Below are 57,671 nucleotides of genomic sequence, written 5' to 3'. Positions count from 1 at the left end.
CGGTAAAAAAGTCGCGATCTTCGGCGCGCTCGAGCTTTACCTCGACTTCATCAACCTGTTCCTTTTCCTGCTCCGCATTTTCGGAAACCGCCGCTGACCGGCATTCGCAGAGCTTGCTCCCGCGACGCAAAGCGTCTTTGGAGTGCGGAGATTCATCTCCGCTTTCCAGTCGCACGTGAGTGTTATACCCGGCTTTGCATTGCATCAAGAACAGGCAGGGGGCCCGGAGGGTAGTGAGTACCGCACCTCCGGCCTGCGGATGGCTCCGGGGGACGTCGCGCACGTCCCCCGGACCCCCTCGCCGGTGGCTGAGGCCGGTCCGGTTGCGGAGCACTTCCGCTCGCGGGCGCGGCTTCGCCGCTTACTTGTCCGCCTGCGGCGGCCAACTCCTCAGCGTTCGCTGCGCTCACTACGCCGGAGGGGCTTCGCTCTCTACGTTCGGCTTCGTCACTATCGTTCCTCGTTATTTTGCGGCAGCAAAATAATTCCCTCACATTCGTTCGCGGCGCTGACCGCGCTTGTTGTGCGCCGCGAAAACGGCGATTCGGCCTTATTTGTGCATCGCGTAAGGTGATATGCCGACCAACCACGGCTCACCAGTGCCAGCCGCCGCACGCCCCCCGTAGGGGCATTGGCGTGCGCACCCGGCAGCGGCACCTTGCCGCCGCGGCGCTGACCGCGCTTGTTGTGCGCCGCGAAAACGGCGATTCGGCCTTATTTGTGCGCCGCGTAAGGTGATATGCCGACCAACCACGGCTCACCAGTGCCAGCCGCCGCACGCCCCCCGTAGGGGCATTGGCGTGCGCCCCCGGCAGCGGCACCTTGCCGCCGCGGCGCTGACCGCGCTTGTTGTGCGCCGCGAAAACGGCGATTCGGCCTTATTTGTGCATCGCGTAAGGTGATATGCCGACCAACCACGGCTCACCAGTGCCAGCCGCCGCACGCCCCCCGTAGGGGCATTGGCGTGCGCCCCCGGCAGCGGCACCCGGCAGCGGCACCTTGCCGCCACCTTGCCGCCCGGCTGCCCGCCGGTCTGCATTATTGCCGGTCGAGCAGGTACTGATTGAAAAAGTAGTGATTGCGTCCGCCCGCATCGGCGGTGCGGGTGCGGATGGAGCGGATCAGCTTGTCATATTCCTCCGGCGAGATACTTTCGGGGTAGACATATTCGCACTGGGCGGCGACGACGAGCTGCGATTTGCGGGTGGACTCGGATTCCACCTGAAAGAGGTATCCGAGGCCGGGGATATCCTTCAGGTAGGGAACGCCGGTGGAGCCGCGTACTACTTCCCGCTTTTCGAGTCCGCCGATCACGAACTCGTTCCGCTTGGTGGAAATCATCACACTGTTGCGGATGGTGTTTCCCTTTTGGATGCGCGGCGCGCCGCTGGACTGGTAGCCGATCAGCGAGGAGTTGTCGAGGCTGATCTGCAGAATGGCGGCTTCCGGCGCGATCGAGCCGGCTTTGACGGTCATGATGAAACCAAAGGATTGCGGGGCTCTGGTCACATTCTGCTGATTGTCCTTGCCGATCCGGATATCGTTGCCGGGTGACTCCCTGCCAAGGGCCTGCAGCGCATTGTCGAGCGGGCGGGTGAACCAGTTGTCGATGGTTTCCTGCGTGTCGTCCGGCGGGACGGTGGTGTCGGTGTAGAAAATCTGGGTGGTGCGCGACAGCGTGGAGGTGGTGTTCTGCCGGACGGTCACTTCGCCGGAATAGGCGATTTTCGCCTTTCCCTTCGAGGTCAGGAAGTCGAGGTAACGGGTGTTCCACTTCGGGTTGAAGTTGTAGAAACTGGTCCGTTCGGAGCCTTGCGGCCGGGCCATGGTGCCGCCGTAGGTGGCCGCCCAGTTGTCGCGGAAGCGGCCGCCGACGCTGAAGAAATCGGTGCCTTCGTTGTTTTTCCACGCCTGAAAGTCGACGCCGAGCTTGTCGTCGTTTTCCGAATAAAGCTCATAGACGTTCAGCTTGATTTTGATTTCGGGGAGGGGGACGTCGTATTTGCGGAGCATCTCCTCGATGTTTTTGCGCGAATAATTGGCGGTGTTGAAGAAAAGGCAGTTCAGGTCGGGATCGAGCTTGACCTTGTCCTTGCCGCCGATCAGTTCGGCTTCGTCGTCCTTCACGTTCATGCCGACCTTTTCGATCATCGGCATCAGGGTCGCGGCCGGGACGTTGGCCGGAAAATATACAAATTTGGGCTGCCCGGAACTGTTCAACATGCCGGGCTGGTCGAGCCTGGCGACCAGCGAATCGATCCCCATGCCGTTTTCATGGTCCTTGAACCGGTATTCTTCGGCGGAAACGAACAGCAGCGCGGTGCCGTCTTCAAACAGGATGGTTTCCACGCCGGTGTAGCTGGCGTCGACCCGTTTGGTGGTGATCGCGTCCCGCAGCAGCGAACGCACCGCATACGGATGCACGTGCTTGAGCAGATAGGTTTTGGTGATCACCCTTGGATCGTTGTTGTCGCGGATGAAGTGAACTGCATCGGTGTCCCTGTCGAGATCGACCCGCAACTGGGCCTGCACCTGCGAATCCATGTAGCTGGCGGTCGGCGCGTTGTTCTTGTCGCGCGGGATGCCCGGCGACGGCGTGAAGGTGTTGCTGGTGTAGAGCGGAGCCGAGGCGGAATCGCCCGGCGCGGCGGCGGTGGCGATGGCGATGAGGCCGGAGAGGGGAAGCAGAAGAATCTTTTTCATGGTTGAAGCACCTTACAGTTGGTTGGAGCTGACCGCCGCGGCCGCCGGAGAGATGGATTCAAACGCCTGAAGCTGGCCGCCGTAAGCCGGAGGGAGGCTTTCCGGGTGGGCGAGCACGGTACGGACGGTCACAAAATACCAGGTTTTTTCCCGGTTGATGGTCGTGGTGGAAAAGAGATGCTTCAGGATCGGGATTTCGGAGAGGAACGGAACTCCGATGGTCTGTTCCACCTCGCTTTCCTTATGCCACATGGTCAGAATCTTTTCCTCGCCGGAGAGCAGGTTGCAGTCGCCGGAAAGCTGGTCGATCTCGGCCAGTTCGGCACCGTAGTTGTTGCGTTCCACGACGTCGGCGACCTGAATCTTATAATTGAATGTGACCAGGGCGTTGACCGTGGTATTGTAGTCGGAAAGCCGGTAAGGAACCTGTCCGGTTCTGGCATCGGCCTCGCCGCGGAAGCAGATGCGCGGTGCGGTGACCGACAGCGCCAGCGGCGGCGGAGGGGCGGAGCCGGTGAGAAGCGGATTTTCGGCTCCGGTCGAAGATTCAGGCGGCTTGACTCCCCCCTGCATGCCGAGTCCGGAGACGCCGACCTGAAGCTGATCATTGTCCCGCTTGAAGATCGCCTGCGATTCCGGGTGGAAGCCGATGCTGTAGACGGCCGAGTCGCTGTTGGCGACGGTCAGGCTCGCGGTGTTCGCGATGTTCGCCAAACCGTCCTGCTGGAGAATCCGGATGAAACTGGCGTCGAACTGCGGCGCGAAAAAGAATCCGCCGAAAGCGCCGCTGGCCGCATTGACCGCGCTGCTGCCGCCTGAGGAGAGCGACAGCGCGTCCATGCCTGCCTGAAAGAGGTTGAGGCCCGGCCCGTTGCGCCAGCCGAGATAGTCGATCCCGAGATCGCGCAGGATGCTGTCGCGCACCTCATAGACGGTGAAGGAGAGATTCGCCATCGGAATCGGCCGGTCGAGCCAGGCGAGATATTTCAGCATATCGTCGCTTTTGTTGAGGTCGTCTTTCCAGTAGATCAGGTTGGTCGTCGGATCGTAGCCGACATAGGAATCTTTGCCGCTGTTGATGCCGCTGCCGGTCATGATGTCGACCATCACCTGAGCGGCGCGGAATTTCGCCGGATAGACGGCGCGGGTGGAGCCGGTGCCCCGGATCGGATCGCCCGGCGCTTTGCCCGCGATCCGGGACGGCCGGTCGAGGAGCCGGATCATCTCGTCGACGTAAGGCATCATTCTGACCGGGCAGCTGACGGCGAGAAGCTGCTGTTTCCCCGCTTTGTAGTTGATCCGGGTGACGGTGGAGAGGTGGTTGTAGCGTTTGACGATGCCGAGCACGAATGGAGTCACATCATTGGCCATCAGGTATTTCAGCTCGAAAATCTTGGAAACCATGTAATCCTGGGCGTCATCCTGGATCAGGCGGATGGTTCGGACGTTTTCCGCCGGGGCGGCGCAGACGGCCTGCAGGAGGCCGGCTCCCAGCAGGAGGGCCGCGGCTGTTCGGTTCATATCAATATCCTTTCTGTTGGTGGACTCGGGGACTGCCTGTTTTGATTTCGCTTTCTAATATAGGAGTGGATTGTTTGAATATTGTAAGGATTTCGTGAGATGTCTTTATTAAACCCGGGGGCTTGTAAAAACGGAATCAACGGTTTAAATTAAAAGGTGTTTTTGACGGTTTTTCCGGAATATGTGCAAGGAGATGGAAGATGAAAATCACGGGAATCGGGAGACGGTTCGGGCTTTTCTGCATGATTGCGCTGGTATTCGCCGGCGGCTGTACGACGTCGGTGATGCAGAGCACTCCGGCGCTTCCCGGGCAGCAGAGTGAGGGCGGCAACCCGGTGGTGACCAACCTGAAAGCGGCCAACACCGGATTTTATTTGCTGTACTGGATTCCGCTGTGGAGCGGTTCCGTCTCATTTCCGAACCATGGCGCCTACAATCTGTTTTCCGATAATCTGGAAGATAAATACATGTTCCGGATGCTCGACCGGCAGTGCGCGAAGGACAATGCGGACGGCGTAGAGGATGTCCGGCTCCGGGAAGATGTATCCGGCTGGATCGGGCTGGGAATCGTGTGGAAAAAGACGTTGAACGCCTCCGCCGTCACGGTGAAACGGCAATAGGGGGGATGCCGTCCGGTCAGTTTTTTTGCCGATTGTTTCAACCGGAATAAGCAGCGGATTTGCAAAATAAGTTTTTTGGTGATATGTTCTCCGATGGCGATCAAGCGCCAGAACTGATTATCTTTTTACTAATTTTCGAGAGGAATCATAGAAATGAGCCGTAAAGTAATTATCGCCGGTAACTGGAAAATGAATAAAACCGCCGCCGAAGGCAAGGCGCTGGTGGATGCCCTGAAGCCGCTGGTCGCCGATGTCTGCCCGGATGTCGCCGACATCGTGGTCTGCCCGACCTTCACCACGCTGGCCGCCGTGATCGATGCGGTCAAGGGCAGCAATATCAAGGTCGGCGCGCAGAACGTCCACTGGGCGGAAAGCGGCGCGTTCACCGGCGAAATTTCCGCGGCGATGCTGAAGGAACTCGGTGTGGAATATGTGATTCTCGGCCACAGCGAGCGCCGCCAGTATTTCGGCGAAACCGACGAAACCGTCAATAAACGCCTGAAGGCCGCCCTGGCCGCCGGCCTCAAGCCGATCGTCTGCGTCGGCGAGCTTCTGGAAGAGCGCGAAACCGGCAAGACCGAAAAGGTCCTGTTCACCCAGCTCGAAGGCGGACTGGCCGGTTTGAGCAAGGAAGATATGGCCAAGGTCGTGATCGCCTATGAGCCGGTCTGGGCGATCGGCACCGGCAAGACCGCGACTCCGGAAATTGCGGAAGAAACCCACAACTACATCCGTTGTACCCTGAACGATATGTTCGGTAAAGAGATCGGTGAAGGCGTCCGGATCCAGTACGGCGGCAGCATGAAGGCCGAAAATGCGAAGGAACTGGTCGCTCAGCCGAACATCGACGGCGGCCTGATCGGCGGCGCCGCTCTGAAGGCGGATAGCTTCTCCGCGCTGATTCACAACGCGATTGCCGGGTAATTTCGCAAAAATATCGATAATATTGACGCATTGGCGGCAGTTGGGGGTTGACTTTTGCTGCGGCTGGCGTTAATATTATCAAAGTTTTGCAAATGCAACCGGAGCCGTCGACGGGCGGCTTCGGGAAACGACAAGTTTTAAAGGGCCTTTATATGTCGACTTTAACCGTTTTGTTGTATGCGCTGGTCGTAGTGGTAGCGCTGCTTCTGATTGGGATCATTCTGGTCCAGCCTTCCAAATCCGGTGGAATGGGCGCCGCGTTCGGCGGTGTGGGAGAGTCTGTGTTCGGCGCTCAGGCCGGGAGTCATCTGACCAAGGCCACCGTGATCATGACGGCTGTATTTTTTCTGGTGACGCTGGTTTTGGCGTCATTGATCGGGCATGGCGTAAACAAGGGAACCACGGATGGAGTGACTGCCGCGCTGGAGAGTACCGCCGTATCCGCTTCCGCGGTTGCACCGGAGGCGCAGCCTGAAGCGCCCGCAGCACAGAGTGCCGCTCCGCAAGCGGCGGAGCAAAAGTAATTTTCGGAGGAGCTTCTCGACGATGAAGAAAAAACTGCTCATGTCCGTGATGGCTGCTGTATTTGTCGGAATGACGGTTTGGGCTGCACCCGGAGTCTTGCCGGATGAGTTTCTCTTCACGAAAATGAAGCTGACCTATTCCCGCGAGAGCACGCCTTCGGTTCGCGGAGACAGTTCCAGGAGCGTGGCTTCGGTCAGCGGTGCGCTTCGCAACCGCTGGGTTGTGTTTTATGTGGAATATTATCCCAAAATCTCCAAATTGCGCAATGCGTGGATCGATGACATCACCCTGACGCTGACCGTGATATTTGACGCCCAGAGCCAGGGGCGCATGGTGCCGTGCGTTTTCACCGGCAAGACAGAGTTCATGACGATTCCGGTCGACGGCCGCCGGCATGTCGCCCTGATGATGATCCCTCCCCATCTTCTGGACCGTTATCTGCCGGTGAGCGGCAGCAGCAGTACGGCTTCCTCGAGTACTTTCTGGGCGGAGGCGGTTTTCACTGATCGCAGCAACAATATCCTCGGAATCGCTTATTGCAATGTCAAGGGGTCCACTCTGGCCCTGCAGCGGCAGGAGTTCGCGAAGATGCTGCAGGTCAAGCCCAATATCGTCCGGGATGGAGTGATTCTTTCCAAGGATGAGTCGCCGTGGCGCTGGACCGATTTTTCCGATTACGACTATATAAAACCGGCACGTGCAAAATAAGTTTATTATTTTATAAAATCCGGCGCCGGAAATTGCCCTCGGTGCTGAACATTCGGAACAAACAGTAAAATGGCAAAAGAAAACACGGTTTTAACGATTGACGTCGGCGGAGACAATCTGAAGATGGCTGAGTTCGTCTTCCCGCCCGGCGGAGCGATCATGCTGAGGAAATTCGCTTTCCGCAAGCTGGAAGAACAGGAAGGGATGACTCCGGAGGAGGTTTTCGCGCGGAACTATCGCGAAATGCTGGCGGAGGGCGGTTTTGTCGCCAAAAGTGTGCGGCTTTCGCTTTCCGGCCAGTCGTCGTTTTCCCGGTTGAGCAAGCTGCCGCCGTTGATGGGCAACAAGAGCGCAATCAATAAAATCGTGGAATATGAAGCCAGGCAGACGGTCCCTTACCCGATGAACGAGGTGGTGTGGGATTATCAGTTGATCCGGCACGAGTGGGAAGACACCCGCGTTGAAACCCAGGAGGACGGTTCCACGTTGGAAATCGCGGATTCCCATGAAGAATATGAGGCGCTGTTCGTTGCGGTCAAAACGGACCAGATCACCTGTTATACGGATGTGATCGAGGATTCCGGCAAGGAAATTCTGTCGGTGGAGATTGCTCCCGTCGCGCTGTTCAACGCCGCCAAGGGTACTCAGTGCCGGGACGATGAATGCGTGTTGATCCTGAATATCGGAGGACGCGGCACCAACCTGATGATCGCCGACCATCAGCGGGCGTTCATCCGCAGCATTCCGATCGCGGGCGACGCGATCACCCAGCAGGTTGCCAAAGAGTACAATATCGGTTTCGCGGAAGCGGAAGACCTGAAGCACCGTCACGGTTTCGTCGCTCTGGGCGGCGCCTATGAAGAGCCGGAGTCCGAGGTCGCCGCGACGATTTCGAAGATTGCGCGAAATGTGATGACCCGCCTTCACGGTGAGGTCAGCCGTTCAATCAATGTGTGGCGCGCGCAGCATGGCGGCAACGCTCCGTCCCGGGTGTTGCTGGCCGGCGGCGGTTCCACGATGATGTATATCACCGACTTCTTCCAGGAAAAGCTGCGGTTGCCGGTTGAATATCTGAATACGTTCGGCGCCATCACCATAGCGGAGCAGGTGGACAAGGAAGAACTTCAGGCGGTCGCTCCGATGTTCCAGGAGTTGATCGGCATGAGCTTGCGCAGCATCACGCAGTGTCCGATCGATATTTCGCTGGTTCCGGCTTCCATCCGGAATCAGAAGGAGTTGGACCGCAAGAAACCGTACTTCTATATTTCGGCGGCTTCGTTGCTGGTCTGTCTGGGGATCTTCTATATCGGCGTGTACAAGCGTCTCAACTTCGACAAGTCCCGCGTGGATCGTGTGCAGGTGCGTGTGGAGGAGACGAACAAGAAGATGAAGGAAGTCACGAATCTGATGAATCAGATGAATTCCGCCAAATCCCGCTATGAGAATGCCAAAGCTTTTGTGGATGCGCGCGGGAAATGGACCGGGATGCTGACGGAGCTTCAGGAGTTGATCCCGGATACGATGTGGCTGACGACCCTGGAGGGAATCGGTGATGAAATCGCTCCCGCCGCCGGCAGCGAAAGCGACCGTCCCGGCATGGGGATGGATATGGGAGGAGGGCCGTTTGGTGGAGGGCCGTTTGGAGGCGGGCCGTTCGGCGGTGGAGGCCGCCGTTCTTCGGCCAATCCGGCGGAGCCGGTGGCAAGGGTTTACCGGGACATCGGCGAAGTGAAACAGCTTCGGCTGGTCGGCTATACTCTGGTATTGAAAAATCGCGACCTGCTGGAAAGGGAGTTGCGCAATCGGTTCAAGACTTCGAAGTATTTTTCGGATGCGGAAGACGGTACGGTGCTTGATAAGTATGAACCCAATACCGAAGCATTGAATATGACCTCGTTCGAGATGCGTGTGACGCTAAAAGAACCGATCAAGAAATAGTACGGAGAACGACAGTGAATCGATTTGTCAAGAAAAATATGATCCTGATCATTGTGATCAGTCTGTCATCGGTTGCGGCGATCGCGCTTCTGGTTTGGACCGCAATCGAACACAGCCGGATGAGCGCTTATATCAATCAGGTGAATAAACTTCGTGAAGATATCGGAGTTCTGGTTTCCAAGAAGCCTGCGCCGGTGGATGAAAACAAGCCCCGGATCCGGCAGGATATCGAAACTTACTCCAAGGCGGCCGATGCGATTGAACGGGCATTCAACGATCCGCTCCTGCCGGCGCTGGAGGAATTCATCAAGGTTGTGCGGTATAGGGATCCGGAAAAGAAGGCGAACAGGCCCATTTCTCTGGCCGAGTTCAAAACTCTCTTTTTCGAGGAATGGAACAAAGTTGATGCGGCCAACGTTGCTCAGCAGGGAATTACATTCAAGGTATTTCAGCAGCGCTTTCCGAACTGGCGTGATGCGATGCTTGAGTTCAAGAAGCTGGCGGAAAAGGCAACGACGGAACCGATTACGGATCAGTCGGTGGATGAGGTTTTTCTGACCGCCCTTGGCGTGCCGCGGACCATGCAGGGCAAGCCGGAGCTTCTCTCGCGGTTCATGACGGATTACCGGTACAAATTGCTTGATATGCTTTCTGCCGGCAAGATCACCGTCGGCAATGTGGAGGCCGGTAATTTTTCCTTTACGCAACAGGATGTTTTCCAGCCGGAAGAGTATCCGCAGGTGGCCCGCAACTGGGATATCATCGGCGATATCGTCTCCAAGATGGTGGAAGCCAAGGTGAAGAGTCTGAATGGCTTCTACAAGCGTACCGTCGCCGGCGAAGCGGTCGGCGATTATCAGGTTTATAACTTCACATTTGAAGTGGAAGGCTCGCTGGAGAGCATTCGCAAGCTGGTTTCCCTGCTGGATCAGTCCTACCTCAAGGGGAATCGTGTCTATGTGGTGCGCGCCGTATTTCTATATGCGGTGGAGGATCAGGCTAAATTGTTGTTCATGCCCGCTTCGGCAGTGCCGGGAATGGAGGGACAGAATGGCGAGGATGGTTTCATGCCGCCCGGTATGCAGCCGCCCGGTATGCCGGGGATGCCCGACATGAGGCAGCCGGGCATGCCCGGTATGCAGCAGCCCCAATTCCAGGGGCGCGGCCGCGGCCGCCGCGGCAATATTCAGCGGCCGATGGAATCCGACCGGCAGATGACGGAAGAGGAGCAGCGCGCCCAGCTCGAAGAAGCGCGCAAAAAGTGGCTCGAAGCGGAGAAGAAGAAGCCTTTTTACGAGCGTATCGGTTACGGCAACACACTGGTTGGCGCCAACAGCGATTGTCAGGCGCAGATTACAGTTGAATATGTGATCCTGAATAAAAATTAGAGAACGGCGCGGAGGCTCATTTTGGAATTCTTGAAGCGACATTATGAAAAGCTGATACTGCTTGTGCTGCTGTTGGCTTTTATTCTTTCGATGGTATATGTTCTGCGGATTATCGACCAGACCAAGGAGATTACGGAGGAAAGTCTGCAGATTCCGACCCGTGCTGCGGATTATGAAGTCCATGACCCGAAGGCGGCGGAGTTTGAAATTGCGGATTACTGGCAGTCCCGGAATGCGAACTGGCCGGCTTCGCAGGCAAGGAATAAGGCGAATCCGTTTTTCTCCGATCTGGTGGTGACTTTTCCGATGGCCCGTTGTCCCGGCGAGGATAAGAAGCCTTGTGGAAAAATCATTCCTCTCTATTATTTCACGGAGGAGCAGCCGTGTCCGTTCTGCGGCTTGGAACTGAAGAAACCGCCGAAGCGTACTGCGGAAGAAGGGCAGCTCTTCCTGAATAATATTCAGTTGACGCAGGAGGAGGCGACACGATTCAGATTGAATGTGGAGGATGCTCTGCTGGATCGCGACAATGACGGTTTCAGCAATATCTTTGAAATCCGGGTTGCCAAGACCAGTCCGGTTGATCCCCGCAGCCACTCTCCGATGTGGTACCGGTTGCGGTTGCAGGAAATCCGGCGCGTTGAATTGCCGATCAAATTCATGGCGGTCAATACCAATAACAGCGACGATAAATCGCGTTGGGACCTTCAGTTGAACATGGTGAACAAGCGCAACCGGGAAATCACCAGTATTGAAGCTGTGGGAAATACCATTGAGCTGGATAATAAAACTTACAAGATCGCGGATGTCAAACTGGTGAAAAGGGAGATCCCCGCCGAAACCAAGGGAGGAACGCCCAGGATCAGCGATGAATCCGTGATGTATCTGGAGCAGGTGGAGGGGACGGACAAACTGGAGCTTCAGGTCGGCAAAAAGGTTTTCTCCTCGCGTCCGAAGGCGATCATGAAAGATGTCGGCGTGCGGGACGGCATGATTATCTGCGACATCGGCGAACGGTTCCGGATGGGGCTTCGTACCACCGGTTTCGCCAACTATCGGGTAAAGGCGATCGACGCCAAGGCGATGACGGTGACTTTGGAGAATCCGTCCGCCGTGGAAGGGGATACGACTCTGGACCCCGCCGGTCGTAAGATGGTGGTGACCAAGAAGGGAATGATTCCTGACGAAATGCTGGTGAACTTCGAAAATGAGCAGCTGCGCGAGGACGGCATGGGGATGGCCCCGCGCGGCGGGTATTGATTCCGACTCAGGTAAAGTAAACAGAATTTTGAATATTTCCGATCAAAAATAAGGTAGAAAAGAGCATGGAAATCTCCAACCGTAAACTTTTATCGCGTGGAGTGGTCGCGATCGGTCTGGTGGTTGCTGTTTCCGGAGTTCCCGGTGAGGGGGTTGCCGGGGAGCGGCCGGATTTGTCGCCAGTGACTTGGGGGGCTGAGGCCAATCCTTTGACCGAGCAGAAGATTTCGACGGCCGATAAACAGTTTGCCCTTCAGGATGAGTTACTGGGCAAGGCCCGGAAATTCCGCAGTGAGGAAAAGTTCAAAGAGGCGGTTGAACTCTATGAGCAGATCATGGAGAGCCTGAACGGTCTGGAAGGATCTCTTGCCGATACCCGTCGTGAAACGTTCGGCAGGGAGCTGGCGGAAACGCGGCGCGCCTGGGCGGACAATTTGATTGCCCGTGCTTATTCCGCGATGTCGGACAAGCGGTATAATGATGCGCTGGCGTTTGCCACCGAGATTCGGACTGTTGATCCGGCTCTGCAGGCGAAGGCGGAGGCGATGATCGAAGAGTTTCAGAAGAAACGGCGCAATGCCGAAGTGCAGCGCGATGTTTCTCTGGAAACGGCGGCTCCTTCCCATGCCAGCGACAAAGCGAAGATCAGCCTTTTGCTTCGGGAAGCCCAGGTTTTCTATGACAACAATAAATTTGATGAAGCCCGCAACCGCGCGGAACAGGTGTTCCTGATCGATCCCTACGATGTCGATGCGATCGCTCTGCTGAATAAGATTTATCGGCAGCTCTACTCTTATGGGTTGGCGCGCCACGAAGCGGATACCGCCGGCATGGTTGCGTACTCGGATTGGTCGTGGGCTGAGCCGGTTTTCTCCGCAACGCTTTCGCAGGGACCGAGCGATTCGATTCAGAAACAGGCCTCCAATCAGGGGGTTTATGCGAAGATGGAACGGATTGTTTTTCCGACCATCGCATTTGACGACGCCGATATCATGGCGGTGATCCGTTTCCTGAATAACCGGAGCAAAACCTTCGATCCGGATAAGGAGGGAGTGAATATTGCGACCGGTATGAATTCCAAAACGATCGAGCAGCTCGGCCGGGTTACGATGAATTTCACGCGGATTCCGATGAGCGAGGTGCTGCGCTACATCTGTCAGGATACCGGATTGAAGTACCGGATCGACGGGGACAATGTTTTTATCGGGCCGGAAGTTGACGAAATGCAGGTGCGTAATTTCCAGATTCGCGGAGATTTGATTTCCAGCATCACCGACGGCGCGGATGCGGCCGGTGACGGTATGGATATGGGCGGCGGCCCGATGGGCGGCGCTCCGGCGGGAGCCGCCGGCGGCGGCGGTGGTGCCGGCGCTGAATTGGGCGTGGCGGGCGCTGCGACGGATGCCAAGACCTTTTTGACGGATGCTTCGGCGGGACAGGTCCGCAAGCGCGTTACGGAAGCGGCTCTGAAAAAGTACTTCGGAGATCGCGGCGTGATGTTTTTCGACGGTTCTTCGATCAGTTATGACAAACGTTCCGGCCGCCTGAGCGTGAAGAACACTCCGGAGAATCTGAGGCGGCTGGATGAGTTGATCCGCCAGCTTGACGCAATTGAGAAACCGTTGATCATGGTGGAGATCAAAGGCATCGAAGTAAGCGAAGAAGACCTTCAGGAGCTTGGTTTCGACTGGTCGATGAGCGCGATCGGCAGTGTGAAGACGGATGCTTCCGGCAATATGGTCAGCGGTTGGCTGTTCGGGCAGGGGGGAGGACAGTCGAATCCGGCGACGCGGACGGTGCGCGAAGGCATTACCGGCGTCAATACCGCTTTGATCGACGGCTGGAATTTCTTCCCCTCGCTGTTCGGAAATGTCCATCCGTTCGGTTCGGATGTGCCGTTGAATATCTCGCTGACGATCAATGCCTTGAGTCGTAATACCAGGACGGAAACGCTGGCGGCCCCCAAGGTGATGACTTCAAATGACCGGATGGCGTCAGTCCGGATGGTGAAGAGCTATCAATTCCCGGAAGACTGGGATGCTTACGAGATTGAAGACGACGACGGCAACTACACGATCACGGCGCCGGTGCCCTCCTTCGGAGATGAAACCGATATCGGTATTATCTTTGACGTGACCCCCAAGGTGAATGCCGACAATTACACGATCACTCTGGAAGTCAATCCGACCGTGACGAACTATATCGGCCGCGATGAATACAATATTCAGGTGAAGGGTATTCTCACGGAATATGTGCGTGCCACCGATCCGAGTACCGGGGCATTTACCGGAGGAACGACCTTGAAACAGACCAAGACGACCGACCGGTTCAACGTCTGGAAGCCGATCATTTCGCGCCGGAACGTGAAAGTGAACGTGAATGTGTACGATGGTGAGACGATCATATTGGGCGGCATGATTGATGCGACGACAACAACCCGCACGGATAAATGGCCGATCCTCGGCGATCTCCCTCTGGTGGGACGTTTCTTCCAGTCGCAATCTGAAAACATAACGCGCAATAATTTGCTTTTGTTTGTGACGACTCGTCTGGTCGGCAATGACGGTGTGCCGATTCGCCGGAACAGGGCATTGGGTGCGCCGGACTTCAACCGCTAAATTAACGCCGGAGGCATAAAAATATGTTGAATCGTGAAAAGAAATTATGGGGGTTGGCTTTTGCGCTGGGCGTAGGCTTGACACCGGTACTGGCCGCAGAGAAAGCGCCGGCGGCGATCTCTCCGGATATGCGCGTGGATATCAGCAGAATTGACCAGGGCAAGCAGGAAAACGAAATCCGGGCGGGCCGTCTGGTTTCCGAAGCCAACAAACTTCTGATCGACAGCAAATATCTGGAGGCGCGGGATAAATATCTGGCTGCAATCAAGATCTTTGAGAGCTTTCCTTCTCCCGAGTTCCAGAAGCGTGCGGAAATGTGTCGGTCCCAGGTCGTCACCTGCTATAAATATATGGCGGAGGAGGCGATGAGCAAGGCGGAGGAGCGGGCGGCTCTGCGCGATTTTGAAGAGGCGATCCGGATTTGCAAGGAAGCCCTGAAGTATTGTCCGGAATTAAAGGGAAAGCTGCAGTCCCGGATTGATCTTTATGAGAAGCGTCAGGCTCATCTTGCCGCCAATCCGGAAGCCCGTGTGGAAACCCTGCTGCCGAATCAGAAAAATCAGGAATACCAGATACAGGTATTGATGGAGCAGGGGCGCCAGCTGGTGGCCGCAGGGGAGTATACCCGTGCGCTTCGCAAATTCGACAATGTCCTGCTGATTGATCCGTATAATGCGGATGCGATTCAGAACATCAAGGCGACCTACTGGCGGGTCGATAAAGCCGGTTTGGCGCGCTATGCGAACGAGCATCGCAAATTGATTGCGGAAACGGAGTGGAAGTTCGCGATCCCGGTTGTGCCGGAAAGCAACAGCGCGGATGCGGTCAACATGCTGGGAGTCGAGCCCAAAGTCAAGGAGGAGCGGGAGGTCAGTGCGCTTCAGAAGAAGCTGGATTCGATTCGGATTCCGCGGATCGACTTTGAGGATGTGACGATCTCCGCCGCGATCAAAAACCTTCGTGAGCAGAGTCGCCAGCAGGATCCGGAACAGGTCGGAGTCAATATCTTCCTGCGGCGTGACGATGGCTCCGCGGCGGCGTTGTATGCCAAGCTGAATGCCCAGAATGATATGATGGGTGGTCCGGATGGCATGGGAATGGGCGGTCCCGGCATGCCTCCGCAAATGCGGCCCCAGCCGGCTCCGGTGCCGGCGGCTGACGGCGCGGAACCGTTGCTGGATGAAAACGGCCTGCCGATCGATAATGAGCAGCGGATTTCGCTGTTGATTCAGAATCAGACCCTGATGGACGCGATCAAGCGGCTTTGCGATACGGCCAAGCTCCGCTACCGGGTTGAGAAATACGCGGTGGTGATCGCTCCGCAGAGTGTGGCGATCGACGATATGGAAACCCGGCTTTTCCCGCTGGACCGTTCGCCGGTCGACGATCCCAACAATGAGCAGGAGCTGAAAAACTATTTCATCGGCAACGGTGTTGAATTCCCGACCGGCTCCAAGATCGTTTACGACCCGAAAATCACCCGTTTGATTGTTTACAACACGGTCGACAACCTTCAGAAAATCGATACTGTGATTCACGAACTGCTTGACCAGCAGGAACCGATGGTGCAGATTCTCTGCAAGTTCATCGAAATTTCCCAGGATGACCTGAAGGAGCTGGCGTTCAATTATCAATTGACGGTCAATGGCGGCGCCGAGGCCAACGTGATGGAGAACGGCAAGTATCCCCGGGATGTCAAATTCGGTCCGAATTCCAACGAACTGTTGCGTTATTACCGGGATGAGACCAACAGCAGCGGCGATTCCAGCACCGGCAATCCGACTTATAATTCGACTTTCAGCTATGTCTGGCAGAATGCGGATGGTACTGCCATTGTGGCGAACCTGTTCGCCTTGAATCAGGCCGACAGCATGGATGTGCTGGGGGCGCCCCGGGTTACGACTCTTCCGGGACAGCCGGCGCATATCGAAATGGTGACGGAGCGTTATTTCCCGGAGGACTGGGAAATTGTGGATTTGCCGAACAACAACACCGGCGGTTCCGGCGACGGTTCCAATGAGGGAACCTCCTACTGGCGCGGCATTTCCGCCGATCCCCAGCCGAACTTTGAATCCGAGCCGACCAAATTGGGCATTGTGTTCGACATTCAGCCGGAAATCGACAAGGAACGCCGCACGATTACGGCGCATGTGCTGCTGCCGGTCCAGACGCTTTCGGGCTGGATGATCTTCGACGCCCGTACTTATGACTCCGACGGCAATACCGACGGTGAATACTATCAGATGCCGATCTTCGACAAACGCAGCATTGAAACCGACATCACCGTATATGACGGCGAAACGGTCGTGCTCGGCGGCGTGGCGCAGGATAAGGTGGAGATTGTCAATGACAAGATTCCGGTGCTCGGCGACCTGCCGATCGTCGGGCGGCTTTTCCAGTCGAAGTACACTGATTCCCAGAAGCGTAATCTGCTGGTGTTCCTGACCTGCCGGCTGGTGAAGCCGGACGGCTCCGCGTTCTTCCCGAACGAAACCCGTTCGCGCGGAATCCCGGAATTCGGCCGCAATCGCTGATTCCGGCATCGTTCAGGCCCTCTCCTGATCAGGAGAGGGCTTTTTTATGCGGTTTTGTATCAGTATCGGCTTGACAAAACCAGAGTTACGGAGTATTTTAAAGACCTGTATTCATTCTGGAGCCGGGCCCCAATTTTATTGAAGGCTTGACACCCGGCTTCAGGCAGTAAGCATCATTGTTTAAAGAAAGGGATTGGTTATGCCAACCGCAAGTCGAGCGAAGCACAAATTCTGTCGCCGGATCGGCCAGTGCATCTGGGGTGATCCGAAATGTCCGAGCGTCAAGCGCCCGTATGCCGCGGGACCGCACGGCAAGGGCCGTCGCGTCAAGCTCTCCACCTATGGCGAGCTGCTGATGGAGAAGCAGAAACTCAAGAACTACTATGCGATCAGCGAGAAACAGCTCCAGATCGCTTACGCCAAGGCGAAGGCCGGTACCGGCCAGACCCACGAAAAGCTGTTCCGCAGCCTCGAACAGCGTCTGGATGCGATGGTGTTCCGCGCCGGCTTTGCGCCGACCATCTTCGCGGCCAAGCAGTTCGTGAACCACGGTCACATCCTGGTCGACGGCAAGCGGATCGACCGCAGCAGCTGTCTGGTCAAGGAAGGCCAGGTCATCTCGATCGACGCGGCCAAGTCGCCGGCGATCGCTGAAATCGCCAAGAAGGGCAACTCCACGATTCCGGCTTATATGGAAGTCGATCTCGAGAACCTGAAGGCCACTTTGACCCGCGCTCCGCAGCTGGAAGAGATTCCGGTCAGCGTGAAGATCATGAGCGTGATCGAATACTACGCCCGCTGATCCGATTCCGTCGGATTTATTTCGGAAGACGCCGCCCCGTTTGGTGCGGCGTCTTTTGTCTTTCGGATGTATCTGCATGAGATGCACCGGAACCCTGCTCAAGGGGGCGCACAGCTACTGCTGCGATGCGTGGAGCGGCTGCTCAGGCTGAAGCTCTACGAGTTGCCGGAGGCTGTATTCGGGCAGATACGCCGGGAACTCTGTTCCGATGATATCGGGGCGCTGGAAAGGGTTATTTCTTCTGCAGGGCTTTGATCTGGTCGCGGAGATCGGCGGCGCGTTCGAATTCGAGGGCTTCGGCGGCGGCGAGCATCTCTCCGGTCAGCTCCGCGATCAGCGCCTCCTGGTCGGCGGCGGAAAGCCCGAGTGAGCCAAGGTCGGTCGAATCGGTGAACATGGTGTCGGCTAGCTTCGGCATTCTGAGCTTGGATTTTTGCTTGTCGCTGCCGGTCGAAACGATTTCGCCGATGGTCAGGCTGCGCCCCTTGCGGATGGTTTCCGGGGTGATGTTGTGGAGCTTGTTGTACTCCATTTGCTTTTTGCGCCGGGCGTTGGTCTGGTCGATCAGCCCCTTCATGCTGGGGGTCAGATTGTCGGCGTAGAGGATTACCCGGCCGTCCTTGTTGCGGGCGGCCCGCCCGGCGGTCTGCACCAGAGAACGCTCGGAGCGCAGGAAGCCCTCCTTATCCGCATCCAGAATAGCGACCAGCGCGACTTCCGGCAGGTCGATGCCTTCACGCAACAGGTTGATGCCGATCACGCAGTCGAAATCGCCGTCCCGCAGCTTGTTCAGCACACGCACCCGTTCCAGGGCATCGAGTTCGGAGTGCAGATAGCTGGCCTTTACGCCGAGTTCGGCCAGATAATCGGCCAGCCGCTCCGAACTCTTCTTGGTCAGGGTGGTGACTAAAGTCCGCTCTCCGGCGGCGGTGGCGCGGCGGATTTCTCCGATCACATCGTCAACCTGGCCTTCCAGCGGGCGCACTTCGATGACCGGGTCCAGCAGGCCGGTCGGCCGCACGATCAGCTCCACGGGCTTGTCGCTGTGCTTAAGCTCGTATTCTCCCGGCGTCGCCGAAACGAACACTGTATCGCCGGTGAGCTGCTCGAACTCTTCGAACTGCAGCGGCCGGTTTTCCAGCGCGGTCGGCAGCCGGAAGCCGTGGTCGATCAGCACCATTTTGCGGTTGCGGTCGGCCTTGTACATCGCTTGAAGCTGCGGCAGCGTCACGTGGGACTCGTCGATGACCGTCAGGAAATCCGGCGGGAAGAAGTCGAACAGGCAGTAGGGGCGCGAGCCGGGGCGGCGGTTGGAGAGGTACATCGAATAGTTTTCGATCCCGCTGCAGTACCCGATCTCCTTCATCATTTCGATATCGTAGGTTACGCGCTGATAGAGGCGCTGCGCCTCGACCAGCAGGTTGTTCTTTTCGAACCACGCCACTCGTTCGGCCATTTCGGCGAGAATCCGGTCGGCGGCGCCGTTGATCCGTTCCTGCGGCAGCACGAAGTGCTTACAGGGAAACAGCGTCACGAATTTGGGGCGGGTCTTGACTTTGCCGGAAACGACGTCGCGCCGTTCCAGGGATTCGACCTCATCGCCGAAAAAGGAGATGCGGATGAAATCGTCCCGCTGGGGTTCGTACACATCCACCACGTCGCCGCGGACACGGAATTCTCCTTTTTCGGGGGACATGTCGTTGCGTCCGTACTGGATGTCCACCAGACGGCGCAGGATTTCGTCGCGGTCGAGGGTGTCGCCGACTTCGACGCGGACGCAGAGATCGGCGTAGTCGTCCGGTGAACCCAACCCGTAGATGCAGGAGACGCTGGCGACCACGATCACGTCGCGCCGTTCGACGAGGCTGGCGGTGGCGGAGAGACGGAGTTTCTCGATGTTTTCGTTGATCGACGCGTCTTTGGCGATGTAGGTATCGGTCTGCGGAATGTAGGATTCCGGCAGGTAGTAGTCGTAATAGCTGATGAAATACTCGACGGCGTTTTCCGGGAAGAATGCCTTGAATTCGCTGTAGAGCTGCGCCGCGAGGGTCTTGTTATGGGAAAGTACGAGGACCGGGCGGTCGAGTTTTTCGATCGCGTTGGCCAGAGTGAACGTCTTGCCGGAACCGGTGACGCCGAGCAGGGTCTGATAGCGCTGCTGCCGCTTGAAGTTGTCGAGCAGTTGCGCGATGGCCTGCGGCTGGTCGCCGGCGGGGGCGTACGGTGCATGAAGTTTGAAAATTCCCATACACATAACATGCCACGAAAAAAAATATTTTCAATAAGAAAACAAAAAAAGTAAAGCCGCGCAGCGGCGTCGCCACCGGCAGCTTGCCGGACGCGGTCCAGCGGCGGAACGCTGGTCGCTTGTCGCCGGGCTGCGCAGGCGCAGCCCAGAGGCAAGCGAAATGTAAGGTCGGCGGATGCCGACCGCAATACAGCAGTACCACTCGGCGGAGCGCGCGGCAGCTCAAAGAAGCGAAGCGCCTTTGAGCTGCCGGTTCGAAGCGCGGAGCCGCCGCGAGGGGCGTCGGAAGCGGATTATAATTGCAGACGCAACCATGCAGGTGCGAGAGCGCCCCAGCTGCGCGAAGCGCCTTGGGAGTGCAGAATTTCAGTTCCGCTTTCAAGTCGCACATAACCTCGGCTGATTAAGCAAGTTGGACTGCCGTACCGGTAAAAGCCGGGCGCGATTGGAAAGCAGAGATAAATCTCCGCACTCCAAGGTTGTTGTGTGATCGGCAAGGCGGCAGAATTTTGCAACGGTTTTCGGTGGCCGTAAGGGTGATGTCAGGCGGCAACGCGCTTACGCGCCGGTCAAAATGCGCATTGCTTATTTTGACCGGCGCAAGCGCTTTTGCCCGGAAGGTACTGTTGCGGTTGCAGTCGGCATTCGCCGACCTTACATTTCGCTTCGCTCCGGAGCCGCGCCTGCGCGCCCCTGCGCAAAGCGACCAGCGTTCCGCCGCTGGACCGCGTCCGGCAAGTTGCCGGCGGCGACGGCGGCAGCTTGCCGCCTGTTCTTCTTGGTTTTTCTTTATTGGGGGAAGGAACAGAGCTTTGCAAGGGTTTTCGGTGGCCGTAAGGGTGATGTCAGGCGGCAACGCGCTTACCGCCGGAAACAAAAATTCGCGTCGCTTATTTTTGATTCCGGCAAGCGCTTTTGCTCGGTAGGTACTGTTGCGGTTGCGGTCGGCATCCGCCGACCTTACATTTCGCTTCGCTCCGGGGCCGCGCCTGCGCGCCCCTGCGCAAAGCGACCAGCGTTCCGCCGCTAGACCGCGTCCGGCAAGCTGCCGGCGGCGATGCCGCTGAAGCGGCTTCCTTTTTGATTTTTTTCTTTTTTTCAGCAGGGAGAAGCCGTACTGCCTCTCACCACCAGCTCCGTCGGGATCAGCACTTCCCGCTCTCCTCCGTCCAGCGCCAGCTTCACCGCCGTTTCACCCATCCGGTCGAACGGCTGGTGGATCGTGGTCAGCTCCGGTTCGCACGCCACCCCGAAACTCAGGTCACTGTATCCGATCACCGAAACCTCCTCCGGCATCCGGATCCCCTGCCGCTCCAGCGCCGTCATCACCCGCAGCGCGATCAGGTCATTGCCGCAGCTCACCGCCGTCGGCCGATCCGGCTCCGAAAACAGCCGCTCCAGAAACGGCACCAGCGGCCCGCCGCTTCGGAAGCATTCATCCCGGTAAATCCATTCCGTTTTCACCGGCAGGCTGCGCTTCGCCATCTCCGCCAGAAACGCCTCTGCGCGTTCGTCGCCGAAGCGTTCCCCTTTGAAGGTCGTCACGTGCGCGATCCGGCGGTGTCCGAGCGCGTACAGATGCTCCACCGCCTGCGCGATTCCGGCCCGGTCGTCGGTGCGCACGCTGCCGGAACCGATCGTTTCGGAGAAGTCCAGAAACACCACCGGCACGCCGCACTCCCGCGCCGCACTCATCAGATAATCGCCGCGTTCGCCCGCCTTGCCCCAGTGCAGCAGCGCCGCCGGACATTGGCTCAGCACGGAATCCAGACGGGTGATGAAGTCCTCTTTGCCGTTTGCGGCGATGATCTTCATGAAACAGCCGTGCTTTTCCGCTTCGACCGTTGCGGCGGTCGCGGCGCGCATCACGAATTCCGGGGTGCCGCCTTCGGGCAGGATCATCGCAAGCGTGTTGGCCTGCCCCGATTTCATCTGCGCGGCGATCGCGTTGCGGCGATAGCGCATCCGGGCGGCGGTGCGCTGAACCAGCTTCCGGGTCTCCGGCTTGATGCCCAGCTTCTCGGCGCGGTTGCCCAGTACCGCCGAAACTGTCGAGCAACTGACACCGGCGGCCTTTGCCACATCTTTCAGCGTAACCATTTGAACAATGCTTTCTTATAAAAGTGACGGATGAATGACGGAAAAATAACGGAGCCGAAAAAAGGGCCGGAGTAGTTTGCTCCGGCCCCGGAATATCGGCTTTACCGATTACCGGTAAAGCGGCCCGAAGTTGGCGCAGGCGCGGTAATCGGCGCCCTCTTTGTCCATGCCGAACGCGGCCCATGCGTTCGGGCGGAAAATCTGATCTTCCGGCACGTTGTGCATGCAGACCGGAATCCGCAGCATCGCGGCCATGGTGATCAGGTCCGCGCCGATATGGCCGTAGTTGAACGCGCCGTGGTTGGCGCCCCAGTTGGCCATCACGCTGTACACGTCCTTGAACGCGCCTTCGCCGGTCAGGTTCGGCACAAACCAGGTGGTCGGCCAGCCCGGATCGGTCCGCTTGTCAAGCTGGTCGTGAATCTCCTTCGGCGGCTCGTAGGTGTAGCCTTCCGCAATCTGGAGCACCGGCCCGAGCCCCTTCACCAGGTTGATGCGGCTCATCGTGACCGGCATGCCGCCTCGGGTCAGGAAGCGGCTGGAGAAGCCGCCGCCGCGGAAGTAGCCGAGGTTCGCCGGGACCCAGCTGGTCGCGTCGAGGCAGGCCTTGGCTTCGTCGGCGCTGATCTCCCAGAAGGGCTTCATCGCCGGTTTGCCGTCGGCGCTCTGGCGTCCGGTCGCGTCCATCGTGGTCGCGCCGGAGTTGATCAGGTGGATCATGCCGGGGACGTCGAGATCGAAGCCGGTCGCCTTCTTGACGGCTTCCGGGCTCCAGTAGGTGCGCACGTCGCTGAAACCGGAGGCGGTGCCGGTCAGCAGGTGGCCGAAGAGCATCGCCAGACCGTTCAGCGCGTCGTTTTCCGTCGCGACCACGAAAGCCTCGCGGATGCCGTTCCAGTCGAAGGAGGAGTTCAGGATGGTTTCCATGAAGTCGCCGTTCGGCATGTGGTCGGTCCACTGCCGCTGGCCTTGGAAGCCCGCCGCGATCGCGTTGTGGCCGAGCGCCTCCTCGCCGAAACCGAGTTCGGCCAGCTTCGGATTGCCGATCATCAGGTCGCGGGCGATGATCACCATCTTGGCGACGTACTCCCAGATCGCCTGCTGCTGTTCCGGGGTCTTGCCGTCCTTGCCGTTGTAGATGTCCTCGTACTGCTTGCAGTTGGCCTTGATCCAGGCCATCGCGCGCTCGAACTCTTCGGGATCGTAGATGTTCTCGTTCACGCGGCGGATGAATTCGGACATGTCGACCGAAATGCAGCGCATGTTGAAGTAATCCTCGAAGAATTCGGGATCGACGATCGAACCGGCGATGCCCATTGCGACCGAACCCATCGACAGATAGGATTTGCCGCGCAGCGTCGCCGCCGCGATGCCGGCGCGGGCGAAACGCAGAATCTTTTCGCTGACGTCGGCCGGGATTGTGGTGTCGGCGGCGTCCTGCACGTCATGGCCGTAGATGCCGAAAGCGGGCAAGCCCTTCTGGGCATGGGCGGCGAGCACGGCGGCGAGATAGACCGCGCCGGGACGCTCGGTGCCGTTGAAGCCCCAGACCGCCTTCTGGGTCAGCGGGTCCATATCCATCGTTTCGGAGCCGTAGCACCAGCAGGGGGTCACGGTCAGGGTGACCATCACATTGGAGTTCTTGAACTTCTCGGCGCACATCGCGGCTTCGGCCGCGCCGCCGATGGTCTGGTCGGCGATCACGCATTCGACCGGCATGCCGTTGGGGTAGCGCAGGTTTGAGGAGATCAGTTCGGCGGCGGCCTTCGCCATGTTCATAGTCTGGACTTCGAGCGATTCACGCACTCCGCGGCGGCGGCCGTCGATGGTGGGGCGAATGCCGATCCGGGGCATTTCGCCATGCAGACGGTTGACGGGAGAGGTGACCTTGAAAGCATCCGGTGTACTCATTTGTTGACAACTCCTGAAAATTGATTTAGGGTTTCCGGTTACACGATTTAGCATATACCCTTCCCGGCAAAAATCAATGGTTCAAACCTGTTTTTTTCAAAAAAAAGTGTTTCTGAAACGATATAGAAATAGAAATATAAAATAGTTATTATTTTGTAATAAATTCAATTGCAATAAGTTACATATATTGTGCCGTCGCGGCGGATGGCGGGGCGGGTTGACAAAAACGGAATATGATGATGGATTGTTTTCAACGGAATTTCATAACCAGCGGAGGTACAGGATGATCATTCAGAATCGGAGCTTCGGAACTTACAGCATCGATAAAAACGGCAACTTTTCCGTCGGCGCCGAATGGCGGCTGCGGCAGGAAGCGCCTGAGGAGGGAGCGGCTGCGCTTTATGAGGCCGCCAGAGTGTGGGCGGGAAACGTCGGCGAACCGTTCAGGGTGCCGACTCCCGAAGGCGGTTTCACCCTCAGTGAGGAGCTGAAAGTCTCCTCGGTCTCATTCAAGGAGCTGGAGGGCGGAGGATTGGTCGTCGCCTATCAGGCGGAACCGGCGACCGGCCCCGAACTGTTGGGCGAGGTCACGGAAAAGATCGACCGGGACGGCGTGCGTACCCGCAGCGCAAGCTGGAGCGTCCCGCTGGTCTCCGCCGACCCGGAGAATCCGGAGGAACCGGAGCTGCCGGCCTCCGGAGAGCCGGAGGAATCTTTGCTCTGGCCCGTTCCCGGCACGGTGCTGGATTGGGAGGGCGGAGCGTTCGTGTGCGAAAGCTGCGAAATCAAAACGAACCGGCTTGGGCAACAGGCGGAGGTTACGGTTTCCGCGCGGGAAGTCAGCATCCTTCAACTCGGCGGCATCACCGATTCCCGAAGCGCGGACGGGGAGCGGCAGAGGAGTGTGAAATTTTTCGTCACCGATGCGGAACTCGAAACATTCCTCAGGAAGTATCCGCTCGGCTTCCAGGCGGAGTGGGCCGGCGGACGCTTTTACTGCGACAAGATCGACACGTCGCCTTACGGAGTGATCGGCAATGAAGTCACGCTGACCGCCCGGGAGATTTACACGCATCTGGTGTCGGCTTCGCGCAGCGAGGAGTTTGTGAGCTTCAGCCGTTCCGGCGGCGTCCGGCGGCAGATCGTCTGGACCGGAGTGTACCAGGTGATGGCGACCGAGGTGTTCAAATTCTACAAATTGACCGGAACTGACGCTTCCGGCTGGAGCGAACCGAACTGCATCGTGACCCGCGTGACCCCGGTTCGGAAATCCGATATCGAATATCAGGTGACGGTGGAGGCGCAGCACCGGAACAATCCCGGATTGTTCGAGAACTACACCGCCAGCGACCGTTCCGACCTGGGCGGGCGCAGGGATATCCGGGCGGATATGTGCGAATTCCGCGTGACGCCGGAGCAGGCCGGATACCAGCTCGCCGCCAACGGCGGACGGGAAGCGATTCCCGGCTGGAGTGCATCAAGCCGCTGCCCGTTCCGGAGTTCGGGCAAGCTGGCGGAAAATCTGGTCGGCGCCATTCTGCACACTCTGGTGGTGACCGTGACCACTTACCACCGGGGCAGTGCTTCGGGAGTGCTTGAGGATATGGCCGGCTGGACCGGCAGCCGGGTTCTGACCGGCGAAGTCGCCGGTTATACCGGCAGCTACCTGAAGGTCTGGCAGAACTGCGATGAAACCTGCGACGATGCAGGCGATCAGTATACGCGGCTGACCCGCAGCTACCAGCTGGCGCCGAACGGCTTTGAATGGAATCCGGGCTATTGGGACCGGCACTGATGAAACGGGCCTTCGTGAAGACCGCGGCCCAGCAGCGGGCAATCCGGCTGCTGTCGGGGCCGAGCCGGTTCGTGATGCTCTACGGAGGTTCACGTTCCGGCAAAACATTCATTCTGGTTTACGCGATTCTGGTGCGGGCGCTGCGGGCGGCGGGCAGCCGCCACGCGATCCTGCGGCTTCACGCCAACACGGTCCGGCAGAGCATCCGGTTCGACACGCTGCCGAAGGTGGTGAAGCTGGCGTTCCCGGGGCTGGGGCTGTCGGAGTCGAAGGTTGACCAGCTGATCCGGCTGCCGAACGGCTCCGAACTCTGGTTCGGCGGGCTGGATACCGAGGAACGGGCGGACAAGATTCTCGGCAAGGAGTTCGCGACGATCTATTTCAACGAGTGCTCCGAACTCGGATTCGAGGCGGTCAGCACCGCGCTGACCCGGCTGGCCCAGCGGACGGCGCTGAAGAACCGGGCGTGGTTCGACTGCAACCCCGCCGGTAAATCGCACTGGAGCTACCGGCTCTTCATCGAACGGCGCGATCCGGTTTCCGGGTTGCCGCTGTCCTTTCCGGACAACTACGCCTCGATGCTGCTGAACCCGGCGGAAAACCGGGAGAATCTCCCGGAGGGCTACCTCGAAGAGACGCTGGCCGGACTGACCGAGCGCCAGCGGCTCCGGTTTCAGGAGGGGGCGTGGCTGGACGATCTTTCCGGCGCGCTCTGGTCGACGGCGATGATCGAACGCAGCCGGGTCGAAGCCGCACCGTCGCTGGAGCGCATTGTGATCGGCGTGGACCCGGCGGTGACTTCGGGGAAGGATTCCGACGAAACCGGCATCGTGACCGCCGGACGCGGGGCGGACGGCCACTACTATGTGCTCGCCGACGCCAGCTGCCGGGAGCGTCCCGCCGGATGGGCGGCGCGGGTGCGCGACGAGTATCGCCGCTTCCGGGCCGACCGGGTGGTGGCGGAGGTCAACAACGGCGGCGATCTGGTCGAAACCGTGCTGCGCAGCCAGGAGCTGGATCTGCCGTTCCGTCAGGTGCGGGCGATGCGCGGCAAGATCGCCCGCGCCGAACCGGTCGCCGCCTTATACGAACAGGGAAAGGTGCACCATGTCGGCTGTTTCCGGGAGCTGGAGGAGCAGATGACCTCCTTTACGCCGCAGACCGGAACCGGCAGCCCGGACCGGCTTGACGCGCTGGTCTGGGCGATGACCGTGCTGATGGAACCGGCTTCGCCGCGCTTCATTCCGGCGTGACGGCGGGGGCGAATGCGAGATTCGCCGCCCGGATCTGTTCCACCTCCGCCCGGTCGAAGCCGATGTCGCCGAGGAATCCGGCGATCAGGTCGCTTTTGGAGGCGCAGTAGGCATCGACATCGTCGGGAAAACGGGCGGCCAGCTCCCGCTTGAGTTCTCCGTAACGCCGGGCCGCTTCGGGATGGCTGCGCAGGTAGTCGCGCAGTTCCAGATGGTTGCGCAACGGAGCGGCGCCGGGCAGGCAGACGTAGAAGTTGTGCGGGAAATCGAGCCGCAGCGATTCGGTGAACATCTCGCGCCCCGGCAGGCCGAGGTCGCCGCGGCTGCCGAAGCCGAGCGGTTCGAGCCGGGCTTTCAATTCGCCGAGCCGCTCCGGCGCATTCAGGATCAGATCGGCGTCGATCACCGGCTTGGCGGCAAGTCCGGGGACGGACGTGCTGCCGACATGCTCCAGGCGGCAATCGAAGTCGTTCAGCACCGGCGCAAGCAGCTCCTTGAGTCGGTTGAACCGTTCCGGCCACTTGGGATTGTATGGTTCGACCGTGATCAGCGGGGTGCGTTTGAGATAGATCCGGTGCGGCATCGCCTTGCCGTAAACCTGCTTGACCACAAGCTGGGCCGGGTCCATGCCGAGCCGCTGCGCCACGCGGATCGAAGAGAGGTTCTCCGGCCGGATGTCGGCGATCACCCGCCGGACGCCGAGGCGGCGGAACGCATGGTCCAGACAGGCCCGCGCTCCCTCGGTCGCATATCCTCGGCCGCAACCGGCATGGCTCAGGATGTAGCCGACGCCGACGTGGGAATTGCCCTCAAACTCCTCCTTGAGCAGTCCGATCTGGCCGATCACCGCGCCGGAGGCTTTCTCGACGGCGGCCCAGTAGGCGAAGCCGTCCTCCCGGTAACGTTTCCGCATCCGGGCGATCCAGTTGCGGACTTCATCGTCGGAAAAGGTGCGTTCCCAGGCATACATCACGCGCGGATCCTGCAGCATGGCGCGAAGGGCGTCGAAATCATTGTCGTTGAGTTCGCGCAGCATCAGGCGCTCGGTTTCAAGAATCGTCTGAATCATGGTAAGGCTCTCTCCTTTTGGCCGCAATAATATACCCGGAAAATTGTGCCGGATCAAGCCGTTTCTCTTGAAATGGAATTTTTTCCGCTTATCTTGTCTGTAAAGGGCAGGAGGAAAGAGATGAGTGACGGTCTGGTCAATCTGCTGCTTGATCTTTTGGTCGGAATCATTGATGCTGTCGATAGGGTATCTGAGAAAACGGAGTCGGGCAGGCGGCTGACGACCAGTGTGCTTTTCGTGGTGATCGGGTTGATCGTGATTCTGGGGCTGATCGTTGTGTGGTGGTGGATCAGGGAGGAAGGGTGAGGTTTTTGGGGCCGCCGGAGGCGATTCGCGCAGGGGAAAGCCTGCCGTTTTGAAGGCAGGCGGGTCTGCAACCCTGCGGTTTGCAGACCTTGTGCGCTACGCGGCCTGATTTTCAATCAGGCACCGGTAGCTGGGCGCTGTAGCGCACAAATTACCTCCGGCGGCCAACGGTTTCGCCGTTGGATCACGACCGGGTAGCACCCGGTGGCAGATACCGCCCATAGAGCGAATAAACTGATAGATAGTACCCCCCGGTTTTGAGATTTTTGCGTAGCAAAAAGCTCGAAACCGTACCCGGCGCCGGCACCTTGCCGGTCGGGGGGCCCGGGGGGCGAAGCGCCCCCGGCCGCCGGAGGCAAAGCTCCGGGCAGAGTTACGGCTGCGGGAACGGGGACGCTGTGATCCGGGCTGCGGGAATCCACTGGTCGCTGTAGGCGCAGGAGTCCATTGAGCGCGGCGGGCCGAAACCGACCTTGTCGACTTCGTTGTACGGATTGCGGGGCTGGTCGGTGAGCTTGCCCAGCGCCCAGATCATCCAGCCGACCCGTTCGCGGGCGCAGAGCGTTAGCATTCCGGCCTGAAACTCGCGGCAGACGGTTTCGCCCTTGTCCCAGTGGGTTGCGCCGAACTCGGTACACATCACCGGCACCTGATGGGTGTCGCGGAATTTCACGATGTGCTTCTGCACGATCCACGGATGATTGTCCAGCGGATAGTCGTGGAATGCGAAAACGAGGTTGTTATAGGGAGCGTCGGCGGTGGACGCGACCGGTCCCCAGGTCTGTTCGAGGGAGCGGCTGTGCGACCAGTCAGCGGAACCGACGAGGATGATGTGTCTGGTGTCGACCTTGCGGATTTCGCGGATCGCGCGCATATACCATTCGCGGGCCAGTTCGGGACGGATGTCGTGCGGCTCGTTCATCAGCTCATAACCGAGCACGTGCGGTTCATTCTTGTAGCGTTCGGCGACCTTGCGCCAGCGGTTGGTCCACTCCGTCACTCCGGCTTCGTCCCACAGTGAAACGGCCTGCTTGCTGCGGGCTTTGGCTTCGTCGATCTTCTCGCTGAAATACCCGTGGTCGTCGAGAATCACATACATGTCGTGTCGTTTTGCGGCCTGAACCACCGGGTCGATGAAGTCGCGGATATGGGCGTCGAGGTCGATCGGTTCGTTGACGTTGTTGTTGAAGTAGCGGGTGTAGAAAGGCAGGCGGATGGTGTTGAGGCCGCGCGCCTTGGCGTACTCCATGACCGCGTCGTCCTGATTGCTGATGATCACGTCGCGGCAGTAGCCGATTCCGGCGGGCAGGAACTCCTTGCCGTCGGCGGTGACGATCTGCGGACCTTTCACCTTGAGCCACGCGAAATCGTAGTCAGGGCGATAACCGAAAACTGCGAGCGGCAGCGATTCGCCGCTTTGGGGGCCGGAAACGGTGACGAAGTTGTATTTCTGAATGGACAGGGGCGGATTTTTCCAGGCGTACTCGAACCGGCCATCTTTGACGGGAACCTTCCGGGCGGTCTTTTTGCCGGAGGCGTCGCGGAGCTTGATCGTCACTTCGGAATCGCCGCCGGAGACCCGGCCCTGCAGGCGCAGTTCCGTGGCGGCCTTTTCCGGTTCGTTCGCAAATTCGACGGAGAGTTTGCGGGCTTCGCCGAGCCGGACTTCGGCGACGTCAAAGTCGGCGATCCGGTTCAGGCGGAACGCCAGCATCCGGGCCTTGCTGCCGCTCGGGCGGCGCGGCACCGGGAACTCCAGCGTCTGCCACTCCGGGCCGCCCTTGAAAGTGACCATCCGCCCCATCGAACCGCGCGGATCGGTGAGATACCAATGGGCTTCCAGCTGGTATTCCTGACCGGGTTCTCCGCCGCGCAGCCGGATTTTCAGTGGCGCGGCTTCCGGGAACTCCGCGAGGTCGAGCTGCGGCTTGAACTGGAAGTTCCACCGGATTCCCGGCTGCTGTGTGAATTCCGTGCGCCGGATCGTCAGGATGCCGTCCCGGATGGAGGCAACGGCCTTCTGTTCTCCCTGACAGGTAATTTCCGGCTCGCTCCCGGGTTTTGCCGGGAAGATGGAAAGTTCCCGTTCCGGAGACGCCATTCCGGCGAAAAGCGGTGTCGCGGAGACAAATGCCGCCATGCCGAGTGAAAGCAGTTTCTTCTGTATCATCTGTGAACCTTTCAATTTGGATCAATGCGCTTTGAAATACCAGTCCGGCTTGATGTTCTTGCCATCGCTTTTGCCGTTGTTCATTTCAACGAGCGACTTCCACGCGGCGTGTCCATCCGCCCAGAGGTAGTTGCCGCCGTTGCTGTGACGGGAGGCGATTCGCGTCGGGACACCGTCTCCCGCGCGAGCGATACGGTACTTTCAGAGAAAACCAGAGCGGCTGGACCTCGCCGGGATTCAGCTCCATTTTTTCCGGTACCGGATAAAGCGGATCGGGGTAATCACCAGCTCCACGTACCGTCGGATAGCCGACAGGCAGGGCATGCGCACTTCCTTCTTTATAAACGCGAAATGCTTCTGCGGAAATTTCATTGCCTCGCGCATTACACAATGCAGAAACTTTGAGTGTAATATTTTTTACATGCTCCTTGCCGGCAAATAAAACCAGCTGAAAATTTTCAAATTCATTGCGGGCAGCTTCGAGTTTGATTTCACAACTTTCGCCATAATACGGCAAATCGGCAAACACTCGCTCGAAACTTCCGGTTGCCGAAACCCCGAGGCCATTCACCTGCATTTGTTTTTCACGCAAAGCTTTGTATCTGGAAGCCAAATTTTCCGGAAAATTCCAGCGATTCTTCAAAAGCACATCGGTCCCGTCCGTAAGCAGAAGTTCAAGCGAGCGGATTCCTTTCGGAATCGAGGCGGAAAATATGCCGTTCCGATTCGATACCGTAGTCGTTTCGTTATCATTCACGGTCATGCGTAATTCAGCAGAAGCGGAAGCGGTCAATTCAAAGCCATCCATGTTGAACTTCCGCATTTTCACCGGAGTTCCGCTGTGTTCCTTCAACTTCAGCTCCGGAAATTCCAGCGGCTTTTGAAACTGTCCCAGAATTGGTGCAAAGCTGGAAAATTCCGGAGCTCTTCCGTCTTCTTTGCTGGTCATATCATGATTAAATGTTCTATGGCAACTGGCTTTCCAACCGGACGAGCGGAAAAATCCGGAAAGATCGTAGGCGGCGGCGGGCAACGCCGCTTCAAGCATCCAATTGTCGCTGTTCACCGTTGTTCTGTATTGAATGTCGACCGGACTGCGTAGCATGCCACCATATTCAGAATCAACAAAATTGAAAGTCGCTTTGCCGCGAGAATAGAATAACCAGTGGTAGATATTTTGATTGAAGGGAGTCATTATGAAAAACTCCACACAATCGTCATAGTCATATTTACTCCGATTCAGAATCTTTGTATTGCTGTCTGCAGCAATCGCCGCGATATACAGATGCTCCTTGTCATATTTCAAAAATATACGAGTATTCTCTTTGGCCAAACCTTGGCCGGTTGAGAGTTGTAACCCTGTGATTTCCAAAGCATCATGCCATTCTTCCGCATTGACTTTGCCATCAATTACCGGCGGGATCAATGTTTCCGGCATGGTCAAAACCGGCGATTCGGCAGAGACGCTCAGCATCGCCAGACCAAGGAGCGCTCCAGTTATTTTTTTCTTCATCGTAATATCCTCCTACCTGCTTAATTTGCCGGGGATATTGAAGCTCGCCTCGCCGCTTTCCGAACGGACGACCTGGAGTGTACCGGCATCTTCCCGGATCAGGAACGGTACTGCCGAGAAGGCCAGTGTGACGATTGCCGCAAGGAACAAAAGAGAGGTCCCGAGCGGACTGCGCAATTTCTTGAAGAATTCCCGCAAATTCATGATGTCACCTTCACCTTATCACATCCAATTGATAAGAAAAGCCAGATTCGACGGAAACTCCGAAAAGTCCCACCACTCGATCTTCTCCGGTGTTTCCGGGAGTTTCCCGGCGTTCTCCTCTTCAGCAGGTTCTGCCGCCGGCGCGGGAACGGCCTGCTGTACCAACAGCTTCTCCACGGAATCCGTGAGCTTTTCGAGATGTCGGTCCATCTTCGCTTCGGCCCGGTCCGGCTGTTCCGGCACCACCGTAAGCGGTGCCGTTTCCATATACTGTGCCGTTACTCCGACTTTGAAATCGTTGTCCGGGGCCAGATTGTTCCGGCGTCCCTCCGGCGTGCCGGTGACGGTGAAGAACGCATAGGTGGCACTCTGCGGCGGCATCACGCCGGTGGCGTCGGCGGCGCTCATCGGATAAGTCCGATTCCCCGCCTGAACCGAAAAGCTGAACTTGTCATAGAGAATCTCCTCATCTGTATCATTGTGCAGCAAGACCTTGAAAACGAGGGTGTCCTCATGGTGGAACCGGATCACCTCCAGCAGCTCCAGCCGGAATTTTTCAAACTGAAACACCGCCCTGGCGGTCGAGCGTTTCGTATCCCGCAGCTCGGTCGGATAGCGCTGCATAAGCAGATCGTATGCCTTGGCCATATCGATCAGCGAGAGCAGCCTTGCCGGTGTTACGCCGCCGGAGCGGCCGACGGCCTCCGGACCGCCGCCGGAGCCGCCGGTGAAGTTGACGGCGGCGAACGCTTTGGCGTTGTCCTGCACCAGATACAGGATGTAGGTCTTGCGGTTGAATACGACGGTCAAAGTTCCCGCCGCGCCTTCCTTCAGCGCCGCCAGATTGAAGTAATAGCCGCCCGGCTGCGCGGAAATCTGAAAATCGGTGCTTCCATCGGTGGAGACGTTCACCCCGGCGATCTTGGAGATGGCGGACGGAAACGTCACAGTCGTCACGCCGTCGTCCTTTTTGACATAGATCTTGTAGACTTCCCCCTGCGCCAGCACATACTCCTGAAACTGGTTCATCTCCCGGATCTGCCTTTCCGGGCTTTCCCCGGCGGAACAGAACATCGGCCCGCCAAGGGCAAGCAGGAATCCGAACCGGCGGAACATGTTACTTCTCAACATCATGTGTTACCTCTACTTTCTGATTGATTGCTGATTGAAATTGATATCGGAAACGACAAACGGATAAACCGTATTTTTTCCGAGGTCGTAGTTGACCACGAGATTCATCGACAGCTCGAACTGCAGAATTTCTGCGGAAGCGTTGAGGTTCCTGCCGGAGTTGCGGAGCAGCTGTCCTGAGATTTTCAAAAACGAGGTGCGGCTGTCGGCCTCCAATACCTGAATTCCGAGAATCTCCGCTTTCTGGTGGAGCTCCTGTTTCCCGAAATTCTCCGCCTCGGCCTTGAGCAGATCGAGCGCCTTCTGCCGGGCCTGTCCCACATACATCTCATCGAAGAGTTCCGGCCGGTCCAGCCCCGCCGGGTTCCGCATCAGCAGCGCATCGGTCCCCAGCCTTGCCATATATTCATAGAGCCGGACCAGTTGTTCCTGTGAGGCGTATTTCGTGACATGGTATGAATTGCGCCCGTCGATCACGATCAGACGATTGTTGTCCCGGAACTGGTACATCAGCAGCGGAGTCAGGAAAGAGAGCGGCACATAGACCAGCACTCCCCGGAGCAGCCACCGGTTCCAGTTGCGATAACTCGGATCATTCATCCTGATGTTCCTCCTCATACAGTTTCAGTCCTTCCACCCGGAACGGCAGCTCGAAATCCGAAGCCGAGCGTTCCAGCCGCATCAGCAGCGCGAAGTCGCGTTTCTGAATGTGCGGATAGCCGAAATAGATGCCGCTCAGGTTCAGGATTCCCTTGACCAGAGCGAAATATCCGCCGCCGGAACTGACGTATTCGACCGAACAGTGTTCGATCTCCTGCATCAGCATCCGCCGCTCGAACAACTCCCGGGTACTGTCCAGATAGTTGCGCGCCCGCCCGAGGCCGCGCTTCGTACAGACCATTTCCAGCAGCCGGTCGTCCCGGGAATCGTACCGGCGCGACAGCAGTGCATAGGCCGCCCGCAGTGCGATGTCCTCAATTACGATCCGGGACTCCACCGGTGCGGAATTGCCCAGGTAGATATTGCGGTCGCGTCCCAGGACCAGCACCCGGTCCGGCATGGTCATATACTGGACCGCGAAAAACGCGCCCAATGCAATGGCAATCCAGATGACGGCATGATAAACGATCCAGAAAACGAGTAACCGACGTTCCCGGCAAACCAGTTCACAGGCAGTGGGATGATAAATTTCAGCAGACATATATTGCCTTTCCGGTCTGCCCGTTCTGATCAGTGAACGGGCAGACCCGTTTGTAACAACTTTTCCAAAGAAAGGAACTGCTATGAAGAAATTCCTGATCCTCGGAGCCTGCCTTGCGGGTTTCGTTTTCACCGGCTGCGGCGAATCGGAGGAAACCCGAGCGAACATCAAACGCCAGACCGAGCTTATGGAAAAGCAGGCCGAGGCTGACCGCCGGAAAGCGGCGAGACGCCGGCAGGCGATCAAAGACGCCCGGGAAATCCACCGGATTCAACGGGAAAATATCCGCAAGCACTCCACGCCCGCGCCGGAAACATTGTTCTTCAACGAGAATCCGGCCGGGAAAGACAAAGAGTGACCGTTTCATGCTTCCTCCTTTCCGGCCGGGGAGCGTCCCGCCCCGGCGGCTCCGGCCGGATTGGCTGCAGCGCTTCTGGCGTGTAATGCCTTTGAAACGGTTCCAAGCCCTCCCGGCGCCGATCTGGCGGCAGTCTGGCCGGTTCTGACCACCGCCATCACATTGGAGGCGGTATTGAGCGACATCGCCAGCGCATTGCCGATTCCCGCTCCGCGGAAAAGCGAAATGCAGGCCCACGGAATTCCCACATACATCACCACGCACAACAGGACAAACACGCAAACGAAAGCGATCAGCGCCCCGGCTGCTCCGGCGGCAACCGTGATGGCTCCGGGCGGTGAACTCGCCAGCACCGTCAGGCTTCCGCCGACCGCGCCGCCGGCCAGGCTTCCGGTTGCAGCCGTGACGGCGGCAAGCATCCCGGTCTGCTCCCACATCTGGGCCGCAACCCAGATCATCGCAAGGTCGCCGAACAACATGCAAAGAGGCGTCATTACCAATCCGAACGCCACGGTCAGGAAATTGATCGCAACGCTTTTGGTTTCCGGCACGGCAAGCATCGCAATGAAGATCGGCGACAGGGTTTTCAGGATCAGGAACAAACCGCACAGCACGATGACCATGATCTCCCGGATAAAACGGCCGATCCAGATGCCCCCTTTGTACATCACGCTCGAAATCCCCACGACGATCGAGTCATACCAGGCTCCGTCGATTTCAATATCGAACAGGACCTTCATCACCGCCTCCGCTTCGGCAGTGACCTGCCGCCCCCACTTCAACATGGCCCGGAAGAGGTAATCCGAGACTTCCGGGAACAGCCCGATCAGGACGATCGTCAGCAGTACGCCCGCCATGTATTTCAATCCGAGGAACTCCCCGAATTGCGAATACTGCCGGTAGACGGAGAGCAGGATCAGCAGCAGGGCGAACGCCAGACAGACCATGTGCATCTTGTCCAGAATATCGACCATCACCTGCATGATGTTTTGCAATGCCATTTCCGGTTTCATTCGTCATCTCCCAGAATTGCGTCGATGAAATTGCCGGATATGGCCCCTTTGGACTCAAGCGCCGCTTTCCCGGCTTCCGTCAGATTCCGGTTGTCATAGATCGCTTTGGCACGGTCGTAGTCCGCCTGATCCGTGCGCACATTTTCCATGTAGAGCTGCTGCGCCACCATCGCGGAGTGGGCGGTCTGCGCCGCGAACATCTGTCCGAGCGTGTTGGACTGCCAGATGCCGTTCCGGTAAGCTGCGTACTGCATTTCCGTCAGCGAGGATTCGCGCGGATTGTATTTCTGGTCCTCCCGGTTCAGATCGGCCAGTTGAATCAGCGCCTTCGGCCCCCATTCCGACATGAACTTGTGAACCGCAATCGCCCCTTTCTGAGTTTCCGCCAGATTCTCCGACTGCTTCAATTGAACGTCGGCGACCGCGTAATCGACCTGATGCAGCATCGATTCGATTTCGCCGGTATAGGCGACATCGCCGTCGGCCATTTCCATCGCGTCGCGGGTGATGTTCAGCGCGGCGGAGATCTCGTTCTCGTGCCAGAAGCGCGAGTTCAGGTAGGAAGTCAGCTTCATCGGATCACCGATGTAGCCGGAGATATCCATAGCGGTATCGTAGGTGTCCTTGCAGACATCGAAGGTATCTTTGGTGACTTTCAACGTGTCCACGCTGGTTTTCAGGATTTCGCCGGTCGTTCCGAGCTGGTCGGCGCCGATATCCAATGCCATCTGCTGATAAGCTTCGTCCTGAATCGCCTTGATCGTGTTGTGCACATAGATCACGCTGTCATGCACTTCCTGCAGAAACGCCATCGCCGGCGGCGGGGCACAGAGAAGCGCGGCAAACAGGACTGCAGCGGTATATTTCGCCATTTTCATCGTTGCATCTCCTACTTGACGACCGGCAGATAGACCGTATCCGGGACATACTTCGCGCCATCGGCCGGGTACTGCACCGGCAGTTCATACATCTGCATCTGCGGCTGATCGCCATCCTGCGCACGGTGAAGCTGTTGCGTCAGCCAGTACAGTTCCTTGATGGAGTTCGCCCGGCCGAGGTCGTAACCGGCCCGGTACTCTTTGGCCTTCTCTTCCTTGAAGTCGTTCTCAATGAACTGGCCGAGCAGGAAAGCTCCCGCTGCCGCCGCACCGGTTGCCGCCAGCTGCGTGCCGACATCCTCGTCCTCGGTCGCATACAATCCGGCAAGTCCGCCGCCAAGGCCGAGGGCCGGGGCCAGCAGGCCGGAAGCTGACGTATTCGCCAACTGGCTCGACGAACAGCCGCACAATGCCGCCGCTCCGATCGCTCCCGCACATATCATCATCACAATTCGTTTCATACTCAGTTCCTTCCATTAAAAATTTTCCATTTCAAGAGTTTTATCGGGACTTACCCGAAGATCGCGATTATCCGCCGGCACTTCTTCTGATTCGATGTTCGGCAGTTGATAAGAACTACGCTCGTAAAAGCCTCCGTTGGAGTATCGCTGCTGCAGCGCAAGATCGCTTATCGTTGTCCGGAGATTGTCGTACTGCTTGTCCTGCTGAACCTTCAGTTCCTCCAGACGGTCCGCGAATTGCTGTTCCAACTTCGCCAGCAACTCTTTGTGGGAGGCGTCCAATTCCTCAATCAGTTGTTTCAAGGCGTCGTCGCCTCCGGTCTGGCCGGCCTGCAGTTTTTCAATCAATTCGAGAACTTGTTCCTTGAACGCTTCCAGCTCCTGCCGGAGTTCCTGATCCTCGCCTGCGGCGCCGGCCTTGATTTCCTCGATCAACGCCAGCAGTTTCTTCTCCGTATTGATCAACTGCTGCTGCAGATCCTTGATCAGAGCGTCAGTCGAATTTCGCAACGCAGCCAGTTCTTTCTTCAGTTGCAGGATTTCAGCCTCGTGAACCGCAAATTCTGACTCATCGTTGCGAATTACGATCGCAAATTCGATATCCTTGAGTTCATTCCGCAGCTTTTCGAGTTCCGTGAGCGCCTGGTTGCGCTGTTCGAGCAACAACGCAACGTCCTGACCGGCCGCCTGCTGTTTTCTGATTTCGATATCCAGCGCGGCGATTTCCGCTTCCTTTTCCCGGACTTTCTGTTCGTATTCTTTCTTCAGTTCGGCCAACCTCTCATCCGAATAGACGGAGTAGCGAATCCGGTTTTCAAGGTTGGCCAGCCGCTCGTTGATCGCCTCATCCAGCAGGGAAATCTGTTGTTGAATACGGTCTATCGCCTGAACCACTTCCTGTTTATGAATTTCCATCGCCTCTTTCTGCGCCGCCAGTTCCTGATAGAGAGTTTTGATTTCCTCATTGAGTCCCTGCGCGGCCTCATCGATTTCCGCGCGGATAGCCGCAACATCCGCCTCGTGCTTCTCACGAAGCCCTACAATATCGGTTTCGATGTCGGCAATCCGGGAATCGAGTTCCGCCTTGTCGGCCTGATATTTGGCGTCAAGTTCGCGGTATTGTTCCTCAAGAGCGGCGATGTCCCGTTCATGGGCGGCCTTGACCGCTTCCAGTTCTGCCTGATGCCCCGCCAGCTTTTCGCGCAGAGCGGCGATCTCCTTATACAGCTCCCGATCGGCGTCGCTCAGGCGATCGACTTTGGCGTCCAATTTCGATTCCAGACCGGCAAGGCGGTCATTCAGCTCCCGGACCTGCTCCCGATACCGGTTTTCGGCGGCAAGCTGCTCCTGACGCAGATCGGCCACGGCGCTGTCGATTTTGTCGTTCAACGCCGCATTCTTCTCGTTGATCTGCGACTGCAGCGAGGAAACATCACGCGAATGCGCCGCTTCCAGATTCGCAATCCGGTTGGACAGCGACAGTTGATCCAGCTTCAGAGCATTGATCTCGCTTTCAAGCTCCTTGTTGCCGGCCGCATACGCCTTTTCCAGTTCTGCCAGCCGGTCGTTGGTCCTCTCCAGTTCCGAACTGAGCCGTCCGGACTCTGCGGTGTATTTGGAATCTAGGTTGGAAATCGACTGTTCGAGCAGTTTGATATCCGCCTCATGCGCGGCTTTCAGCGTGGCGGTTTCCGAATCGATCCGGCTTCGGATCGACGCGATATCGCTGTCATGCCTGATCTTCGCAAGCTCCAGTTCCTGCCGGAGTTGATTCTGCTGTTTGCTCAGCTCGGAAATCTCGCTGCGAAGCGCCTCCGTTTCCTCATCCAGCCTGTTTTCCAACTCCTGCTGCTGTTTTTCAAGTGTGTCAAGTCTGGCGTTGAGTTCAGGATTGCCTTCGGCGATCTCCTGCCGAATTTCTTGTTGCTCCTTTTCAAGCTGTTCGATTTTATCTTTCAGTTCCTCGTCGGTCGCGGAAAAGCGATCTTCAAGTTGTTCCATGTTCTGCGTGAGCTGCGTGATCATGTTCTGAATCTTGGATATCTCGGCTCCGAACTTGGAATCCAGTTCATTGATCCGGGCATTCAGTGCCGCAATATCCTTTTCATGATCCGCACGAAGCTGATCCTGTTCCGCCTGCAACTCGCCTTTGGCTTTTTCCAATTCTGCAATTCTGGCTTTCAGCTCCGTTTCCAAGGTGGAAATCTCTTTTTGAAACTCTTCGATCTTTTTCAGGATCGCCGCCTGATCCGCATCGTGTTTGGAAATCGCGTCATTCAACTGTTTTTGCAGCTCTGTGATTTTACCCTGCAATTCTGCGGTCCGGGAATCCAGCTCGCCGCTCAGTTCATCCTTGAGATCGTCAAGCATCTGATTCCACTCCTCCTGCAGATTGCCGATATCGTCGCCGGGGGCGTCCCAGTCGATCGCCGTCGCCATCACCATCTCGCCCCTGGTGGGATCGTCGCCGTTGCCGGTTTCTGCAAGGACGTAATTTCCCTCAATCAGCTGCGTCGTCTTGATCAGGCTGATGCTCGCCGTCACTTTCGTGTCGAGGATCGTCTGGCCGAGCCGGGTTCCCTCCGGATCAGTCAGGTAGATCACGATGTGCAGATAATTGTCGTTGAACCGCTGGGCGCATCCGAGAAAAGTGGCCGTATGGCCGACCTGATCCGCCGTCACCGGAATCTGGTAGCTCCGTGCCGCCTCCTCGGACTGGTAAAATACTCTGGCTCCATGGCTGCAGAGCATGATTCCGGTAAGAGCTGTCGCAAGCAGTGAGTGTTTTAACATAATGCCTCCTGTAAACTGATTGATATTTTGATGCCTTCATTGAGAACTGGAATTTTCATTTCAAGCTCCGGCGATTGTCTTGGTCGTTCTTCATATCATTGTTCCTTTCTGTAAAGTTTTGAACTCAATTCTGGCATCGATCACCAGAGATTTGATCTGTTCATTGCCGAGTTTTTCGATCCGGTCGAGGATCGCAAACAGCGTGTTGTCGACCGTCGCGATCTCCATTGCCCTCAAAAGCAGTTCGGCAAACGGCAAGCCCGCATTCTGCGCCTGAAGTTCCTTCATCAGCCGTTCCAGCCGGCTGTGCAGCCCTCCCGAGGTCGCCGCGGCCGCCAGAACCGCCGAAGAAGCGTAATTCCGTCCGACGCCGCACAGCGGCCAGCCGGCCCGTTGCGCAACCAGCAGGAACGAGGAAAACTTCCTGCCCGGCGGCAGATGTTCCGGCGTCGGGAAATTCCGGATGTTCTGTTGAGCATCCTCCGAAAGCGGCACATAATTCGTGATCAGCCGCAGTTCGGCCGCATCGGTATTGCGCAAAAACAGAAACTGCTTGCTCTGCGTCATCACGATCTGCCCCACACCGCTCTGCGTCATCTGGGCGGCGGACTGCGTGATCGTGACCGCTACGCACTTGTATTTCCGCAACTGGGCATAAGACTGTTTGACGATCTCCGCCGCTCCGGGAACCGTGGCGAGCAATCGGGCCAGCTCCTCAAACAAATACAGTTTGGCGCTGCCGCGCGGCATATTGATGATCTGGTTCATCACCAGATTGTTGATCACGATCCCGACCAGATTCCGCAGTACGGAACCGCTCTGCGCGATTTTTCCGAGTTCGATATGAACCCAGCGTCTGCCGAGATCCACCGTCGTTTCTCCGTCGAACAGACTGCCTTTGCCGCTTTCAACGGAATAGACCGCCAGCCGGGCCGCGACCCGGTTCAGGTCGGAGCGATCCAGATGCAGCAGCGAAGTTTCGCGCAGCGCCTCCACCAGCTGACTGTGATAGGGCATATCCGACTTCGCCATATACGCATACGAAATATTGCGCAGCATCTCCGGATCCTCGATGATATAGTCATTGAGCTCCCGGATCGTCCACGATTTGTAAAGTTCCTTCAGTCGGCGCCGGGCCTCATCCGGACTCTCCGCCGGGGCTGCCAGCGCATCCCGCAGTTCGATCCAGGCGTCCAGCGCAGTATTCCGGTCGATCGGCATGGACGGAATCAGTTTTTCCACGGACAACGCCATCCGGGCAGCCTGTTCGAGTCCTTCGCGGTTCCGGTTGCGCCATTCGACATACGCATCCGTATAGACTGCCGCGACGAACGGGCTGATGAGAGCGGTCCGGTCCTGAATCACCTCCAGGTCGCTGCTCTCGCCGCACATGGCGGTCAGGAACGCCGTCACAAATTCAAGTTGTCCCGGAGTCAGCGGCAGGCCGCCGGTGTCAAAGTAGTTCAACGTCTGGTTGGCATTCGGGTCGATCACAATATATTGTGCTTCATTCCCGTGAATCCGCGTCAGGTTGTAGTAACTGCCGCCTTCTTCGATGATCACGACCTTGGCAAACTGGTAGTATGCCTGCGAGAGAATCGATACGAAATTGACCGACTTCCCCGATCCGGTCTGGCCCAGGCACAATGTATGTTGCGGCGTGTCGCCGTCGAAAAACGAAAAGGTCATCAGATTGCAGTGATCACCTCCGAACAGAATATTTCCCTCCGCGCCTTTTCCGACAAACGAACAGGAAAACGGCAGCATGGCCGCCAGCGGGCGGTGCATGCAGTCCAGTGCCGCATCATGCCGCTTATACCAGGTGTACCCCGGCAGCGTCTTCAGGAAATTGTGCATGGACTGCAGACCGAGTTCATAGGAGTCCAGCGAGGTCAGCATTGAAGTCGCAGCCTGCCGCAGAATCATGCTGTCGCTCTGAAGTTCAGCGGCATCCTTATTCCAGGTATGGATCACATACTCAATCCGGAAAGGCGAATCCTCTCCCTTGCCGAGCCGGTAAATGTGCTCGGTCAGCTCATCCAGCCCGGCGGAGGCCGCAACTTCGCTCTCTTCTTCCAGCAGGTCCGCACGCACCCGGCGCCAGTGCTTCTGTTTCTGTTCAATGACCTTTTCCGTGTCCAGCGGTTCAATATTGACTGCTATCGTCAAATTCTGAATATCGTTTCCCAGCAGGCGGTTGCCGGCGAACGGCGTCAGGTCGCTTTTCGGAAAGTCATGGAGTGTGAAGATATTGTGGAAATAGCCGTCCGAGTGAAAACTCACCGCACCAGGTTCGGAAGAAGTTTTCGCATAGCCGCAACGGTAGATTCCGGCGAGATCCGCCTCAAAATCCTCCTCGTAATCGATATCCAGATCGAACGCCGATTTATTGACCGCGCGGTAGTATTCCTTGTACAGTCCGATGTGATCCAACGGAGTTACCGGCTGATTCAAAAATTGCTGCAGTTCCGTCCGGTCTGCTTCAAAGGCGGTCGTCACTTCCCGTTCAAACTGGCGCCTGTCCTGTTCCTGTTCCGGTATGAAATCCGAACCGATAAACTGACGCAGCTCCCTGCTGAAATATACGGAAACATACTCCCGGTACAGTCTGCGTTCCGCAATTCGCCGCATGAAATCATCATAATTCTCAGAGCGGATTTTCCGGCTCCAGAGATCGGCGGCATACTGTTCCGTGTCCTCTTTGTACCGTTCCAGAATATCCCGGTAGTCCGCATCCCGCGTATAGCGGATCTGGATGCGCTTATCGAGGCTCTGCGAAGCCAGCCAGCCCGATAGGCGCATGAACAGATCGTTCTTCAGCGCATTGCCCGCATTGTCGAGATTCGGCACCTCAAGCCGGTAGCCTTTCGCTGCAAATCCCCTGGAGTTGAGTTCCCCGTAGACCAGAAAACTCTCCTGCGGATTCGCTGTCTGTACGATGTACGCATTAGGCAGACGCATGGTTACCTCCTGCTTTCTGCGGCGGATTGAGTTTGGAACCGCGAAAACGTTCCTCAAGCCAGAAGCCGAAATAACCGCGCGGTTTGTTGGCCACGAACATCCGGATGAAAACGACCGCAGCAGCTGCCGGCGCAACCAGCAACATCGCCGCCAGCAGAATGCTGACCTGATAAGCCGCCATGGCCAGCAGCACCCCGGCGAGCAGGCCGCCGAAAAAGATGTAGACGCTGTTGCCCCGAATGCGGATGCCGAACAGTTTCACGACCGAGTGAACCGCCTGGCCGGGATTGCGGTTGATTACGATCAAAATTTCCTCGTTCATATCCGGCTCCTCACAGATTGGAAATGAAATCCAGGTCGATGTTCAGGATATTTTTGAAGATCCAATAGACCACCGCCAGAAACACCGGGGTCAGTACGCCGCCGGCAATCGTCATTTTGCCGCGTCCGGAATCCTGGCTGAGCTGATACCCACCGACTCCGATCAGAATCAGGCTCGTCAGCATGATCATCCCGATTATGAAATACCCCACAAAACCGAGACCCTGGTCCAGCGTCACCTGCTGAATTGAGGCGTCCGACCGCCACGACATTCCCAGGATCACAACGGAAATCACGAAGCCTTTCACTTTGTCGGAGAGCTGATGGTACATTTTCATCTTATCCGCTCCTTGTTTTTTATCGTTATTATTTACTATTATTTTATCGTTATTATCGTAACGATAAATAACCGTGATATACAATGGTTATATATGATTCATTTTTATCGATTTTTATTTGATTTATTTTTGCTATGCGCTTGAAATAAAGATGATATGTGTTTAATTTAATTTTAGAATAGATCTCCTTTATGCGATATCAATAAAGCATCTCGGATTCAAAACATCAAGAGCAAATCTCAACAAAATTTCAAATTTTTATGAGTTAATTAACCATGAGAAACCTGAACAGAGATTCAAAAGACACCATGCGGGAAGTCGTCGAGAAAAGCCGTCGTCTGGAAACTTTTCTGCGCCGGCAGATCATCGGACAGGAGACCGTCATCGGGTCGTTTTCCGACTGCATCAAATACGGCTGGTGCCAACTCAGCACTCCCAACCGGCCGCGCGGAACCCTGTTTCTGCTCGGCCCCACCGGTGTGGGGAAAACGGAATCCGTCCGGGCCGCGGCAGAGTTCATGTACGGTTCGCCCGATGCGCGGCTGCTGCGGCTCGATATGTCGGAGTTTTCACGCCAGGCCGGAGAGGAGGCGCTGGTCAACCTGCTCGGTACTCCCGGCGGAAAATCTCCGGGCCGTCTTGAGCGCTTCCTCGAAGAGAACGACGAGGGCATCATCCTTTATGATGAAATCGAAAAGGCGCATCCGCAGCTTTTCACGATCCTTCTGCAGCAGCTGGATGCCGCGCGGATCACGCTCAACAACAATCGCACCTACAATCTCGAACGCTTTTTCCTGATCGCCACCTCCAATATCGGCGCTCACCTTTTCCAAAGCGCAAAACACCTCAGCGAACGCCGGCTGCAGCAGAGTCTGGAGATGCAGTTGAAAGAGCGGTTTTCTCCCGAATTCGTCGCCCGTTTCGGCAAATTCAACCATGAAATCCTGATCTTCCGGCCGCTCAAGCCGGAACACCTGCGGCTGATCGCCCGTAAATTCTATGCGCAGCTGCTTCCGGTCTACCGGGGAACGCACCGGATCGATATCAGGGGCTTTTCGGCCGATCTGATCGAGGAAACGATCCGCTCCATCGACAATACGCGCAACGGCGCGCGCGAGCTTCGCAGCTCCGTCGAGAGAACCATCCGAGAATTTATGTTCGAACTGTTGTGCTCCCCGGAAAAAGAACGAACCGGCTGGCTCGATCTTGCTCCCGGCGGATCGCGGCAGTTGATTTTGCTTCCCAAACCCAATCAAACAAAGGAGTTCCATTCATGTTACTGATCAACGACTGTTTCCAGACCCACGTGTTCGACCACAGGCTGCAGGGGTTCCTGCTGATGCTCAAGCGCAAGGCCGTCCACGCGAAGCTCACCGGCAAAGGATGCCGCACCGCCGTTCTGGACGAGCTGTACGGCATCACGCCGCCATTCAAGATCGTCTGGCACCTGGCTGCCGACAAAGAGTACCACCGTACCATCAAAGAGTGGGGGCTGGCCGGCGTCATGGAGTTGACAAGCGAATGGGATCGGCTTCACCTGAAGTTCTGGCAGTGCGCCGGAAAATTTCACTGCGTCTTCTTCAAGTTCCTGAACCTCGAACTGGAGATGCAGACGGAGCCGGGATTCCTGCCGGAGAGATTCATCGAAATCTTCCAACTGGCGGACAGGCGCCTGCGGCTGATCCGTTCCGCGCTCTCCAACCCGGTTCTGAAAAGCGCCGGCGTCCGGAATTACATCTGCGATTTTCTCCAGCAGGAGCCGGATGTCGAAAAACGCTATTTTCTGATGGAACTGTTCGTCACGCTCCTCGAACTCTCCCTAATCCGAGAGGAAGAAACCAATCAGGAGATTTTCCGGAATCGGGCGCATCACTATCTCCGGAATATCATCCTCGCGCGAGCGGAAGCCGAAGCCGGTGAATCGCGGCGGGCCATGGCCGGCTCTCTCGCATTGCGCGGCTGCGGCAAGGTGGAAGCCGAGCTGGCAACGCCCATTTCGATGGTGTGGGGCTTCCTCGCCAATCAGAAACATTTCACATCTGAAATCGAAAAATCCCCCGAACCCGCGCGTTACTGCGAACGGTATTTTTCCGACGGTCGGGTGGAGATCGGCGAGATCACGCCGGCCGCCCGAGGCGAGAAGTCGGAGATGATTTCGCTTCCCCGCTACGACCTGTACGCTCAGGTCTTTCCCGATTACGAAACCGCCATGATGTCGCGGAACGCCGCTCTCGACATTCTGCGCAACAGTCAAATCAAATAAGAAAGGCATTTCAATGATGGAACATTACCGGAAACTCATCGACAAACTCACCTGTGAAATCGGAATGCACCGTCAGGAGGACGGGTTTCAGTCCGCGCCGCTGCGTGAAAAAATCCTGTCGGAACTTCGTCAACTTTCTGTGCCGGAAGCTCCGGCGGAGACAGCCGCCGCTGCCGCCCATCCGCAAATGGATGCCGACTCCCGCAACCGCCTCGATTTTCTGATCCGGGCCCGCCGGATCGGCGGCGCTATCGCCCGCGCTCAAATTCAGGAGGAACTGCCGCTGCCGGCTTCGCATTATCTTTACGATATGGTGCTGGCCGGGGCCGATGCCCTCGGCCGGGAGATCGCGCGCGGCTATGCCGTCGAACTCTACCCGGAGCTGGTGCGGCTGCGCGAGCAGAAGATCGAACTCCCACTCGCAGTACCCGGCCGGGAGCCGGAACCACCCGCAAAGCCCAGGTTCGGTTTCACAGTTGAAACCGCGCCCTTCTTCGTACAGCTCAACGATATCGAACCATTTCCGCCTGAAACCGGATGGGAAATCACTCACGACGAACTCAGGGAAAACTACCGGGAGCGATTCACTTTCGACACCGAAGAAGAAGCGGAACGCGACTATCGGCTCTGGGAGAAATTCCGGGACGGTGATTCTGCTACACCACCGGTCAGGTATGCCATTTGTGTTCGGGCGGCCGGTGATATCGGCGAAATCTTTCACCTCACCGATGAAGTGGAAAAAAGTGCCGAAACGGGGCTTTTGCGTTTCGCCACACTCGGCGAAGCGGTGGAACAGCGCCGCAAACTTGAAGAGGAGCGGCTTTATCCTCCGGAACTCCCGCAGGAAATCATTCCGGGATTCGATATGCCGGAAGATGATATGATCGAACTCGGCAGTGTCCTCGATACCCGCTCGGTTCTGGAAAAAGAAACCAAAGCGCCGGTTATCGGCAAATAGTCCCCCCCGCCCCGCGGCAGTGGTACGGCTGCAGCGGGGCCAATTCCGGAGTATTGAATATGAAGCATGAAAAACTGTTGCCTGTGCTGGAAGCGGGCTGTTTCGGGCTGCTCCTGATTATACTCGCTGGAAGCGATACTCGTAAAGACTCTTCCGAACCGCTGGCATTCTCGATGTTGATCATGGGAATTTTGTTGATCGCCGCGATCTTCCTGATTCTTCTTGAGGCCTGCTTTTTCCGGACTCCGAAAAAACGGATGCTGACTTTGATCAGTTTCAAAGATGGGCACCCTTATCATGTCTATGAGATCGCGGATGAGGATCTGTTTTTATTCTGTACCTCGAAATTCGACCTCAATTACCTGATAATAGATAAGGCGTTCCGGGAAACCATAAATCAGTTGTCGAAACCTGATAAAAACAGCCGAGTGACAGTCGAAAAATGGCGGCGGCAACTCCGTATGTATTCACAAAACGATTCTGCGGAGCTGGTTTTTCTCAGCTTCAACTTTCCTGGCGGGAATCAGGCGGATGTCCTGCCGCTCGCTGCCGTTCCCGATTTTACTGATGCCGCGATTCGAACAATGCAGGCCAATTGTCCGGAAATAAAAATATTTCGCTCCCGGCATGAACTGGAACAATGGCAGGACAGTCTCGACGACACGTTATGGGAAGAGGTTCAGGGAAAAATCCAAAATCTCGAACGAAAGCGCAGGAGAATGTGGAAATTCCACTCCAAACAGAACCGGCCGATGTCATGAAAACTATCTGTAAAAATATTTTCCCTTCTATCCTATCTCTTGTTGTTCTGCGCGCTCTGCGATTGAGCGCGCAGAACCAAAAGGACAGGAGGTATCATGAGAAGATGCGAGGTATACGAAGCGATGAGCCGGGAACGGATTATCTTGTTCCCGACGCTCATACTCAAGCTCGACAGACTGTCGGAAAGCGATCTGATTGCTCGTTGGCGGGGGACGGTCGATCTGACGATGGATTACTGCCCGGAGAACCGCCCGGGCTGGATGTCCAAAGTGTTCTGGACGTCCACGGCATTGGAAACCGGCAGAATGATTCTTGCCAAAGAACGGTCTCATCGGGAACGTGTCCGGCTGCGCTTGCAAAAGCTGGCCCGCTTAAACAATCTCAAACTCCGAAAATGGGCTTCATGGCAACGATGTGCAGACAAACGAAAACTGATTGAAACCCACCTCGCAACTCAGGGCCATGATCCATTCTACTGCCACTGTATCCGGACACAATTCCTGAATTCCGGTGTCAATCTTGAAACGCTGCCGGCCGCATATGTCACCCTCTGGTTATGGGAGGCGCTGCCGCCGCCGGAACAGTCCCTGCCGCTTTCCCGGCAGAAAGCAGCCGTCATGCCGGAGGCTGTATGAAGAACGAGCGCCGAACCATCGTCATGGCTCATGTCGATCTCAAGGCAGGCAGAATCGAATTCCTGGTCAAAAAACAACTCATCCTTCCCGGCAAGGGACAGCGTCCTGAATTCATGTCATTCAGTTCCGAGGAATGCCGAACCATCGGTATGGATTCCATTGAATACTGCCTCAACTGCTATGATGATGACGTTGTCTATATCTGGCCGACCTACTTCGCCCACATTGCTTCAATCCGGCAACCGGAAGAGACTTTGAAACAAATCCTGATCAATGAATTGAGCTGCCGTGTGGAGATCGAATTGACACGAACACTGGAAAACCTGTGCATCTGTGATTTGAGAGAGCAATTGATCGGCAAGAACCGGAACATTTTTGAGCAGGTGGAGGAGCCGGAAAATCATGAGGTCGATTTCTTCAAGGGAGTACGATATGAATCCGTTTACCTCTTCATGCTGCCGCAGGAAGCGAAGATGCAGTTATGCAGGTTTGAGCCCCCACACCTGCCGGTCAACCGGAACATGGTTCAGTTGCGGTTCGATCGGTCGCTGCCGAAAGTCCGAAGCGTGGTTCCCGACAACAGAACTTCTCCGGAGGTTCATTTTATCAGTTCAGTTTCACTTCACGGTCAGCCGCTGATCTCTTACCTCTTCGATGAGATTCTGGCTGATAACGGCAAACGGCAGACAAAATATCAGGATCAGTACCAATGGCTGCGGCAGATTTATCACACCATACGGACAAACTGCCAATGAAAATACGAAAAGTGTTTTATCACTTTTACCTGCTCAAGTCTGAAAAAGGAAAATCATCCCGGAAGTTTCATTCCGAATCTTGATTTTTCAGCAATGAAGAATCATATTTTACACCGAACAAGAGGAAAAAGAAATGCTGCCGGCAATTACCAAACCAACGGAACTTATCATCGATATTCAATTGGAACAACGCAAAAATCCTGACGAAACCATTCAGATTTTCTACCGCAAATCGGACGGCGTGCTATACGCCGTCAACGGTTCAGCGGCAAAATTACAGGATGGAGAAGCTATCGCAATCTGCAGCGAGTCCGCCCAGATCGCAGCTGCCGACATTGCTGCGGAAGCATTTGCCCGCCTCAAACGAATATCCGCGTAATTCGGGCCGGTATCATTTGTAAATATAATTGCAAATGTTATATTGAAGTACCACAGTTTGCGATATATGGAAAAACAGGTTGCGACAATGATTGTCTATCACGGCGGTTACAGTGAAATCCGGACTCCGGAAGTCAAACCGAGTCGAAATAATAAAGATTTCGGACCGGGTTTCTACTGTACGAAACTATTGCCTCAAGCAGAGCGCTGGTCAAGACGTTTCGATACTCCGGTCGTCAACACCTACGAATACACTCCGAATCTCCAACTGGATATCCTTGCTTTCGACCAGATGACGGAAGAATGGCTGGATTTCATCGTGGCCTGCCGTAACGGCAAACCGCATCCGCATGATATTGTGATTGGAGCAATGGCCAATGACCAGATCTGGAACTATGTGGCGGATTTCATCAGCGGTATTCTGACACGCGAACAATTCTGGATTCTGGCAAAATTCAAGCATCCGACTCATCAGATCGCTTTCTGTTCAGAAAAGGCCTTGAGCTGTTTGAGCTTTCAAAGCAGTCAGGAGGTTGCCAAATGACCGGACGTGAAGATCAGCGGGAAAACGATCTGTTTTTCGTATGTTCTCTGCTCGAATATATCGGACGTAAAACCAGAAACCACCGACGTGTCGTAGTCAATGCTCTCGGAATTGAAAAGATACGGCATCTGCTGGAGCTGGCCGATATTTACCATAATGAGAATATGGATAAATTATTGGATGAGCTGGTGGAAAAATGCCACATTCAGCCGGGAACATTCGACAATGTCGCAATGTGCCGCTATTCGTTACCGTCCCACTTCGACATCGGCAAAGTTTACAAACGTCTGATTGCTGCGGTAGCCCGGGAAAAAGGCATTGATTTTGCAGACGCCTTGGTCGAGGTTTATAATTCGTGGATCGCTGATAAACTGGATGACTACAACAGCAGCATGTTCTTCGAGAACCCGGATTATATTTTCCAATCCTATCTGGCTGGGCAGCCGCTGATCTTTTGATCCCGGAAATTTGCTTTTGCAAAAGCTGAAACTTCCAATCAAGCAGTTTGTCCAAACGAGGGAAATTAATCTATTTTTCTGCTTTCGTTCTTCCTGCGGACTTTCACAAATTTCCAAACATTCGACGGTGATGTTTCGATGCCTTGTTTATGCAACTCCTCGGCAATCGCTCTGGCACTCATGTGCTGCTCATTCCAAGCTTTCAGTATCCACTTTTCATGCGCTGCCAGCTTGCTGTGCCCGGGGCCATTCCGTTTATGGCGGGAAAATCTGCGAAATCCCAGTTCATAAAGCTGTGCCGGACTGTAATGCCAGACTTTGGTCTCCTCTCTTTCCAGTTGCTTATACAGGGAAGAGCGATAGAACAGAAGCAATGCCTCTTTCAACGGCATTCCGGTATTCTTTGAAATCAGGCCGGCAACTCCCGCAGCTTTCCCGGGAATCAGCAAGCGCAAATTCTGCTGGTTTATTTCCTGCATCGGATCACCTCGCTGCCCGTAAAATTCAAAATCAAAAGAGACTTTTCCGTATGAAACAAAATCTGATCGACCAACCGGCGGACTTTCAGCCGTTCCAATAATTCCGTTTTCGAGATCAGGTCATTTTCATACAGAGCAAAACTGGCGTACACCTGATCATTCGCAACCGGCCCCGCAACAATATCATAATCATGGCAAAAATCCGGTTGCCGCCGATTCTTCAAAACAAAATCAACCCATTCTTCATCCGCAGCTTTGAATGTCCGAACTCGGAGAAAGTCATTGTGCAGAAAATCATCCGGCACATCATAGATCGAAAGACATCCTTCGGCTACATTTTGCCGGGCAGCTTTGCTTTGGACAAAACGTCGGGCCTGCTCTTCGCTTGAGGTCGTGTAAAACCCGATGCCGAAATCTCCGATCCTGTCGGCCGATAAAATTTTCGGCTCCTTGACTGGAACGAGGCCGCCGTGGAATAATTTCATGCCTGCTCCCTCCGATTGCGAATGAAGGCTTCAATTTCCTCCAAAATGGCGCGTGCTCCCATCGAGTGCAACACCTCATAATGCTCCAGCAGATATTCAATCACTCCATAGCGATTGAAAAAATCGATCACCTTCTGACCGGAACACCCCATCTTTGCCTTGTACTCTTCCACGCAGAAAGAAACAAATGCAAGCTTTTTTTCTTCCGATGTACTCATTGAAGTCCTCCATCATTTACTATAAGTCTATTATGCCAAAAAACAAGCTGAAAATATGGAATCATATCAACTCTTGTTTCTTCTTTTGAAACAGTGCGAAAAATATTAATTTTCGGCCGGGATTTGCGGTGAGGAATTTCCCGGCCACTCAGAGTGAGCCGGGAAATTCCCGAAGCGAAAATCATTACTTTGAAGGAATGAAAATGAATCAAATGCAGCTTATTCAGCGAAAAGAGGAACTGATCGGTAAAACAAATTTAGATTTCCTCGATCAGGTATATAAATACATATTCCTCAAACATTGCTTTTGAAAACCGTTTTTTGTCGACGCGTCAGTCAAGTGAGCGCGCCGACAAAAACAACCTTCAAAGTTGCTATGGTAAAAGTAATGAAGTAGCGCATGTGAAATAAAAGAGGCTGATTCTCAAAGATGTGATACTGTAAATAAGGCATCGGCTCTGACGGTCAGAGTCATGCAGACAGTTAAAACATCCCAAAGGAGACATCAGCCATGAAAGAATGTAGCACGGTATCGTTCAAAGGTCAAGTGATTTATTGCGGAATAGATGTACACAAGAAGAGCTGGCATGTGACAATCAGACATTGTTGTCACCAAATAGAAAACTTCAGCATGAACCCGGACCCAGTTGAACTGGCGAACCATTTGAAGCGGAATTATCCGGAGGCTGAATATCGGAGTGTATATGAAGCGGGCTTCAGTGGTTATGAGGCGCATCGTACGCTCTGTTGCCTCGGCGTGAAAAATATTGTTATCAATCCGGCCGACGTTCCGACCAGCGGAAAGGAGAGGGTTAACTCCATACGAGATAATCGTGAATTTCTTCAATACGTCGACACCAGGGCCGGAATAGAATTCCTGGCCGTTTACTGCGCAGGTGAGCACACCGGCTTTTTGTTCAAATGTATATGTTAGCATCGCCTCATCCTGGAAATCAGCCCCCAGTTGCTCTATCTGCCGGGGAAAATATTTGTCGTCGAGAGTCTTTACTTCCCAGATTTTCTCACGATTATTACTGATAGTGAGAAGCCGATCATCAGCAGCAGTAAGTTGGAACGAACAGAATTTCCCTTTGGCCGGCACTTCGCCAAGGCGACGCATCTTGACGGAAATATTGAAATCCTTCAGGGACGGTACCTCCAGTTCCGCTCCCGGCAAACCGAAGCTTTTCGTTTCCAGTCGCCCATCCTCCGTAACAAACCATAGTGCAGGCCGGTACTTCAGTAACTTGGTATTGGCAGCTTTTACCTGAACAGCAGTCCCTTCTACGCCCGGAACAAATGAAACACGGCTGCTTTGCTCCGGCAAAATCGCTTTCCCCTTATCATCGACTGCCGTTGTATTCTGATTGAAATCAGCAGAAAATACAGGAGAAGTGATTTCGTCTTTTTTCTCCTCTTTCACCGTTTCGATCGTCAAATCATCAACTTCATATTCATAATTATAGCGTTTTACAAGGTTGTAGTTCCTAAACGAATTATAGTTCGCCAGCGCCTGAAGACGTAAATCCCCCAACCAAAGACGACGGTCTCGCTTGGGGCCGTCCTCAAAGCTTTCCTGCATACAGGATGCAAGTGTCGTCAAGCCAATCCGGTAAATTGCATGATCCAATTCGTCATACCGTTCTCCAAGCGGTTGAATCACTGACCAGTCCGCTGCAGATACCGTGTCGCATCGAACATTGCGGAGAATCACCTTGTAAGTGAAATTTCCCACGACTCTCAGTTTCAGATACCGGAATGCATAGCGGCGTGGCAAACGGATTGTGGATACCGCAACATCTTCCACAATCAAAGCTTCTTGAAGCCAACTTCGGCCGAGGTCGCCATGGTATGATGAGAAGTCACGTGCCAATTCGCAAGGAGTTTCCGCCATTTTGATTTCCAATCGAAACGGAGCATCAAACAATCCAATAAATTCAAAGTCCAACACGGGAAAACCAACGCAGAAACGACCGAAGTCAAATGTGTATTCCCAAGTGTGCGGCAACTCCCGATTGAAAATATCTTCTGGAGAAGCAATCGGTCTGATTTTCCAGCCTTGCCATACCGCAGAATCTTCTTCGGTCCGTACTACCGAGACAGTTGAAATCATCTCATGAATCAAGTGCGGCTTCAATGCTTCCGCTTCTCTTGCCCAACGCAGTTCTTCCTGATAAAACATGGTTTATAATTCCGCAACAGATTTCTCCGTTGCGCTTCCTTTTTTCTTATTGCTGTTTTTCTACCAAAACAAGCATTCCAAATGCGTCTGGATTCCATGCCGGGAGTAACCCTCCCCCCCAAACCATCGATGCCAGTTTACGCGTTCCATCTCCATCGTTCAGAGCAAGCGAGAGTCCCAGTTTCGTGCCGAATTCACCACGAATTCCGCCGAGATCACTCCACGGCATGGCGAGTTCATAGGTGGTTCTGTTTCCCTGCCGCCGTACGGAGATGTCGTAGACGGAAGAGTCTTTGGCCAAGGAGCCGGATTTCAAGCCGCCGCAGTAACGGTCCGGGCGGTAGATCGTATGTCTCCCGCTCCCGCCCGGAGCGACCGAACTCACCTGAAAGAGCAGTGCCTTGTTCTCTTCACCCGGCAGACGGTTCTGCGGATGAATCGCGATTTCGATGCTGTCGCCTTTGACGCACTCCTCCTCCCGGGGGCCGGGGATGTGTTCGCGGTCGATCACTTCGACCCCGACGTAGAGATTCTGCGCATCCCAGTTGAAGTAGGCGACACCGCTGAAGCGCTGCGGACTCCAATCGTATCCGGCCGCTTCCACCCGCAGCTGACTCTTCCCCAGCAGCGGCACCGGCGAGGAACGGTCGAAATCATTCAGTTCCCCATCGATGGAAATCGAACGGCTCCGCGGAGCGAATCCGACATACTCCGTGCCTTCGTAAAGGGTGAAGACCGCGTTGTCGATCATCGACCAGCCGTTGCCGAAACAGACAGGAACGCAGGAGATCTTCTCGGTCTTCTCCGGCACCTCCACTACCGCCGAGAAGAGCTCCCAGTGCGGCTGGGTCACCGGCGACTGGAAAATCTGGAGCCAGTGGCGTTGGATGCTCCGGCCGCCCGGGGCGATAGCGGAGTAGTTGCTGCCGGTCTGGAGCGAATCGGACTTGATCCAGAAGCTGTAGAGATATTTGCCCGGCAGGAAGGAGCCCTCCAGATTCTGGAACATCGAAACATACTGTTTTTCGATTCCCTGAAAGCGGAATACCCACTCCCCGTGCCCCAGCTCATCCGGCGACTGAAACCGGAAACGCCTCCCGGCGTCGCCGGGCGTCGGATACCAGAAGGCCGGCAGAGTTTCCTCCCCGCCCCGCGCCTGTTCGAACCCGGGATTTTTCAGCAGGTTGCCGACGGCATCCGGCTGAATGACGCTGATGGAAACGCGTTTTTTCACCTCCGGAAATTCCGGTGTTTGAAAGTCCACTCGAAGGATGGCAGTGAATTTGCCGCTCCGCTCCGGCAGAAACTGAAAACTTTTCTGCAACGTTTCGCCCGGAGCCAGATCAGTGATGACGATCGGTGCGGTTTTGCCGGGAATGCCGGCAAGTTCGATTCGGCAATTCAGCGGCCTGTCGATGAGATTGGCAATCGTGACCGGCAGTTCCGCCGTGTGCCCCTGCACGAAATTCCGATTCGGAGCGCCACTCCCCGCAGTGGTGGGGCGCACCATCAGCTGCGCTTTGAGCACGTCGATTTCACCGCCTTCGACAAAACAGGGGGAGGTGGTCAATTCGAGCGTGTGGCGTTCCGCTTCCGGAAGGTGCCGCTCGTTGCCCTGCTGATCGGTGAGGATGAGTTTGCCTTTGCCCGCCGGCAGCTGGATGGTCTCGCCTTCCCGTTCGACGGTGGAGACCACCATGACCGCCCGTTTACCTGGGGCTTCAAAGAGTTTGATCGAGTCTCCGCGGCCGAGGGAGAACTCTCCGACCGGCCTGGTGTTCCAGAGCTTGGAGATCAAAACCGCCAGCGCCGCCGCGGAGGGGCGGGGACTCATGTCTCCCCAGAAAAGGGACCAGTTCCCGGCCGGATCCGGCTCGCCGCCGAAGAGCACGATCCTTCGGCAGCCGGCAAGCAGTTCCGCCGGGAAACGGGTGAAGAAGTAGTCGCTCTGGCTCCGGTCTTTCAGGGCGGTTTCCAGCGGCATGCTCCAGGTGGAAAGGCCGCGTCCGGTTTCATTGTCGATGACCGGGAGAGTCGCTCCGTGGTTCTTCAGATCCTCCGTCGCCAGCTGCACGGAATTGGAGTCGCCGTAGTGAATGGGCAGAATGTCGACATGGTTCGCGAGTCCCGCGGCCAGCAGCGATTTCCGGTAGGAGCGGGGCCACAATCCGCCCGCGGCCTGAATTTCGAACGACGGATTTACCGCTTTGGCGGTCTGCGTCGCGACCCGGCAGAAACGGAGGTAGTCGTCCACCGGATTGCTGCTGAGTTTCCCAGGGCAGATCTCGTTCAGCCATTCGAAGCCGATTACCTGTTCCTTGAAAGTTTCGGCAAGCCGACGGACGACGTTTTCCAGCTGCCGCTCCCGGAACGGGAACGGAAAGAATCCGGCGGACCACCCTTCCGGATTGTCGATCGCCCAGGCCGGCGGATCGTAGATCACCAGCCACGGACGGATGTCGTTCGCATTCAGCTGTGCGACCGACTCTTTCAATTCATTGAGATAGGCATCGTTCCACACCTCCGGAGCGGGCTGCAGCGAGTTCCACTTCACCCAGGTGCGGCAGAACCGCAGGCCGAGCAGCCGGGCGGCGGCAACCGCCTCCGGATTTCCGGCAAACTTCTGGCCGCCGAACGGCGTGGCGGCCCCCCCGGTCATCGCCTCGATGTCCGGAATTCTGGCAAATGTCGTCTCTCTGGCTTCCCAGCCGTCCACCGCGGCACGGATGCGGAAGGTGCCCCGTTTTTCCGGCGGAATTTGCGGGAAAATGTGCAGCGGCTCCGCTGCGGCAGAGAGGGATTGCTTCCCTGTGGCAACCCGGCTGCCATCGATCTGGAAAACCTGCCAGACAAGTTCGCGCGTTTCCCCCGATTTCGCCGCCAGCGTGCCGGGCGTTACAATGATCTCGACTGGTTTCGGACCGGGGAAGAGGTTGCCCGGCATCGGAGTGCTCAAGTCGAAAAAGCTCTCCCCGCGCTGGAAATTCCCGAGTTCCGTGCGGACCTGCCAGGGCCATGTTCCCCCGTCGTTTCCGCGGAACTGGAAAATCAGCAGCAGACTGTCGCCGAGCACCCCCGCTTCCGGAGGACGGGCGGAAAATAGTTTCGGTACCCGGATTTTGATCTTCTCCTGCACCTCTTCGCCGATTCGGCAGCGGAGTGGAGAGATTGCGAGCGGATACATCATGTGGCGCTGATGCTTCGAATAGACGCCATCCGGACAGTCGATCCAGGGGCCGACACCGAGGATCGTCAACTCCGTTCCGCCCCAGTCGTCCGACGGATCGACGTAGTAGCGGACCGGGAGCAGAAACTCCTCCCCCTCCCGCAACGGACAGGAGGAGAGCGGTCTGCCGTCGGCGCGTTCCGCCCTGCCGGTCGTAATCCAGCTCTTCTTGAGCGAAGCGGAAGCCGGGCGTTTCGTATTGGCCCCTTCGACTTTGATCCGCGGCGAGGAAACGTCCTTCACCCGTTCCGCCCAGCCGCTTTTCGTCAGGAAATAGTGGATAATCACCGTATCTGACCCGTTTTTCATCTCAGGCATACGATATTGAAATTCCATCACGTTTCCGGAAGCAGCGTCCCGGGGCGTTCCTCCCCAAGCGCCGAACCCGAGATAGGTGCCGTCTTGTTTCAGCAGGTGGATGTCGCCGCCGAGCTTCAACCCGGCGGGTGCCCCCTGTTTCAGGAAGACTTTGACGGAAAAGTTTTCCTGCACCTTGACCGAATCCGGCGCTTCAATTCTGCACCAGTCTGTTTCCACCACCGCCGCCTGCAGCAGCACCGGCAGCAGGAGGGATGACAACGCGATCGCTATATTCCGCATGAAGACACCTATTTGACGGCAATGAGCTCGCTCGGCTGATCCTTGACTTTTTCTTGCCAAGTCGAGGGGGTAGTGTCAAAAGTAATATGAAAAAATGAAAGTTTTGTTTTTGCGGCGGGTAATACATCCGAACCCGTCCGCGTTCAAGCGAAAATCCGGCATA

Annotated in this window: 48 protein-coding genes and 1 pseudogene (1 of these 49 running past the window's edge); 24 read left to right on the top strand and 25 right to left on the bottom strand. The window is 56.4% G+C overall.

Annotated elements, in window-relative coordinates; translation table 11 throughout:
- On the top strand, nt 1–97 hold the 3' end of the coding sequence (locus C8D82_RS10320; protein ID WP_116884206.1) for a Bax inhibitor-1/YccA family protein. It extends 623 nt beyond the left edge of the window; the window shows 97 of its 720 coding nt (coding positions 624–720); its start codon lies beyond the left edge, outside the window; its stop codon occupies nt 95–97.
- 941 nt (nt 98–1,038) lie between these two features.
- Here C8D82_RS10320 and C8D82_RS10315 read toward each other — a convergent pair.
- Together C8D82_RS10315 and C8D82_RS10310 are read right to left on the bottom strand one after the other, a co-directional pair.
- Nucleotides 1,039–2,703 carry a type II secretion system protein GspD gene (locus tag C8D82_RS10315; protein WP_116884205.1) on the bottom strand — a complete coding sequence of 555 codons (1,665 nt, stop codon included), beginning with the start codon at nt 2,701–2,703 and terminating at the stop codon, nt 1,039–1,041.
- Nucleotides 2,704–2,715: 12 nt separating this feature from the next.
- Nucleotides 2,716–4,224: a hypothetical protein gene (locus C8D82_RS10310; protein ID WP_116884204.1), complete on the bottom strand. Its 1,509-nt coding sequence runs from the start codon at nt 4,222–4,224 to the stop codon at nt 2,716–2,718.
- 200 nt (nt 4,225–4,424) lie between these two features.
- Between C8D82_RS10310 and C8D82_RS10305 the strand changes: the two genes are divergently transcribed.
- The 10 genes from C8D82_RS10305 (at nt 4,425) to rpsD (ending at nt 17,541) form a co-directional block, all read left to right on the top strand.
- Entirely contained in the window at nt 4,425–4,844 is a 420-nt protein-coding gene (locus C8D82_RS10305; protein WP_116884203.1) for a hypothetical protein, read from the top strand.
- Between the two features lie 153 nt (nt 4,845–4,997).
- A complete protein-coding gene (tpiA, locus tag C8D82_RS10300) occupies nt 4,998–5,768 on the top strand; it encodes a triose-phosphate isomerase (protein WP_206212487.1) in 771 nt (256 codons plus the stop codon).
- A 47-nt stretch (nt 5,769–5,815) separates the two neighbouring features.
- Nucleotides 5,816–6,292, top strand: a complete 477-nt coding sequence (gene secG / locus C8D82_RS10295; protein ID WP_116884201.1) for a preprotein translocase subunit SecG — start codon at nt 5,816–5,818, stop codon at nt 6,290–6,292.
- A gap of 22 nt (nt 6,293–6,314) precedes the next feature.
- On the top strand, nt 6,315–7,001 hold the full coding sequence (locus C8D82_RS10290; RefSeq protein WP_116884200.1) for a hypothetical protein: 687 nt from the start codon (nt 6,315–6,317) through the stop codon (nt 6,999–7,001).
- A gap of 123 nt (nt 7,002–7,124) precedes the next feature.
- The gene (gene pilM / locus C8D82_RS10285) at nt 7,125–8,939 is read left to right on the top strand and encodes a pilus assembly protein PilM (protein WP_165832993.1); all 1,815 of its coding nucleotides are present in this window, start codon (nt 7,125–7,127) and stop codon (nt 8,937–8,939) included.
- Between the two features lie 14 nt (nt 8,940–8,953).
- Nucleotides 8,954–10,327: a hypothetical protein gene (locus C8D82_RS10280; protein WP_133245151.1), complete on the top strand. Its 1,374-nt coding sequence runs from the start codon at nt 8,954–8,956 to the stop codon at nt 10,325–10,327.
- A gap of 21 nt (nt 10,328–10,348) precedes the next feature.
- Nucleotides 10,349–11,587, top strand: coding sequence for a hypothetical protein (locus C8D82_RS10275; protein WP_116884197.1), 1,239 nt, complete (start codon nt 10,349–10,351; stop codon nt 11,585–11,587).
- Between the two features lie 65 nt (nt 11,588–11,652).
- Entirely contained in the window at nt 11,653–14,205 is a 2,553-nt protein-coding gene (locus C8D82_RS10270; RefSeq protein WP_133245150.1) for a hypothetical protein, read from the top strand.
- 23 nt (nt 14,206–14,228) lie between these two features.
- Nucleotides 14,229–16,739: a hypothetical protein gene (locus C8D82_RS10265; protein ID WP_116884195.1), complete on the top strand. Its 2,511-nt coding sequence runs from the start codon at nt 14,229–14,231 to the stop codon at nt 16,737–16,739.
- Between the two features lie 199 nt (nt 16,740–16,938).
- Nucleotides 16,939–17,541 carry a 30S ribosomal protein S4 gene (gene rpsD, locus C8D82_RS10260; protein ID WP_116884194.1) on the top strand — a complete coding sequence of 201 codons (603 nt, stop codon included), beginning with the start codon at nt 16,939–16,941 and terminating at the stop codon, nt 17,539–17,541.
- Between the two features lie 232 nt (nt 17,542–17,773).
- On the opposite strand, the gene uvrB is transcribed toward rpsD, so the two are convergent.
- From uvrB to C8D82_RS10245, 3 genes are all read right to left on the bottom strand, one after another.
- Nucleotides 17,774–19,789 carry an excinuclease ABC subunit UvrB gene (uvrB, locus tag C8D82_RS10255; protein WP_116884193.1) on the bottom strand — a complete coding sequence of 672 codons (2,016 nt, stop codon included), beginning with the start codon at nt 19,787–19,789 and terminating at the stop codon, nt 17,774–17,776.
- Nucleotides 19,790–20,887: 1,098 nt separating this feature from the next.
- Nucleotides 20,888–21,889: a LacI family DNA-binding transcriptional regulator gene (locus C8D82_RS10250; protein WP_116884192.1), complete on the bottom strand. Its 1,002-nt coding sequence runs from the start codon at nt 21,887–21,889 to the stop codon at nt 20,888–20,890.
- A gap of 108 nt (nt 21,890–21,997) precedes the next feature.
- Entirely contained in the window at nt 21,998–23,800 is a 1,803-nt protein-coding gene (locus C8D82_RS10245; RefSeq protein WP_116884191.1) for an L-fucose isomerase, read from the bottom strand.
- Nucleotides 23,801–24,083: 283 nt separating this feature from the next.
- Here C8D82_RS10245 and C8D82_RS10240 point away from each other — a divergent pair, with 283 nt between their 5' ends.
- Entirely contained in the window at nt 24,084–25,595 is a 1,512-nt protein-coding gene (locus tag C8D82_RS10240) for a hypothetical protein (protein WP_116884190.1), read from the top strand.
- Entirely contained in the window at nt 25,595–26,848 is a 1,254-nt protein-coding gene (locus C8D82_RS10235; protein WP_116884189.1) for a phage terminase large subunit, read from the top strand. The genes C8D82_RS10240 and C8D82_RS10235 overlap by 1 nt, the downstream gene beginning before the upstream one ends.
- On the opposite strand, the gene C8D82_RS10230 is transcribed toward C8D82_RS10235, so the two are convergent.
- Nucleotides 26,835–27,917 carry a GNAT family N-acetyltransferase gene (locus C8D82_RS10230; RefSeq protein ID WP_116884188.1) on the bottom strand — a complete coding sequence of 361 codons (1,083 nt, stop codon included), beginning with the start codon at nt 27,915–27,917 and terminating at the stop codon, nt 26,835–26,837. The genes C8D82_RS10235 and C8D82_RS10230 overlap by 14 nt on opposite strands.
- 120 nt (nt 27,918–28,037) lie before the next feature.
- Between C8D82_RS10230 and C8D82_RS10225 the strand changes: the two genes are divergently transcribed.
- Nucleotides 28,038–28,223, top strand: a complete 186-nt coding sequence (locus tag C8D82_RS10225; RefSeq protein ID WP_133245149.1) for a hypothetical protein — start codon at nt 28,038–28,040, stop codon at nt 28,221–28,223.
- Nucleotides 28,224–28,596: 373 nt separating this feature from the next.
- Here C8D82_RS10225 and C8D82_RS10220 read toward each other — a convergent pair whose 3' ends face one another.
- The 7 genes and pseudogenes from C8D82_RS10220 to C8D82_RS10190 all read right to left on the bottom strand — a co-directional run bounded on the left by C8D82_RS10220 (nt 28,597) and on the right by C8D82_RS10190 (nt 34,442).
- The gene (locus C8D82_RS10220; RefSeq protein WP_116884186.1) at nt 28,597–30,393 is read right to left on the bottom strand and encodes a glycoside hydrolase family 5 protein; all 1,797 of its coding nucleotides are present in this window, start codon (nt 30,391–30,393) and stop codon (nt 28,597–28,599) included.
- A gap of 21 nt (nt 30,394–30,414) precedes the next feature.
- A complete protein-coding gene (locus tag C8D82_RS22315; protein ID WP_420882997.1) occupies nt 30,415–30,552 on the bottom strand; it encodes an H-X9-DG-CTERM domain-containing protein in 138 nt (45 codons plus the stop codon).
- 43 nt (nt 30,553–30,595) lie between these two features.
- A pseudogene (locus C8D82_RS22310) lies at nt 30,596–30,970 on the bottom strand (glycoside hydrolase domain-containing protein); the annotation flags it as partial.
- Nucleotides 30,971–31,918: 948 nt separating this feature from the next.
- A complete protein-coding gene (locus C8D82_RS10205; protein WP_116884184.1) occupies nt 31,919–32,110 on the bottom strand; it encodes a hypothetical protein in 192 nt (63 codons plus the stop codon).
- Nucleotides 32,111–32,128: 18 nt separating this feature from the next.
- Nucleotides 32,129–33,244 carry a hypothetical protein gene (locus C8D82_RS10200; protein WP_133245148.1) on the bottom strand — a complete coding sequence of 372 codons (1,116 nt, stop codon included), beginning with the start codon at nt 33,242–33,244 and terminating at the stop codon, nt 32,129–32,131.
- A 9-nt stretch (nt 33,245–33,253) separates the two neighbouring features.
- The gene (locus C8D82_RS10195) at nt 33,254–33,841 is read right to left on the bottom strand and encodes a hypothetical protein (protein ID WP_116884182.1); all 588 of its coding nucleotides are present in this window, start codon (nt 33,839–33,841) and stop codon (nt 33,254–33,256) included.
- On the bottom strand, nt 33,834–34,442 hold the full coding sequence (locus C8D82_RS10190; protein WP_116884181.1) for a hypothetical protein: 609 nt from the start codon (nt 34,440–34,442) through the stop codon (nt 33,834–33,836). The genes C8D82_RS10195 and C8D82_RS10190 overlap by 8 nt, the downstream gene beginning before the upstream one ends.
- An 82-nt stretch (nt 34,443–34,524) precedes the next feature.
- On the opposite strand from C8D82_RS10190, the gene C8D82_RS10185 reads away from it, so the two are divergent.
- Nucleotides 34,525–34,800 (top strand): hypothetical protein, encoded by a 276-nt coding sequence (locus C8D82_RS10185; protein WP_116884180.1) that lies wholly within the window; start codon nt 34,525–34,527, stop codon nt 34,798–34,800.
- A gap of 5 nt (nt 34,801–34,805) precedes the next feature.
- Here the strand turns inward: C8D82_RS10185 and C8D82_RS10180 are convergent, their stop codons facing one another.
- The 7 genes from C8D82_RS10180 to C8D82_RS10150 all read right to left on the bottom strand — a co-directional run bounded on the left by C8D82_RS10180 (nt 34,806) and on the right by C8D82_RS10150 (nt 43,565).
- A complete protein-coding gene (locus tag C8D82_RS10180) occupies nt 34,806–35,813 on the bottom strand; it encodes a hypothetical protein (RefSeq protein WP_116884179.1) in 1,008 nt (335 codons plus the stop codon).
- Nucleotides 35,810–36,691: a hypothetical protein gene (locus C8D82_RS10175; protein ID WP_116884178.1), complete on the bottom strand. Its 882-nt coding sequence runs from the start codon at nt 36,689–36,691 to the stop codon at nt 35,810–35,812. Before C8D82_RS10175 ends, C8D82_RS10180 begins: the two co-directional genes overlap by 4 nt.
- A gap of 11 nt (nt 36,692–36,702) precedes the next feature.
- The gene (locus C8D82_RS10170; RefSeq protein WP_116884177.1) at nt 36,703–37,152 is read right to left on the bottom strand and encodes a hypothetical protein; all 450 of its coding nucleotides are present in this window, start codon (nt 37,150–37,152) and stop codon (nt 36,703–36,705) included.
- 15 nt (nt 37,153–37,167) lie between these two features.
- The gene (locus C8D82_RS10165; protein ID WP_133245147.1) at nt 37,168–39,945 is read right to left on the bottom strand and encodes a coiled-coil domain-containing protein; all 2,778 of its coding nucleotides are present in this window, start codon (nt 39,943–39,945) and stop codon (nt 37,168–37,170) included.
- 90 nt (nt 39,946–40,035) lie between these two features.
- Nucleotides 40,036–42,906, bottom strand: coding sequence for a VirB4 family type IV secretion system protein (locus C8D82_RS10160; protein ID WP_116884175.1), 2,871 nt, complete (start codon nt 42,904–42,906; stop codon nt 40,036–40,038).
- A complete protein-coding gene (locus tag C8D82_RS10155) occupies nt 42,893–43,228 on the bottom strand; it encodes a hypothetical protein (RefSeq protein ID WP_116884174.1) in 336 nt (111 codons plus the stop codon). Before C8D82_RS10155 ends, C8D82_RS10160 begins: the two co-directional genes overlap by 14 nt.
- A 10-nt stretch (nt 43,229–43,238) precedes the next feature.
- Nucleotides 43,239–43,565: a hypothetical protein gene (locus tag C8D82_RS10150; protein ID WP_116884173.1), complete on the bottom strand. Its 327-nt coding sequence runs from the start codon at nt 43,563–43,565 to the stop codon at nt 43,239–43,241.
- A gap of 275 nt (nt 43,566–43,840) precedes the next feature.
- Here C8D82_RS10150 and C8D82_RS10145 point away from each other — a divergent pair, with 275 nt between their 5' ends.
- The 9 genes from C8D82_RS10145 to C8D82_RS10105 all read left to right on the top strand — a co-directional run bounded on the left by C8D82_RS10145 (nt 43,841) and on the right by C8D82_RS10105 (nt 50,318).
- Complete coding sequence (locus tag C8D82_RS10145) at nt 43,841–44,848, top strand: AAA family ATPase (protein ID WP_116884172.1); 1,008 nt, start codon at nt 43,841–43,843, stop codon at nt 44,846–44,848.
- A complete protein-coding gene (locus tag C8D82_RS10140; protein WP_116884171.1) occupies nt 44,839–45,828 on the top strand; it encodes a hypothetical protein in 990 nt (329 codons plus the stop codon). The genes C8D82_RS10145 and C8D82_RS10140 overlap by 10 nt, the downstream gene beginning before the upstream one ends.
- Before the next feature lie 13 nt (nt 45,829–45,841).
- A complete protein-coding gene (locus tag C8D82_RS10135; protein WP_133245146.1) occupies nt 45,842–46,786 on the top strand; it encodes a hypothetical protein in 945 nt (314 codons plus the stop codon).
- 59 nt (nt 46,787–46,845) lie between these two features.
- A complete protein-coding gene (locus C8D82_RS10130) occupies nt 46,846–47,547 on the top strand; it encodes a hypothetical protein (RefSeq protein WP_116884169.1) in 702 nt (233 codons plus the stop codon).
- Nucleotides 47,548–47,643: 96 nt separating this feature from the next.
- Complete coding sequence (locus C8D82_RS10125; protein ID WP_133245145.1) at nt 47,644–48,183, top strand: hypothetical protein; 540 nt, start codon at nt 47,644–47,646, stop codon at nt 48,181–48,183.
- Nucleotides 48,180–48,938 carry a hypothetical protein gene (locus C8D82_RS10120; protein WP_116884167.1) on the top strand — a complete coding sequence of 253 codons (759 nt, stop codon included), beginning with the start codon at nt 48,180–48,182 and terminating at the stop codon, nt 48,936–48,938. Before C8D82_RS10125 ends, C8D82_RS10120 begins: the two co-directional genes overlap by 4 nt.
- 133 nt (nt 48,939–49,071) lie before the next feature.
- Complete coding sequence (locus tag C8D82_RS10115; protein WP_116884166.1) at nt 49,072–49,317, top strand: hypothetical protein; 246 nt, start codon at nt 49,072–49,074, stop codon at nt 49,315–49,317.
- A 66-nt stretch (nt 49,318–49,383) separates the two neighbouring features.
- Entirely contained in the window at nt 49,384–49,860 is a 477-nt protein-coding gene (locus C8D82_RS10110; RefSeq protein WP_207776111.1) for a DUF3990 domain-containing protein, read from the top strand.
- Complete coding sequence (locus tag C8D82_RS10105) at nt 49,857–50,318, top strand: hypothetical protein (protein WP_116884164.1); 462 nt, start codon at nt 49,857–49,859, stop codon at nt 50,316–50,318. Before C8D82_RS10110 ends, C8D82_RS10105 begins: the two co-directional genes overlap by 4 nt.
- Nucleotides 50,319–50,383: 65 nt before the next feature.
- Here C8D82_RS10105 and C8D82_RS21575 read toward each other — a convergent pair whose 3' ends face one another.
- The 5 genes from C8D82_RS21575 to C8D82_RS10080 all read right to left on the bottom strand — a co-directional run bounded on the left by C8D82_RS21575 (nt 50,384) and on the right by C8D82_RS10080 (nt 57,508).
- Nucleotides 50,384–50,797, bottom strand: coding sequence for a hypothetical protein (locus C8D82_RS21575; RefSeq protein ID WP_187144067.1), 414 nt, complete (start codon nt 50,795–50,797; stop codon nt 50,384–50,386).
- Nucleotides 50,785–51,282 carry a DUF3990 domain-containing protein gene (locus C8D82_RS10095; protein ID WP_116884163.1) on the bottom strand — a complete coding sequence of 166 codons (498 nt, stop codon included), beginning with the start codon at nt 51,280–51,282 and terminating at the stop codon, nt 50,785–50,787. The genes C8D82_RS21575 and C8D82_RS10095 overlap by 13 nt, the downstream gene beginning before the upstream one ends.
- The gene (locus C8D82_RS10090; RefSeq protein ID WP_116884162.1) at nt 51,279–51,500 is read right to left on the bottom strand and encodes a DUF3791 domain-containing protein; all 222 of its coding nucleotides are present in this window, start codon (nt 51,498–51,500) and stop codon (nt 51,279–51,281) included. Before C8D82_RS10090 ends, C8D82_RS10095 begins: the two co-directional genes overlap by 4 nt.
- 505 nt (nt 51,501–52,005) lie before the next feature.
- Nucleotides 52,006–53,682 carry a hypothetical protein gene (locus tag C8D82_RS10085; protein WP_116884161.1) on the bottom strand — a complete coding sequence of 559 codons (1,677 nt, stop codon included), beginning with the start codon at nt 53,680–53,682 and terminating at the stop codon, nt 52,006–52,008.
- 46 nt (nt 53,683–53,728) lie between these two features.
- Nucleotides 53,729–57,508 (bottom strand): sugar-binding protein, encoded by a 3,780-nt coding sequence (locus C8D82_RS10080; protein WP_116884160.1) that lies wholly within the window; start codon nt 57,506–57,508, stop codon nt 53,729–53,731.
- Nucleotides 57,509–57,671 lie beyond the last annotated feature (163 nt).

This window comes from Victivallis vadensis, from assembly GCF_003096415.1.
Taxonomy (GTDB): Bacteria; Verrucomicrobiota; Lentisphaeria; order Victivallales; family Victivallaceae; genus Victivallis; species Victivallis vadensis.
This window is presented reverse-complemented; position numbering and strand designations above follow the sequence as displayed.

Bases quoted from the DNA above. Each gene is read 5' to 3' on its own strand.
- C8D82_RS10315 (WP_116884205.1), bottom strand. From the start codon at position 2,703: ATGAAAAAGATTCTTCTGCTTCCCCTCTCCGGCCTCATCGCCATCGCC.
- C8D82_RS10310 (WP_116884204.1), bottom strand. From the start codon at position 4,224: ATGAACCGAACAGCCGCGGCCCTCCTGCTGGGAGCCGGCCTCCTGCAG.
- C8D82_RS10305 (WP_116884203.1), top strand. From the start codon at position 4,425: ATGAAAATCACGGGAATCGGGAGACGGTTCGGGCTTTTCTGCATGATT.
- tpiA (WP_206212487.1), top strand. From the start codon at position 4,998: ATGAGCCGTAAAGTAATTATCGCCGGTAACTGGAAAATGAATAAAACC.
- C8D82_RS10290 (WP_116884200.1), top strand. From the start codon at position 6,315: ATGAAGAAAAAACTGCTCATGTCCGTGATGGCTGCTGTATTTGTCGGA.
- pilM (WP_165832993.1), top strand. From the start codon at position 7,125: ATGGCTGAGTTCGTCTTCCCGCCCGGCGGAGCGATCATGCTGAGGAAA.
- C8D82_RS10270 (WP_133245150.1), top strand. From the start codon at position 11,653: ATGGAAATCTCCAACCGTAAACTTTTATCGCGTGGAGTGGTCGCGATC.
- C8D82_RS10265 (WP_116884195.1), top strand. From the start codon at position 14,229: ATGTTGAATCGTGAAAAGAAATTATGGGGGTTGGCTTTTGCGCTGGGC.
- rpsD (WP_116884194.1), top strand. From the start codon at position 16,939: ATGCCAACCGCAAGTCGAGCGAAGCACAAATTCTGTCGCCGGATCGGC.
- uvrB (WP_116884193.1), bottom strand. From the start codon at position 19,789: ATGGGAATTTTCAAACTTCATGCACCGTACGCCCCCGCCGGCGACCAG.
- C8D82_RS10250 (WP_116884192.1), bottom strand. From the start codon at position 21,889: ATGGTTACGCTGAAAGATGTGGCAAAGGCCGCCGGTGTCAGTTGCTCG.
- C8D82_RS10245 (WP_116884191.1), bottom strand. From the start codon at position 23,800: ATGAGTACACCGGATGCTTTCAAGGTCACCTCTCCCGTCAACCGTCTG.
- C8D82_RS10240 (WP_116884190.1), top strand. From the start codon at position 24,084: ATGATCATTCAGAATCGGAGCTTCGGAACTTACAGCATCGATAAAAAC.
- C8D82_RS10235 (WP_116884189.1), top strand. From the start codon at position 25,595: ATGAAACGGGCCTTCGTGAAGACCGCGGCCCAGCAGCGGGCAATCCGG.
- C8D82_RS10230 (WP_116884188.1), bottom strand. From the start codon at position 27,917: ATGATTCAGACGATTCTTGAAACCGAGCGCCTGATGCTGCGCGAACTC.
- C8D82_RS10225 (WP_133245149.1), top strand. From the start codon at position 28,038: ATGAGTGACGGTCTGGTCAATCTGCTGCTTGATCTTTTGGTCGGAATC.
- C8D82_RS10220 (WP_116884186.1), bottom strand. From the start codon at position 30,393: ATGATACAGAAGAAACTGCTTTCACTCGGCATGGCGGCATTTGTCTCC.
- C8D82_RS10205 (WP_116884184.1), bottom strand. From the start codon at position 32,110: ATGAATTTGCGGGAATTCTTCAAGAAATTGCGCAGTCCGCTCGGGACC.
- C8D82_RS10200 (WP_133245148.1), bottom strand. From the start codon at position 33,244: ATGATGTTGAGAAGTAACATGTTCCGCCGGTTCGGATTCCTGCTTGCC.
- C8D82_RS10195 (WP_116884182.1), bottom strand. From the start codon at position 33,841: ATGAATGATCCGAGTTATCGCAACTGGAACCGGTGGCTGCTCCGGGGA.
- C8D82_RS10190 (WP_116884181.1), bottom strand. From the start codon at position 34,442: ATGTCTGCTGAAATTTATCATCCCACTGCCTGTGAACTGGTTTGCCGG.
- C8D82_RS10185 (WP_116884180.1), top strand. From the start codon at position 34,525: ATGAAGAAATTCCTGATCCTCGGAGCCTGCCTTGCGGGTTTCGTTTTC.
- C8D82_RS10180 (WP_116884179.1), bottom strand. From the start codon at position 35,813: ATGAAACCGGAAATGGCATTGCAAAACATCATGCAGGTGATGGTCGAT.
- C8D82_RS10175 (WP_116884178.1), bottom strand. From the start codon at position 36,691: ATGAAAATGGCGAAATATACCGCTGCAGTCCTGTTTGCCGCGCTTCTC.
- C8D82_RS10170 (WP_116884177.1), bottom strand. From the start codon at position 37,152: ATGAAACGAATTGTGATGATGATATGTGCGGGAGCGATCGGAGCGGCG.
- C8D82_RS10165 (WP_133245147.1), bottom strand. From the start codon at position 39,945: ATGTTAAAACACTCACTGCTTGCGACAGCTCTTACCGGAATCATGCTC.
- C8D82_RS10160 (WP_116884175.1), bottom strand. From the start codon at position 42,906: ATGCGTCTGCCTAATGCGTACATCGTACAGACAGCGAATCCGCAGGAG.
- C8D82_RS10155 (WP_116884174.1), bottom strand. From the start codon at position 43,228: ATGAACGAGGAAATTTTGATCGTAATCAACCGCAATCCCGGCCAGGCG.
- C8D82_RS10150 (WP_116884173.1), bottom strand. From the start codon at position 43,565: ATGAAAATGTACCATCAGCTCTCCGACAAAGTGAAAGGCTTCGTGATT.
- C8D82_RS10145 (WP_116884172.1), top strand. From the start codon at position 43,841: ATGAGAAACCTGAACAGAGATTCAAAAGACACCATGCGGGAAGTCGTC.
- C8D82_RS10140 (WP_116884171.1), top strand. From the start codon at position 44,839: ATGTTACTGATCAACGACTGTTTCCAGACCCACGTGTTCGACCACAGG.
- C8D82_RS10135 (WP_133245146.1), top strand. From the start codon at position 45,842: ATGATGGAACATTACCGGAAACTCATCGACAAACTCACCTGTGAAATC.
- C8D82_RS10130 (WP_116884169.1), top strand. From the start codon at position 46,846: ATGAAGCATGAAAAACTGTTGCCTGTGCTGGAAGCGGGCTGTTTCGGG.
- C8D82_RS10125 (WP_133245145.1), top strand. From the start codon at position 47,644: ATGAGAAGATGCGAGGTATACGAAGCGATGAGCCGGGAACGGATTATC.
- C8D82_RS10120 (WP_116884167.1), top strand. From the start codon at position 48,180: ATGAAGAACGAGCGCCGAACCATCGTCATGGCTCATGTCGATCTCAAG.
- C8D82_RS10115 (WP_116884166.1), top strand. From the start codon at position 49,072: ATGCTGCCGGCAATTACCAAACCAACGGAACTTATCATCGATATTCAA.
- C8D82_RS10110 (WP_207776111.1), top strand. From the start codon at position 49,384: ATGGAAAAACAGGTTGCGACAATGATTGTCTATCACGGCGGTTACAGT.
- C8D82_RS10105 (WP_116884164.1), top strand. From the start codon at position 49,857: ATGACCGGACGTGAAGATCAGCGGGAAAACGATCTGTTTTTCGTATGT.
- C8D82_RS21575 (WP_187144067.1), bottom strand. From the start codon at position 50,797: ATGCAGGAAATAAACCAGCAGAATTTGCGCTTGCTGATTCCCGGGAAA.
- C8D82_RS10095 (WP_116884163.1), bottom strand. From the start codon at position 51,282: ATGAAATTATTCCACGGCGGCCTCGTTCCAGTCAAGGAGCCGAAAATT.
- C8D82_RS10090 (WP_116884162.1), bottom strand. From the start codon at position 51,500: ATGAGTACATCGGAAGAAAAAAAGCTTGCATTTGTTTCTTTCTGCGTG.
- C8D82_RS10085 (WP_116884161.1), bottom strand. From the start codon at position 53,682: ATGTTTTATCAGGAAGAACTGCGTTGGGCAAGAGAAGCGGAAGCATTG.
- C8D82_RS10080 (WP_116884160.1), bottom strand. From the start codon at position 57,508: ATGCGGAATATAGCGATCGCGTTGTCATCCCTCCTGCTGCCGGTGCTG.